This window comes from Halomonas sabkhae, assembly GCF_030409265.1.
Classification (GTDB): Bacteria; Pseudomonadota; Gammaproteobacteria; order Pseudomonadales; family Halomonadaceae; genus Halomonas; species Halomonas halmophila.
Genome location: NZ_JAUFPM010000019.1, coordinates 1 through 57,671 on the forward strand (window position 1 = coordinate 1; position 57,671 = coordinate 57,671).

A 57,671-nucleotide genomic window follows, 5' to 3' on the forward strand; every position below is an offset into this window, starting at 1 on the left:
CCTTGATTTTCGGTGACTGGTCACCGACATCCCGACAAGCGCCCACATGAATTACCTGATCGATTGTTAAAGAGCGTCTCGCCTTGCTGGTCATCAGCGCCTGGCGAGGAAGGCGTATTCTACAGGATCGGTGCCTGGCGTCAAGCTCGATGTTACCGAGCGAGCGACGCAGCCTCGAAAGGCGGCTTCCGATCAAGCCCTTGGCGGGCCCTGCAAGAAGTGGTGCGTATTTTACCGAAATTCGCGGCTCTGTCAATCGGTGATTTTCGTCGTGATGCCGAAAAACGCCAAGCAAAACAGAGGCTTCCACCTCTTTTTACCGCTGGCGAGGTTGGCCCGTCGCCGGCAGCGGATGCGTACTTTACGGATCTGGCGGCACTGACGCAAGCCCTGCCGCGAAAAAAATATAGCCCAGTCGCGTCGATCTCGCCATGCCGATGCGTGCATCGACACGACATGATGTGTCCGATGCCGCCGGGGCCGGCTTTCAGCCCCGGCATGAGGGGTTGCCCTCCCCCTCGGCGACATCAGATCACGAACAGGTCAACGAAGTCGTGTACAGAGGTGGCTTCGAGTCGAGCCTGGTCCTGGCACAGCGACAGGATCCTGTCGCAACGCCGCGCAGGAAAGCGGGTCGCCAGGTTGCGCCGAAATTTCTCCTCGAGCACGGGCATGCCCTCTTCCCGCCGACGACGGTGGCCGATCGGATACTCCACCGCTACCTGGTCGGTACTGCTGCCGTCCTTGAAGAACACCTGGATAGCATTGGCGATCGAGCGACACTCGGGATCGTAATAGTCGCGGGAATATCGCTCGTCTTCCACGACCTCCATCCTGTCGCGCAATCGGTCGATGACCGGATGCGCCGCGTGAAAGTCATCCTCGTAATGCTCGGCCACCAGGCTGCCGAAGATCAGAGGCACCGCCGTCATGTATTGCAGGCAATGATCCCTGTCGGCCGGATTGGCGAGCGCCCCCGACTTGGAGATGATGCGAATGGCCGAGTCATGCGTCGTCAGCACGATGCGATCGATCTCGTCCAGTCGATCCTTGACTTGTGGGTGCAACGTCACCGCGGCCTCGCATGCCGTCTGGGCATGAAACTCGGCCGGGAAGGAAATCTTGAACAGCACGTTTTCCATGGTGTAGGTGCCCAGGTCGCGCTGGAAGGTGAACCTGCGCTCCTCCACCGGTTTGAGCGACAGGTCCTTGTTGGCGTGGCTGAAAGCCACGTCATAGAAGCCCCATTGCGGCGCACTGAGCACGCCCGGAATCCCCATCTCGTCACGCATGGCGATGTCCGCCAGGCGCACGCCCCGCGAGGTCGCATCGCCTGCCGCCCAGCTCTTGCGCGACCCGGCGTTGGGCGCGTGACGATAGGTCCTCAGGCTCTGTCCATCGGCCCAGGCATGCGAGAGCGCGGACAGCAACTGCTCGCGATCGCCGCCCATCATGCGCACCGCCACGGCGGTCGATGCCACCTTCACCAGTACCACATGGTCGAGCCCCACCCGATTGAAGGAGTTGTCCAGCGCCAGCACGCCCTGGATCTCGTGGGCCATGACCATCGCCTCGAGCACGTCGCGCATGGTCAAGGGCGCCTCACCCTGGGCGACACGCTTCTGCGACAGGTGATCGGCCACCGCCAGAATGGCACCCAGGTTGTCCGAGGGGTGCCCCCACTCGGCCGCCAGCCAGGTATCGTTGTAATCCAGCCAACGGATGGTGGCGCCGATATCCCAGGCGGCCTTGACCGGGTCCAGTCGATGCGGCGTACCGGGGACGCGTGAACCATGAGGCACCAGGGTGCCTTCGACCAAGGGCCCCAGATGCTTGGTGCACTCGGGAAAGCGCAATGCCAGCAGGCCGCAGCCCAGGGTATCCATCAAACAGTAGCGTGCCGTATCCAGTGCTTCATCGCTGTCGATGCGATACTCCAGCACATAGTCGGCGATCCTGCAGAGTTCCGGATCATAATCCGGGCGCACATTGCTTTCGACGGTCTGGCTCATCCCGATCTCCTGTCATGTTTCGAATGTCGCCGCGGGAACCCGCACCCGGGCGTTGCGGTTCATGGTCGTCTTGAGGGCACTGGGCTCACGGGCCTCGGCGCCGAGTCGCGGGGTACCGCAAGGCTGATCCAGGCACACCGCGGCCCGCCCCCCACCGATGGATGACCAGCGTCAGTCACGTTCCTCGATCGGCACCCACTCGCTGTGCTCCGGCCCGGTATAGTCGGCACTCGGGCGGATGATGCGATTGTTCTCGCGCTGTTCGAAGACATGCGCACACCAGCCGGTGACCCGCGAGCAGACGAAGATCGGGGTGAACAGCTTGGTCGGAATGCCCATGAAGTGGTAGGCGCTGGCGTGGAAGAAGTCGGCGTTGCAGAACAGCTTCTTCTCGCGCCACATGACCGCCTCGACGCGTTCCGAGACCGGGTACAGCACGCTGTCGCCCACGTCTTCGGCCAGCTTGCGCGACCAGTGCTTGATGATGGCGTTGCGCGGGTCCGAGTCGCGATAGATGGCATGGCCGAAGCCCATGACCTTCTCCTTGCGCTCCAGCATGCCGAGCAACTCGCGCTCGGCTTCCTCCGGCGACTGCCAGCCTTCGATCATGGCCATGGCCGCCTCGTTGGCACCGCCATGCAGAGGGCCGCGCAGCGAGCCGATGGCTCCGGTCACGCAGGAATGCATGTCCGACAGCGTGGAAGCGCAGACTCGCGCCGTGAAGGTCGAGGCATTGAATTCATGCTCGGCATAGAGGATCAACGAGACGTTCATCACCCGGGCATGCAGCTCGGAAGCCGGCTCGCCATGCAGCATCTGCAGAAAGTGCCCGCCCACGGAGAGATCATCCGTCTCGGTGGCGATGCGCACACCATCATGGGAATAGCGGTACCAGTAGCAGATGATCGAGGGCAGTGCTGCCAGTAGGCGATCGGCCACATCCTGTTGTTCCTCGAAGCCGTGTTCGGTCTCCAGGTTGCCGAGCATGGAGGCGCCGGTACGCATCACGTCCATGGGGTGAGCATCGGCCGGAATCTGTTCGAGCACGGATTTCAGGGCATCCGGCAGCCCGCGCAGGCGCTGGAGCCTGGCAACATAGGCGTCGAGTTCGGCCTGATTGGGCAGCTTGCCCTTGAGCAGCAGATAGGCCACCTCCTCGAAGCGGGCCTTGTCGGCGAGCTCGGCAATATCGAATCCTCGATAGGTCAGGCCGGCACCGCTCTTGCCGACGGTGCAAAGGGCAGTGCTGCCGGCACTCTGACCGCGCAGGCCGGCGCCGTTGTTCGATGTATCTGCCATGGTCGTCTCTCCTTTTGGTGAGCGAGGCGTGTCGTTGTCATGCGGGCGATGACGACTACCCATCCTGATCCGCGAACAGGTCATCGAGCTTGCGCTCGAAGTCATGATAATTGAGGAAGTCATAGAGCTCGTCACGGCTCTGCATCTGATCCAGCACATCGCGCTGATGGCCGTTATCGAGGATGCTGCGGTAGACATTCAGCGCCGCCGCGTTCATGGCACGGAAGGCCGACAACGGATAGAGCACGATCCGGCAGCCCACCTCGGCGAGCTCCTGCTGGGAAAACAGCGGCGTGGCCCCGAATTCGGTGATGTTGGCCAGGATCGGCGCATCGACGCGCTCGCAGAAGGCTCGATAATCTTCCAGGGTATGCACCGCCTCGGCGAAGATGGCATCGGCACCAGCCTCGATACAGGCATTGGCGCGCTCGATGGCGGCGTCCAGACCTTCCTTCTGAAACGCATCGGTGCGCGCGATCAGGTAGAACTCCGGATCGATCCGCGCGTCGGACGCCGCCTTGATGCGATCCACCATTTCATCGCGGGACACGATCGCCTTGTTGGGCCGATGGCCGCAGCGCTTCTGGGCCACCTGATCCTCCAGGTGTACCGCGGCAACGCCGGCGCGCTGCATTTCCTTGACGGTGCGCGCGATGTTGAAGGCCCCGCCCCAGCCCGTGTCGATATCCACCAGCAGGGGCAGATCGGTGGCACCACAGATGCGGTGGGCATCTTCCACGACATCATTCATGGTGGTCATGCCCAGGTCGGGAAGGCCGAAGGAGGCATTGGCCACCCCGCCGCCCGACAGATAGACGGCCTGGTGACCGACACGCTCGGCCATCATCGCCGTATAGGCATTGATGGTCCCCACGACGGGGAGCGGCCGGTTGGCGGCCAGGGCGGCGCGAAAGCGCGCACCGGGCGTTGACTGGGTCATGGCAAATCTCCTGTGCTGGGTGTGGGAGGGCGCGGCCGAAGGCTGGCAGGCTGCCGGCACCCCGCTTCAGCGGGCCGTGTCGGCAACCGCGTCAGCGTCCAGGGTGCGCGCATAGCGCTCGACGACATTTTCACGCGACGCACTGACGTGGCGACGCATCAGCAGCTCGGCCAGCTCGGCATCCCCCGCCTCGATGGCATCCACGATGCGATGATGCTCGACAAAGGCGCGCTGCGGCCGGGAACCGCTGGCACTGAACTGGGTGCGATACATGCGCACCAGGTAATACAGGTCGTCGCACAGCAGCCCCATCAGCATGCGGTTGTGACTGCCCTGGACGATGCGATAGTGGAAGTCGAGATCGCCCTCCCGCTGGTAATAGGCCTCGCCACGCTGCAGGTCCGCCTGGCGTTCGTGCACTGCCAGCACTTCGCGCAGCCCGGCAATTTCCTCGGCACTCATCGACTCGGCCGCCAGACGCGCCGCCATGCTCTCCAGCGCCTCGCGTACATCGAACAGCTCGAGCAGCTCCTTGATCGACAGCTTGACCACGCGCGCGCCGACATGCGGCACGCGCTCGATCAGACGATGCGCCTCGAGACGACGCATGGCTTCGCGCAGCGGACCGCGCGAGATGCCATAGGATTGCGCCAGTCCGGGCTCGGTGATCTTGCTGCCGGGCGCCAGTTCGCCGCGCACGATCGCGTCCTGCAGCTGCTGAAAGACTCTCTCTGCCAGGGTGCGAACTTCCGAGGCCGGCGCGGTGGTGGTCGAGACATTGATCATGGCTGATTGTCGACAATTAAGTGAATAGTGGCACTCTAGCCGGCGGCCGATGGGCGGTCAACACTCGAAACGCCGACCAGGGTTGGCGTTTAGTTGTAGACAACCTTTCACGGCCCCGCTACGCCTGCGTTGATCATCCCGGCTCGGGAGGCAGGGACAAACGCCCTCAAGATGCCTAGAATGAGGCGCCTGTTGAGGTAAGGCGCCGCCATGACATCACCACTCGAGATCACCCAACTGCCATACCGGAGCTCACCTCTGGAGACCTTCGCGCCGCTGCGCCACAGGTCCGGAGCCGTATTGCTCGACAGCGGCCGCCCGAGTGCCCCGGGGGGACGGTACGACATCATGTCCAGCGACCCGCTGGAGACCTTCGCGCCGCAGCCATCCCGGCGCGGCAGCGACAGCTCCGCCCCCTTCCAGGCACAGAAGGCGCTGCTCGAACGCCTGCCCGACGCTGTGCCCACCAGCGACCTGCCGTTTCTCGGCGGCCTGATCGGTTACTGGAGCTACGACCTGGGCCACCGGCTGGAGCCGACGCAGGGCAAGGCCGCCAGGGTCGCCGACCTGCCGGACAGCCGCGTCGGCCTGTATGACTGGGCGATCATTCAGGATCACCAACAGCAGCAAACCTGGCTGGTCGCCTCCCCCGAGCGGCGCCGGCAGGTCATGTCTTGGCTGCAGGCGACACCGCCGTCCCAGGCCCCCTTCCAACTGACCGGCGGCTTTCAGCCCGAAATGAGTCGTCAGGAGTACCTGGCGCGCTTCGCCCGGGTGCAGCACTACATTCGTGCCGGCGACTGCTATCAGATCAACCTCGCCCAGCGTTTCAGCGCGCCTTATCAGGGCGATCTATGGCAGGCCTACTGCCGGCTGCGACAGGCCACTCCCACGCCCTTCGCCGGCTTCATCGCCTGGGAGGATCAGGCCATCCTGTCACTCTCGCCGGAACGTTTCCTGCAATGCGCCGACGGGCATGTGGAGACCCGCCCGATCAAGGGCACACGCCCGCGCGGCCAGACCGTGGAACAGGACCGCGCCTTTGCCGAGGCCCTGACACACAGCCTCAAGGATCGCGCGGAAAACGTGATGATCGTCGACCTGCTGCGCAACGATCTGGGGCGCGTGTGCCGACCGGGTAGCGTGCGTGTGCCCCAGCTCTGCGCCCTGGAGAGCTATGCCAATGTGCATCATCTGGTCAGCGTGGTCACCGGCGAGCTGGATGATCGGCACTCACCGCTGGAACTGCTCTCGGCCGCCTTCCCCGGCGGCTCCATCACCGGCGCTCCCAAGGTACGCGCCATGCAGATCATCGACGAGCTGGAACCCTCGGCACGCAGTGCCTACTGCGGAAGCCTGGGCTATGTCGACGTGCGCGGCCGCATGGATACCTCGATCGCCATCCGCACGGCCGTGGCCGATGCCGGACACCTGCATATCTGGGGCGGTGGCGGCCTGGTCGCCGACTCCCGGGGCGAAGCCGAATACACTGAGACCCTCGACAAGATCCGTCACCTGATGAAGGCCCTGAGCGACGATCAACAACACCTCGAGGAATAAAGCCACGCCCTTCTTAAGCCCACAGGGAATATACATCCAATGAATCGGTATTGGGGAAGCCGCTGACGGCTCTGCTAATGTGGCCTCCATATTGAACGCCACCATCCGGGAGCATCCCTATGGAGCCGCAACTCGACATCATCAATCGCGACCTTGGCAATGATCCGGAAGCCTTGATTCGCTGGGCACTGGAGCAGGGCGACCGGCCGATCTGCACCACCAACTTTCGCCCTTTCGAGGCGGTCATCCTGCACATGGTGGCGCGCCAGCGTCCGGACATCCCGGTCGTCTGGATGGACCACGGCTACAACACCGCGGCTACCTACCGGTTTGCCGATGACCTGGCCAAGCGTCTGGGCCTGAACCTGATCACCTATCTGCCGAAGCGTTCACGCGCCCACCGCGAGGCCGTCGACGGCCTGGTACCGGGAATCGAGGACCCGCGCCATGCGGCCTTCACCGAAGAGGTCAAGCTCGAGCCCTTCAATCGCGCCCTGCGCGAAATGGCTCCCGATGTCTGGTTCACCGCGCTGCGCGCCGAGGACACTCCTGAGCGTGCCCGCATGCAGGCGGTATCACGCAACGCCGATGGCCTGCTCAAGGTCGCCCCGCTGCTGCACTGGACTAGCCGCGACCTCTACCGGTATCTGCAGGCGCATGACCTGCCCAACGAATTCGACTACTTCGACCCGACCAAGGTCGAGGAAAAGCGCGAATGCGGGCTGCACCTGCAACACTGATGGCCCCGTTCCGCTAGCTTAATGCACAAGGCCCGTCCACCTGGACGGGCCTTGTGCTTTTCGACATGCCGACGCCGTGTTTCAACGCACCGGCAGTTCGATATCGTCGAACAGGGCATCCTCGTGGCGCGGCCCGGCCTCCAGCGCCGCCTCGACCAGATCACGGTCCAGATGGTCGGCAAAGGCCTTGAGGAAGTCATACATGTAGCCGCGCATGAAGGTGCCGCGGCGTATGCCGATCTTGGTCGTCGAGCTGGCGAACAGGTGGCTGGCATCCAGCGCCACCAGGTCATCATCCTCCCCGGGAGCGACCGCCATGTGAGCGACGATGCCGACGCCCATGCCGAGGCGTACATAGGTCTTGATCACGTCCGAGTCGGCCGCCGTGAGTACCACATTGGGAGACAGCCCCTCGCGACGAAACGCCTCGTCGAGCTGTGAACGGCCGGTGAACCCGAACACATAGGTCACCAGCGGGTGCTCGGCGAGCGCCTTCAGAGTCAGGGGCTCGACCTGCGCCAGTGGGTGATCACGTGGCACCAGGACACAGCGGTTCCAGCGATAGCACGGCAGCAGGACCAGGTCCTGGAAGAGGTCCAGCGACTCGGTGCAGATCGCGAAATCCGCCTGGCCATCACTGACCATCTGCGCAATCTGGCGCGGTGTCCCCTGCTGCATGTGCAGGGCGACATCCGGGTATTTGCCCGTGAAGCCACGGATCACCGGCGGCAGTGCATAGCGCGCCTGGGTATGCGTCGTGGCGATCGACAGGCTGCCGCGACGCTCGTCGCTGTGCTCCTGCGACACCTCTTTGATGTTGTCGGTCAAGCGCAGCACCTGCCCGGCCAGCTCGATAATCGACGCACCGGCCGGGGTGACGCGGGTCAGGTGCTTGCCACTGCGCGCGAAGATCTCGACCCCCAGCTCATCCTCGAGCAGTCGGATCTGCTTGGAAATGCCGGGCTGCGAGGTATAGAGGCTCTGCGCGGTAGCCGACACATTGAGGTTGTGACGTGACACCTCCCAGATATATCTCAACTGCTGGAGCTTCATGGCTCTACTCCTTGGGTGCCGGAACCATCGCGGGCGCCTGATGAAAGCGCTCGATCGGCTCGATAAAGAGCTCATAGTGGCATAAGAATCATGCTCATGATTACCTTATCGCATATCGACAATGGCGTCACTCACCCGGACGGCGATGCCCTGCACGGGGCACGCGGATTTGCCAGCGCACCGGTCGACCGCTACCATCGATGCAACCAGCATGCTTGTCATGCCTGATATTCCGCGCGATACCGCGCAACGTAGTAACTGGAGAATCCCATGGCCAATAACGTCGATGTCACCAACGCCAACTTCGAGCAGGAAGTCCTGAACGCCGAGACACCGGTCCTGCTTAAGTTCTGGGCTCCCTGGTGCGGTCCTTGCAAGGTCATGGCACCGGTAGTCGAAGAGGTCGCCGAAGAACGCGATGGCAACCTCAAGATCGTCAGCATCAATGTGGACGATGCGCCGGAAATCGCCGCCGAACAGGGCGTGCGCGGCGTACCTACCGTGATGCTGTTCAAGTCTGGTGCCAAGGTCGCTTCCCTGGTCGGTGCACAGTCCAAGTCACAGCTGTCACAGTTCATCGAGCAGAACGCCTGATCCAGAGCCGCTCCTCGAAGAAGGCCGGCCTCTCATCAAGCCCCCGACGACGGAACCTTTTGCGTCTTCGGGGGCTTGGCGTTTAGGGGGGATCAGACAGCGCGCCTCAGCGCTTGCGGTTGCGTATCTGCCCGACCCGCTCGGACAGCGGCCGGTCCGCCTCTTCGATAGGCGTCTTGCCGGGCCCCAGCAGATGAGCCATCCAGCGCGTCTGCGGATGGCTGTCCAGGGCGATCTTGAGCGTCATGGTCAGGACCACCGACAACAGCATGCCGACCACACCGAAGATCCAGCCCCAGACGACCAGCGACAGGAAGGCCACGAAGGTCGATAACCCCAGTGCCCGCCCCATGACTCGCGGCTCGATGATGTTGCCGAGCACGAAGTTGACGCCCAGATAGGCGCCACTCAGCAGCAGGGCCTTGAAGAGCCCACCATCCGGCGACACGATCAGCAGCAGCACGGGAGGCACGGCCGCGATCGCCGAGCCGATGTTGGGAATATAGTTGAGGGCAAAGGCCAGCACGGCCCACAGCAGGGGGAACTTGACCCCGATCAACTGACAGGCCACCCAGATCAGGGTGCCCGTGGCCAGGCTGATCAGCGTCTTGACGGCCAGATAGCGTTTCAGCGTCAGGCTGAACTCGCGAAAACGGCTCAGGCTGGGGGCCGGGTTGACCAGGGCGCGCGAAACCTTGTCGCGAAAGTTGAGGGTCTCGAACAGCAGGAAGGTGACCAGCAGCGCCACCACCACACTCTGCATCATCAGGTTGCCCAACTGGCTCAACAGGGCCGGCAACCAGTTGCCGAACTTCTCGGCATCGACCAGTTCGGACACTGACTGGCTGTCCACCCCCAGCCCTATCCGACCCAGGCCATCGATGATGCCGAGATAGTACTGAAAGAGTTTCTGCTGAATGTTGGGCAGCTCCTCGACGAAGGTACCGAAGCTGTTGACCAGCAGGATACCCAGCAAGGAAATCAGGCCACCGATCACGACCAGGGTGATCCACACCGCCAGACGCTGACCCACGCCCCGCCCTTGAAGCCAGCGTACCGGACCGGTGCAGACCACGGCGATGAACAGGGACAGGATAACCGGCACCAGCAGGCCCGATCCCGCCCGCATGCCGGCGATGATGACCACCAGGGCCGCCAGCGCCAGCGTCAGGTTGAGGGGGATGGTAGAACTTCGTTCGTCGTCGCCGAGGTCCATGCTGCTGTTCTCCGCCAATCGTCAGGTATTGAGCCATGATGACGACTGGCGAACCGCGGCACAATACACTCGAGTGCGCACAGCCCCGCAATCATGCAGCAAATCGACAAGATGGCAGCTTCGACGGAACCCTCGCCGGCGCTGCCGACTCCAAGCATCCACATGATTTACCACAAGGAAGATGCCATGACACAGGTTCGTCGACACACCGGATTCCCCGGCGCTCTATTGTCCATTCTGCTGCTGTCCAGCCCCCTGCTCGCAACGCCCGTGGTCGCTTCGGCGCAGCAGGAAGCACCGCACAAACGCCTCGACGTCCAGGCACAGTCCGAAATCCAGGTGGTGCCCGACGAGGCCACCCTGAGTGCCCGACTCTGGGAGCGCACGCCGGCCATCGCCCAGCGCGATGACACCAGCACCGACCCGGAAGCCCTGAGCAAGGCCCGCCAGCGCCTGGAGGAACGCGCCGCTCGCCTGATCGAGACCATGGAAGAAGCGGGTCTCGAGCGGGACGCCATCAGTGCCGGCTCGCTGCGAGTTCAGCCCGAGACGATCCAGGGGCGCCAGAAGGAAGGCTCAGAGGGCTCACGCATGACCCGCACGCGCCTGGAACGGCCCTTCGAAATCGACATCGGCGACCTCGACAACCTGCCGGTGATGCTCGATGCGCTGACCCAGGCCGGCGTCAATGCCCTGGATGGCGTCACCTACGACCTGTCGAACCGCGACGCGGCCACCGACGAGGCGCTGACCCAGGCCCTGGAGAAGGCCCGCAAGAAAGCCGAACTCATGGCCGACACCCTGGGCATCGAACTGGGGCCGGTCATCAGTGTCAGCGAAAACCGTTCACCGGTGTACCAACCCCGGACCATGGCCATGAGCGCCGATGCCGCGGCTGAAAGCGGCGGTTCGAATGCCGAATACCGGCCCGGAACCATCACCCTGGATGCCATGGTCAGCGTCAGCTGGGAAATCCGCCCGGCCGAGTGACCCAAGAGGCGCGGGCAGGCCTGCCATGCGGCCTGCCCGCCCTGGCGAGGCGATGAGCGTCACTCCTCTTCATCCCCCTGTTCATCATCCAGCTTCAGGAAGGTGCGACGATAATGCGCCAGCTCGGCGATGGATTCCTTGATGTCATCCATTGCCAGGTGCACGTTGCGCTTGCTGAAGCCGACCAGCGCCCCCGGATTCCAGCGCTTGGCCAGCTCCTTGAGGGTCGAGACATCCAGATTGCGATAATGGAAGAAAGCCAGCAGCTCCGGCATCTCGCGTTCCAGGAAGCGCCGGTCCTGATGCACGCTGTTGCCGCACATCGGTGAGGCTCCAGCCGCCACGTGCTCGCGCAGAAACGCCAGCGTGCGTCGCTCGGCCTCGGCCGTGTCGACATCGCTGGCACGCACGCGGTCGATCAGTCCGGAGCCCGCATGCGTCTTCTGGTTCCAGTCATCCATGCCATCCAGCAGGCTGTCAGGCTGATGTACCGCGACCACCGGTCCCTCCGCCACGACCTCGAGGTCGGCATCGGTGACCAGGGTCGCCACCTCGATGATGCGCTCGCGTTCGGGGTCGAGTCCGGTCATCTCCAGGTCGATCCAGATCAGGCGCTGAGCGCGCGGATCCGGTGCATCGTTCATGGCGGACATAAGTGCTCCTTGGCAGTCGCGCGGCTGACGACAGCCGGGCGGATGGGTGAGTACAATAACCCCATTGTACCGACCTCCGGGCCATCATGAGCAAACGCAAGTTGAGCCGCCAGCAACGCTGGCGCATCGAAAAGACCCAGGCCGAACGCGCCAGACGGGCCAGGCAGCGTGACACCACGGATACCGAGCGTCTCGCCGCGGGCGAATACGGCCCCGAGCAACCGGGTCGCGTGATCGCCCATTTCGGCCGCAGCCTGGAAGTGGCGCCGGCCCACGGGGGCCAGGCAGTGCGCTGCCACCTGCGTGCCAACCTCGATGGCCTGGTGACCGGCGATCATGTCATCTGGCGGGCCGGCGAGGATGGCAGTGGTGTCGTGGTCGCCCGGGAGCCCCGTCACAGTCTTCTGCAACGCCCCGATCCACGGGGCCGCCTGAAGCCCGTGGCCGCCGGCATCGACCAGATCCTCATCGTGTTCGCCGTCGAGCCGGAACCCCATGCCAACCTGATCGACCGCTATCTGGTGGCGGCCGAGGCGACCGGCATCGCCCCGGTGCTGGTGCTCAACAAGGTCGACCTGCTGCCCGCCGAGGGCGGCGAGCTGCGCGCCCTACTGGATCGCTACGCCGGACTCGGCTACCCGGTGATCACCACCACCACGGCCCGGGACACCGGGCTCGACGCCCTGCTTGACCAGCTGCATGGCCGGACCTCGGTCTTTGTCGGCCAGAGTGGCGTCGGCAAGTCCTCGCTCATCGACCGCTTGCTGCCCGAGGAGGACCTGCGCATCGGCGACCTCTCCACCGATAGCCGCAAGGGCACCCATACCACCACCACGGCGCGGCTCTACCGCTTCCGGCAATCCCCCGCGGCGGACGCCGACGGGGGACAGCCTGCGGCCACCGACAGCCCCGGGGAACTGATCGACTCTCCCGGCATTCGCGAGTTCGGCCTGACCCACCTGAGCGCCGATCAGGTCGCCGACGGCTTCATCGAATTTCGTGATCACCTCGGCCACTGCCGCTTCCGCGACTGCCGCCACCGCGCCGAACCCGGCTGCGCCCTGCTGGCCGCCGTGGAGAATGGCGACATTCATGCTGACCGTTTCGCCAGTTATCGGCGTATCGTCGATAGCCTCGAGAACCATCAAGGATGAGGCCATCAGGCCTCTCTTGCCAGGAGAATGCCATGAGTTCCGAAGACAACCTCTTGCCACTGATCATCGAGCCGGAAGAGCTGGCGGCCCACCTGGATGCATCGGAGCTGCTGATCATCGATGTGCCGCTCAAGGCCGAAAGTCACGCCCAGGGGCACGTGCCCGGCGCCGTCTACCTGGATCATCGCCGCCTGCTAGCGGGCTCCGGCGAGGTACCCAACGAAGTGCCGTCGGCGGAGGCGCTGTCACAGCTTTTCTCGTCCCTCGGCCTGACCCGGGATACCCATGTGGTGGCCTATGACGATGAAGGTGGTGGCTGGGCCGGTCGGCTGCTGTGGACCCTGGAACTGCTGGGTCATGGGCGCTATTCCTATCTCAATGGCGGCATCCAGGCCTGGCGCGCCGCCGAGCTCCCCATCGCGACCGACACCGTGACGCCGAACCCCAGCGAGTACACGGCCGAATTCCGCCACCCCGAGGCCGCCATCGACCGCCACGAGATCATCGAGCGGCTCGAGGACGCGGACCTGGCCATCTGGGACGCCCGCAGCCGCGACGAATACCTCGGCCACAAGGGCGACAACCAGCGCCTCGGCCATATCCCCGGCGCGGTCAACTTCGAATGGACCCGCGCCATGGACCCGGAACGTCAGCTGCGCATACGCGACTACGCCGAACTGGTCACCGAGCTGGACGCCCTGGGCCTGACCACGGACATGGACATCGTCACCCACTGCCAGACCCACCACCGCAGCGGCTTCACCTGGCTGGTCGGCAAGGCGCTGGGCCTCAGGATGCGCGGCTACGCCGGTTCCTGGAAGGAATGGGGCAACCGCGACGACACACCGATCGAGACATCATAGGAATGTCGAGACACGAGCTGCGAGAAACGAGCTGCTCGAAGCTCGAAGCTCGAAGCTCGAAGCTCGAAGCTCGAAGCTCGAAGCTCGAAGCTCGAAGCTCGAAGCTCGAAGCTCGAAGCTCGAAGCTCGAAGCTCGAAGCTCGAAGCTCGAAGCTCGAAGGCAGCATGAAGCCCGCATCCCCTGGGTCAAGGGTCTTCTTCCAGCTTCCAGCTTACGGCTTAAAGCTCCCGGCGCAGCCGGGGACTTCCAGCCCCCGCCCACACCAAGGAACCGCGTGCCGTGACCCCATCCAAGCTCTTTGCGCTCGTTCAGTACCCCCTGCCCCACCACCTGCTGTCGCGGTTGGTGGGGCGTCTCGCCGATTGCCGGGTGACGGCGGTCAAGAACCTGGCCATTCGGGCCTTCATTCGCCGCTTCCGGGTCGACATGAGCGAGGCGCAGCAACCCGAGCCGAGTGCCTATCCGTCCTTCAATGAGTTCTTTACCCGCCCCTTGAAGGAAGGCGCGCGGCCGCTGGGCCAGGGTGTGGTGTCGCCGGCGGATGGCACCCTGTCTCAATTCGGCGCCATCGCTCAGGGCCGCCTGGTCCAGGCCAAGGGGCATGAGTTCACCATCGGCGACCTGCTGGGCGGTGACGACAGCACCGCGGCACGCTATCGCCACGGCAGTTTCGCCACGGTCTACCTGTCGCCGCGCGATTATCACCGCGTGCACATGCCGCTGACCGGCACCCTGCGCGAGGTGGTCTATGTGCCCGGCCGACTGTTCTCGGTCAACCACGCCACCACACAGCACGTCTCCGGCCTGTTCGCGCGCAACGAGCGCCTGGTCTGTCACTTCGACACCGAACACGGCCCCATGGTCATGGTGCTGGTCGGCGCCATGATCGTCGCCGGCATCGAGACCGTCTGGGCCGGGCAGATCGCTCCCCTGCCGCGCCACGCTGTCCAGCGCCTGGGCTTCGAGACGCCCATCACTCTGGAGAAAGGCGCCGAGATGGGGCGTTTCAAGCTGGGCTCCACCGTGGTCATGGCCTTCGCCGACTCGCTGGACTTCGACACCCTCGAGGCCGGCGGCAAGGTGCAGATGGGCCAGCGCCTGGGCGAGACGAGCGGCGAGGCGCACGCCGCCGACTGACGCGCGACACCTTCAGCGGCGCGCAGGCCTCAGGCGCGCGGCGTGGCGAAGGCCATGACCTCGGCCACACTGGCCTTGCCCAGCGCCAGCTGGATCAGCCGGTCCAGCCCCAGGGCCACCCCGCTGGCCTCGGGCATGCCGGCCTCGAGAGCCCCCAGCAGGTTCTGGTCGACATCCACTTCGGGCAGGCCGGCCGCGCGGCGGGCGGCGTTATCTTCAGCGAAGCGAGTGCCTTGCTCCTCGGCGTCGGTGAGCTCGTCGTAGCCGTTGGCCAGTTCGACCCCGCTCAGGTAGACCTCGAAGCGCGAAGCAACCCACTCGCCGTCTTCCGGATCGCGATGGCGGCGGGCGAGCGCCGCCTGACTGGCCGGGTAGTCCAGCACGACATCGAGGCCATCCCGGCCCAGTCGCGGTTCTATGACAAGGCTCATCAGCAGGTCGAGACAATCGTCGCGACAGGCCTCGGCCATATCGAGCCCGCCCCGCTCGGTGGCCAGGCGGCGCAGGGCTTCGAGCGGCTCATGGAAGGGGTCGAAATCCAGGCTTTCGCGGAACAGCTCACGATAACGATGGCGCCGTAGCGCGCCAGGGTCGCTTGGCAACAGCCGACGGATCAGCGCCTCGGTCTCCGCCATCAAACCATCCAGGTCGAGCCCCGGCCGATACCACTCCAGCATGGTGAACTCGAGATTGTGGCGCGAGCCGACCTCGCCATCCCGAAAGCTGCGAGCCAGCTGGAAGATCGGCCCGCTGCCGGCGGCCAGCAGGCGCTTCATGTGGAACTCCGGCGAGGTCTGCAGCCACAGTGGCTGCCGCCCCGCCGGCGTGGTGGCGGTGCAATGCAGGGAGGCCAGATGCACATCCGTGCTGCCCGCCCGGCCGAGCACCGGTGTTTCCACTTCCATGACCCCGCGCTCGGCGAAGAAGGCCCGCACCTCCCCGATCAACCGCGCGCGCTCGCGCAACGTCTCGATATCGGCCGAGGGCCGCCAATCCATCGACATCTATGTTTCCTCCAGAGACGACAAAGGCCACACCCGAAAGAATGTGGCCTTGCAGACGAGTCCCGCCCAGCTAGCGCCCTCTCCGAGCGATGCTCAGACAAGGCGACTCATGGGTAAGGCGGCGGAGTTTAGCAGCGCTAAATGAGCAAGCCGCCCCCAGGAGTCAACGCCGTATGAGCGAGCGCAGGAAGGGCCCGAAATCAAGCGCGGCCGACGTACTCGCCCGTCCGCGTATCAATCTTCAGGACTTCGCCCTCGTTGATGAACAGCGGCACGCGGGCCACGGCCCCCGAAGAGAGCGTGGCCGGCTTGGAGCCGCCCTGGGCAGTATCGCCCTTCAGGCCGGGATCGGTCTGGACGACTTCCAGGTCGAGGAAGTTGGGCGGCGTGACATTGATGACATTGTCATTCCACAGGGTCACCGTGTAGACCACCTGCTCCTTGAGCCACTTTTCGGTCTCGCCCAGCGCCTTCTTCTCCACCGGGTACTGCTCGAAGGAGCCGTCACTGAGCATGAAGTACCACATCTCGCCATCGGTATACAGATACTCCATGTCGAGCTCGAGCACATCGGCGGCTTCCAGCGACTCGCCGGACTTGAAGGTGCGCTCCCAGACACGTCCCGTCATCAGGTTGCGCAGCTTGACGCGATTGAAGGCCTGGCCCTTGCCGGGCTTGACGTAGTCATTCTCGAGAATGGCGCAGGGGTCACCATCCAGCATGACCTTCAGACCGCCCTTGAATTCATTGGTAGAATAATTCGCCATGAGAGTGATTCCATATTCCGTCGCGCCGGGCATGATACTCCCGCGCGCGAGCAAGCAAATGATAGTGGTCGAGGGTTGCCCCCTCGCTCGCCTCGATAGGTGTCGCGCATGATAACCCGAAGCCCCATCCCTTTGCAGCGCCATGGCTCGGCAGACACCTGGCAGCAGCAGCTGGCCCATGCCATTCGCGACCCCCGCGAGCTGTGTCGCCGCCTGGCGCTCGACGCGCAGTGGTGGCCCGGCGCCGAGGCCGGCCATGCCCTGTTCGAGGTGCGTGTACCGGAAGCCTACCTGTCGCGCATGCGCCCGGGCGACCCGCATGACCCCCTGCTGCGCCAGGTACTGCCGCTGGAGGCCGAACAACAGCAGGCCCCCGGCTTCGTCAGCGACCCCCTGGAAGAACGCGAGCACACCGCCCGCCGCGGCTTGATCCACAAGTACGCCGGGCGCGTCCTGCTGATCACCAGCCCGGCCTGCGCCATCAACTGTCGCTACTGCTTTCGACGCCACTTCCCCTATGAGGAAAACGCCCCCTCGCGCGCCCAGTGGGCCGACACTCTGGACTACCTGCGCCAGGACACCAGCATCCGGGAGGCCATCCTGTCCGGCGGCGACCCCCTGGCGGCCAATGACCGCCAGCTTGGCTGGCTGGTGGACCAGCTCGAGGCCATTCCGCACCTGAAACGACTGCGGCTGCACACACGGCTGCCCGTGGTCATTCCGGACCGCATCGACGACGCCCTGCTCGACTGGCTCGGCAGGACTCGCCTGCAGAAGGTCATGGTGCTGCACATCAATCACCCCGCGGAGATTGACGACAGCGTCATCTCGGCGTGCCAGCGACTCCGCCAGGCCGGCGTGACCCTGCTCAACCAGAGCGTCCTGCTCAGCGGCGTCAACGATACGGTAGCGACCCTGGCCGAGCTCTCCGAGCGCCTCTTCGAAGCCGACATCCTGCCCTACTACCTGCATGTACTGGACCCGGTGGAAGGCGCCGCTCACTTCGACATCGACGACGACACCGCACGCGGCCTGGTCGCCGAACTGCGCACGACACTGCCGGGGTTCTTGATGCCGAGGCTGGTCAGGGAAATCCCCGGCGAAGCCAGCAAGACACCGCTTTGAGCCGAAAGCTGGAAGCTGGAAGCTGGAAGCTGGAAGCCAGTCAAGTGTATGTGGCTGCGTCAAGCAAGACGCCCCGCCGGGCTGAATGAACCGTCCAACTATTGGGGGTCAGTTCAGGCTGGTGGGGCGCCTTTTCTTCAAGCTTCTGGCTTAAAGCTTCAAGCTAATGTTTCCACCGTCACATTGGGTGCCGGGGCTTCGTTGGAGAGCTGGCGGTTGATGGCGCTGAGTACGCCCTTGATCGAGGCGCTGGTGATGCTCTCGTCGGTGCCGACGCCGAACACGGCTTCGCCGTTGATGCGCACCTCGACATAGGCGATGGCCTCGGCGTCCGAGCCCTGCCCCCGCGAGTGCTCATGGTAGTCGATGATCTCGACGTCGTGGCCTTCGGCGACCAGCGACTTGACGAAGGCGGCCAGCGGGCCATTGCCCTGTCCCTGGATGGTGCGCCGTTCGCCGCCTTCCTCGATGGTCGCCTCGAGATTGACCACCGGACTGTCGGGCTCGGAGGACATGCGATGGCTGGCCAGGGCGAATGGCTGGTTCTTCTCCAGGTATTCGTCACGGAAGGCCTGATAGATCATCTCGGACGTGATTTCCTTGCCGAGCCGGTCGGCGACTTCCTGCACCACCTGACTGAACTCGATGGACAGGCGACGCGGCAGCTCGATGCCGTGTTCCTCTTCAAGCAGATAGGACACCCCGCCCTTGCCGGACTGGCTGTTGACGCGGATCACGGCCTCATAGCTGCGACCCACGTCGAGCGGGTCGATCGGCAGGTAGGGAACCGCCCAGACACCGTCCGGATCCTCGCGCCGAGCCGCCATGCCCTTCTTGATGGCATCCTGATGCGAGCCCGAGAAGGCCGTGAAGACCAGGTCGCCGACATAGGGGTGGCGCGGGTGCACCGGCAGCTGGTTGCAGTACTCGACCTCGCGCATGACCGGTGTGATGTTCGAGAAGTCCAGCTGCGGATGCACGCCCTGGGTATAGAGGTTCATGGCCAGGGTGACCAGGTCGACATTGCCGGTGCGTTCCCCATTGCCGAACAGGCAGCCCTCGATACGGTCGGCACCGCCCATGACCGCCAGCTCGGCGGCCGCGACACCGGTCCCCCGGTCATTGTGCGGGTGCACGCTGACGATCAGACTGTCGCGCCTGGCCACGTGGCGGCAGAACCACTCGATCTGGTCGGCATAGTTGTTGGGGGTCGCGCACTCCACGGTGGCCGGCAGGTTGACGATCATCGGCTTTTCGCTGGTGGGCTCGTAGGTGGCCGACACCGCATCGACGATTTCCACGGCGAAGTCCATCTCGGTGGTCGAGAACAGCTCCGGCGAATACTGGAAGGTCCAGTGGGTCTCCGGCGCGGCCGCCATGTGCTCGCGGATGCGCGTCGTGGCATCCACGGCGATCTGCACGCACTCGGCCTGGTTGACGTTGAACACCACGCGACGGAATACCGGATCCGTGGCGTTGTAGACATGCACGATAGCGTTTCTGGCGCCCTTCAGGGCCTCGAAGGTGCGATCGATCAGATGCGGGCGAGCCTGGGTCAGCACCTGAATGTGCACATCCTCCGGCACCTTGTCGTTGTCGATCAGGGAGCGCACGAAATCGAAATCGGTCTGCGAGGCCGAGGGAAAGCCCACCTCGATCTGCTTGAAGCCGATCCTGACCAGCAGGTCGAACAGGCGCTGCTTGCGCTCCTGGTCCATGGGGTCGATCAACGCCTGGTTACCATCACGCAGGTCGACCGCACACCACTGGGGCGGTGCCTCGATGCGCCGGCTCGGCCACTGTCGGTCCGGCAGGTCGACGCCCACGAACGGGCGGTACTTGGTGGAAGGATTATCGAGCATCATGGCGGCGTTCTCCCTGAGACATGGACGGTTCTAAATGACAACGCCCCGCCTGCCGAAAGGCAAGCGGGGCGCAGGACACTTCACCAGACGTTGCGCAGCGGCAGACGGGTGCGTCACGAAAGGCGGGAATCTGGGCGTTGGGTATGGCGATGAACATGTTGCAACCTCGTTGTCGACTCACGAATGGGCGACGTCAACGTCGCCCGGCGCGCTCAGCGGCGGGCTAGTAGTCGTAGGTCGAGAACGAGGTTGGCGCGATTCATGTTCATGTGCCTAGAAAATCAGGCGCGGGACCGGTTGTCAAGCCGTCAGGCCGGCTTGAAGGTCAGTGCCAGGCCATTGTTGCACCAGCGCAGGCCGGTGGGCTCGGGACCATCATCGAACACATGCCCCTGGTGGCCACCGCAGCGTGCGCAGTGATATTCGGTTCGCGGGATCAGCAGCACCAGATCCAGTTCATCCAGCAGATGGCCCTCGATGTGACGGAAAAAGCTCGGCCAGCCGGTGCCGGAGTCATACTTCATGTGGCTCTCGAACAGCGGCAGATCGCAGCCGGCACAGTGATAGATACCCTCGCGGGTCTCCTGGTCCAGCGGGCTGGAAAAGGCCGGCTCGGTGCCGGCTTCGCGCAGCACCTCGAACTCTTCGTCGGAGAGCCTGTCACGCCATTCGGCTTCACTCAGCTCCAGGGGCTCCAGCCCCGGGGCGGCGGACAGATCCGGCTTGGGTCGGGCGCTGGCAATGCCCGGCGCCAGGCCGGCTAGCCCGCCCAGTCCCAGCAGGCCAAGAAAATGACGACGCTGCATGGCATGGCTCCTCGTTCGGTAGATGGTCGAAGCCCTCACGCAAAAAAGCGGAGAAGGTCACCCTTCCCCGCTTTCGACTCCCGGGCGCCCCGAGGGTTCACGAGTCGGTTCAGTCGACCTGCGGGCCGGCCTGCACGATGGCCTCGCTGACCCCGTCGAACTTCCTGAAGTTGTCGACGAACTTGGCGGCCAGCTCATGCAGGTGGCGGTCATAGGCCGCCTGATCGGACCAGGTTTCACGCGGGTCGAGCAGGCGCGTCTCGACACCCGGCACGGCGGTCGGCACATCCAGGTTGAGGCCGGCGATGCGCTTGGTTTCCACATCGCGCAGCATGCCCGTCTGGATGGCATGAATGATGGCGCGGGTCGTGGGAATCGCGAAGCGCGCGCCACCCTCGCCATAGGCGCCACCGGTCCAGCCGGTGTTGACCAGGTAGACCTGGGCATCCTGCTCGGCGACGCGCTTGATCAGCAGATCGGCGTACTCGCGCGCCGGACGCGGGAAGAATGGCGCCCCGAAACAGGTCGAGAAGGTCGCGGCCAGCCCCTCGGAGGCGCCCATCTCGGTGGAGCCCACCTTGGCGGTATAGCCGGACAGGAAATGATAGGCCGCGGCTTCCTTGGACAGCACCGACACCGGCGGCAGCACCCCGCTCATGTCGCAGGTCAGGAAGACGATGGCATTGGGCTCGCCGGCGCGATTTTCGGGGATACGCTTCTCGACATGCTCGAGCGGATAGGCGGCCCGCGAGTTCTGCGTCAGGCTGCCATCGGCGTAATCCGGCTGGCGGCGATCATCGAGCACCACGTTCTCGAGCACGGTACCGAACTGGATGGCATTCCAGATGACCGGCTCATTCTGCTCGGACAGATCGATGCACTTGGCATAGCAACCGCCTTCCACGTTGAAGACGGTGCCCACACCCCAGCCGTGCTCATCATCGCCGATCAGGTAGCGTGCCGGATCGGCGGACAGGGTGGTCTTGCCGGTGCCCGACAGGCCGAAGAACAGCGTGGTCTCGCCATCCTCGCCGACATTGGCACTGCAGTGCATGGGCAGCACGTCGGCGTCCGGCAGCAGGAAGTTCTGCACCGAGAACATCGCCTTCTTCATCTCGCCGGCGTAGCGCATGCCGGCGATCAGCACCTTCTGCTCGGCGAAGTTGATGATCACCGTGCCTTCCGAGTTGGTGCCGTCGCGGGCCGGGTCGCACTCGAAGAAGGGCGCGTTGAGGATGGTCCACTCACCCTTGGTCGCCGGGTTGTAGAGCTCGGGGCGCACGAACATGGTGCGGCCGAAGAGATTGTGCCAGGCCGTTTCGGTGGTCACCTTGACCGGCAGATAGTGCACCGGATCACTGCCGACATGCAGCTCGGAGACGTAGCGCTCGCGGGCGTTGAGATACGCCTCGACACGCTCCCAGAGGGCACTGAACTTGTCCGCATCGAAGGGGCGATTGACACTGCCCCAGTCGATCTTGCCGCTGGTGGACGGCTCGTCGACGATGAAACGATCCGTTGGGGAACGACCGGTACGCTCACCGGTATTCACCACCAGGGCACCATTGGCCGCCAGACGGCCTTCACCATTGGCCACGGCACGCTCGATCAACTCGGCGCTGCTCAGATTGACATGGGCAATGGCGGGCTGCGTGCTGGCAGTTGCGGGGACGGCTTGAGTCGTGGTCATGTCGATTCCTGGGGCCTTGCGGCCAATTCTCTCTCGGTTTGCCGGGCGTCTTCCTGGACGCGTCTCAGCCCATCCTGCAGGCGTCGCATGCGGTTACCCGTCTCGTCTTGGGCAACACCCGCTGAAGGATGAGTCCGCGCATTATGGCAAAAACCCGTGCGGCGGGAAACGCCGACATTGCCCGACGTTCATGTAGTTTTCCTACTACATCAAGCCCGATCACCTCATGATCCGCCCCGATGCCGGCCCGCCCCGCACAGCCTGCTCAAGGATGAAGACAGAACACGGGCCGCGCCTGCAACTTGCATGACAAAGTCGCCACTATCGGTAGTTTTCATACACGCCACCCTGCCGACACCACGGACCAGGCTGGGGCGGAAGACCACACCGAGCGCAGGCAGTATCCCTGGATGCCAAGGGAAGCCTAATGAACCGTCGGCGGCTCCGCGGATGGATCCTCCAGCATGGCGTCGACTTCCGCCGCGGTGAATTCATAGCGGGTGTTGCAGAAATGGCACTGGGTGGCGATACCGCCCTGCTCGGCCAGGATATCGCGCAACTCCTCCTCTCCCAGCGTCAACAGCGCACTGGAAATGCGTTCCCGCGAACAGTTGCAGGAAAAGTACAGTGCCTTGGGATCGAAGACACGCACCTGCTCTTCATGGAAGAGCCGATGCAGCAGCTCATGGTGCTCCAGCGTCAGCATCTCGTCGCTCTTCAGGGTGTCGGCGAGATGAACCATGCGCTCCCAGGCGTCCTCATCCTGATTCAACGACTCGTCCGGCAGGCGTTGCAGCATGACGCCGGCGCAGCGCTGATCGTCCGCCGCCAGCCACAGGCGGGTGGGCAGCTGTTCGGAACGGCTGAAGTAATCTTCCAGACATCCGGCCAGATTGTCCTGCTCCAGGGTGACGATGCCCTGATAGCGACGGCCCTCGTCGGGATCCAGGGTGATGGTGATCTGCCCCTCTCCGAGCAGCTCGGCAAAGCCGGCGTTTTCATCCGGAATCGCGGCATTCTCGTCGAGCTGGGCAATGGCACGCAGCTCGCCGCCGGGATTGGACTCCGCCATCAACAGGGACAGCGCTCCCTTGCCGCGCACCTCGATGCTCATGGTGCCATTCAGCTTGATGGTCTCGGTCAGCAGCGCCACTGCCGACAGCAGCTCACCCAGCTGACGCGTCACCGCCGGCGGATAGTCATGCCGCTCGACCACCTCGGCGTAGGCCTGCTGAAGCGAGACGACCTCACCGCGCACGTTGGTATTATCGAAGAGAAAACGTTGTATCTGATCCGTCATGAGTACTGCCTGGAATTGGGTTGAGAAGTCAGCGGGGAAGTGCACGGCAGGGGCAAAGAAGGAAGACGGAAGAAGGAAGAAGGAAGAAAAAAGCGGTGGACATATGCGATCTGCACCAGCGCCACACCCTTGCTCCTTACCCCTTACCCCTTACCTCTTTTCCCTTACGTCATTACTCCCCGCGCATGAACCGTTTGATTTCGCGCCGGTCGCGTTTGTCGGGGCGTTTGAAGGGGTGCTGCATGACCTGCTTGGCCTGGCGTCGCTGTTCGGCTTCGGTGCGGCGGCGTTTGTCGCTCTCCGCGGTTTCCTGGTACAGCTCGCGGGCTTCCGGCGCACCGCGACGCTGCTCGGAGAGCGCCAGCACCTCGACTTCCATGGTGTCCCAGCCCTGAGGCACACGAATCAGGGCCCCCACCTCGACATGCTTGCTGGTCCTGGCTCGTCCACCGTTGTAGTGGACCTTGCCTCCTTCAATGGCCTTCTTGGCCAGGGCTCGCGTCTTGAAGAAACGCGCCGCCCATAACCATTTATCCAGCCTGACGTTATCCATGGGGATCCTCCTGCGGCGGCAAGTCCTGCGGCAACAGCCGGGCGAAGCGTTCCAGGGCGATGAACGACTCGATCCGACGCTCCGGGCGCCGGCTGTCGGGCTGAAGAATGCCCAGCAAGTGGCGAATGCCGAACTCGCGGGCGCTTTCCAGTACCGAGGGGTTGTCATCGATGAACAGCGTTCGTTCCGGATCGAAGGGTTCGATTTCCTGGAGAGCCCACCAGAACGCCTGCTCTTCCTTGGGCGCCCCGACATCCGCGGAGGACACGACCGCGTCCAGGTACGACTCCAGGCCGGTCAGCGGCAACTTCAGCTCCAGGCTCTCGCGATCCGCGTTGGTCGCCAGCACGACACGCGGATGGGCCTGCTTGAGCCAGGTCAGGAAGTCCAGCGCATCACTGCGCAGGCCGATCAGGTGCTGAACCTCGCGCTTCAGGGCGACGATGTCGACGCCGAGTTCACGGCGCCAGTAGGCCAGGCTGTACCAGTCCAGGCTACCCTGTTCGCGAATGATGCGGGCACGCACCTCTTCCTGGGTCGCATCATCCAGGCGATGCAGCTCCACATAACGGCGCGGCAGGTGTTCCAGCCAGAAGTGGCTGTCGAAGTGCAGGTCCAGCAGGGTACCGTCCATGTCCAGCAGAACGGTATCAATGGCACGCCAGTCAATCATGGAGTCCTCGCGGGCGGCGCGGTAGCGTCTCGTGGGCTTAACAGACGTGGTAGTGTAACCAATAGACGACAGGGACGCATTTCAGCAGGCCCGCCTCGCCCTTGACTGGAGACCGCATGAGCGAACCTCTCGACAAACCCCGTGTACTGGCACGCCGCGACCTGGCATCCAGCCGCCTGTTCCGCATCGAGGAAATGGAGTTGCGCTTTGCCAATGGCGCCGAGCGCACTTTCGAGCGCCTGGGCGGCAATGCCAATGCCAGCGGTGCCGTAATGATCGTCGCCATGCCCGACCCGGAGCATGTGCTCCTGATCCGCGAGTACGCGGCCGGCCTGGAAGATTATACCCTGACCCTGCCCAAGGGACTGGTCGACCCCGGGGAAGATATCATCACCGCCGCCAACCGGGAGTTGATGGAGGAATGCGGCTTCGGCGCGCACCGTCTCGAGCCACTGGTAGAGCTGAGCCTGGCCCCCAATTACATGCGCCACCGCATGCAGGTGATCCTCGCCAGCGACCTCTACCCCAAACGCCTGCCCGGTGACGAACCCGAGCCCCTCATCGTCGAGACGCATGCCCTCGACGACATCGGCGCGCTCCTGGCACGCGAGGACTTTCATGAAGCCCGCGCCATTGCCGCGCTGTTCATTGCCCGCGACAAGCTGCGCGCCGAGCCGAGCGCCTCCCTGCTGTGGTGAGCGCGTCCCCGAGCGAACCGCCGGGGACGCTCGGGCATTACTCGCCCTTGCCGTGAAGCAGGCGGCGGCGCGCCCCGTTACCTTCCTTGAGCTTGACCCAGCGCCCCTGGCGATAGCTGTCCAGCCCGGCCTCGAGCAGCGCCATGGTGTCCAGGGCACTCTCGGCCGTGACCGGGGGCGGCGTGCCATGCAACAGGGTCTCGGCGATGGCATCATAGTAGGCGCGATAATCACCGGCCTCGCAGGGCAGCTCATGGCGCACCAGGGCGATCTCCTCGCCCTGCCCTTCATCGAGCATCAGGCGGGCCGGCGTCTCATCCACGCCCCAGCCGGGCTCCGGTGTCGCCCCCGCCTTGAGCCAGTCTTCCTGGGGATCGAGTCCGTACTTGGTGAAGCTGCCGCGGGTGCCATGCACCGCGAAACGCGGTGTCGGCTCGGCAATCAGCGAACTGGCGCTCAGCGTGACACGCGGACCTGCGTCGTAATCCAGCACGGCGAGAAAATCGTCGTCGATCTCGGCCCCGTCCCGCGCGTTGGAGAGTTCCAGCAGGATGGCGCGCGGCATGCCGAACAGCTCGCGGGCCTGATCCAGCAGATGCGGCCCCAGGTCGAACCAGACCCCACTGCCGGGCCGGTGGTGCTCACGCCAGCGATCGCCGACATGCGGGCGGAAACGGTCGAAGCGCGATTCCAGCGCCGTGATACGGCCCAGATCGCCGCGCTCGAAGAGGGCCTTGAGCGTCAGGAAGTCATTGTCCCAACGGCGATTGTGAAAGACGCTCAACAGCCGCTGGGCATTCTCGGCGAGCGTTTTCAGTTGACGAGCCTCGGCCAGCGACACCGCCATGGGCTTGTCGACCACCACATGCTTGCCCGCCGCCAGCGCCGCCTTGGCCAGCGGAAAGTGCCATTCGTTAGGGGTAGCGATCACCACCAGGTCGATTTGCGGGTCGGCAAACAAGGCCTGGGACCTTTCATGCACCGTCATCCCGGGGTAGACCGCCTGCACCTTGGCGGCGTCACCGCTGACCACCGCTGACAGCTCCAGCCAAGGCGCTGCCGCGACCAGGGGCGCATGAAAGGTCCTGCCGGCCATGCCGAAGCCGACCAGGCCAACATTGAGGGTCTGCGTCTTCATAACGAGGGCATCCTGAACAACAAAGAAAAGGCACCGGCCGCATCAGCGGCCGGGGTCATCGAAACCAAAAACGTCAGTCGAGCCGGGTCAGGTCACGTACCGCACCCCTGTCGGCGCCGGTGGCACGCCACAGGGCACGGGCGACGGTCATGTTGCGACAGACGATGGTCGTGCGGGAACGATATTCGGGCATGCTGTCCTCGTGCTCAGTCATGTCGCCTGGGGCGGGATACGCCGTCCGGCAATACGGAATCCGGGAAGTGTGCAGATTCTGTCATGACCGGGGCCGGCTTGCCAGATGCAGGCGACGTCGACGCGCGGCGGCATGAGCCTGCCCCAGCACGGCAACGGCCCACTGGCACGCCAGCCCTCGCCTCTCGTAGCTGGTGAGCCTCAGGCGTTGAAGTTGAGCATGCGCTCCAGCGGCTTGAGGGCGCGTAGACGCAGATCTTCATCGACGCGGATCTCGCCGCTGGCATGGCGCAGGGCACCGGCCAGGTTGTCCAGCGCGTTCATGGCCATCCACGGGCAGTGGGCGCAGCTCTTGCAGGTCGCGCCATCGCCCGCCGTGGGCGCCTCGAAGAGCGTCTTGTCGGGCACCGCCTGCTGCATCTTGAAGAAGATACCGCGGTCGGTGGCCACGATCAGCTCCTGCTGGGGCAGCTCCTTGGCCGCCTTGATCAGCTGGGAGGTGGAGCCCGTCACATCGGCCAGTTCGACCACCGGTTCCGGCGACTCGGGATGCACCAGCACGGCCGCTTCCGGGTAGAGCCCCTTGAGATCCTCGACGCCCTTGGCCTTGAACTCCTCGTGCACGATGCAGGCACCGTCCCAGAGCAGCATGTCGGCTCCGGTGCGACGCTGGATATAGCTGCCCAGGTGCTTGTCGGGAGCCCAGAGGATCTTCTCGCCCCTGGCCTGAAGGTGCTCGATGACATCCACGGCGATCGAGGAGGTCACCACCCAGTCGGCACGCGCCTTCACCGCCGCCGAGGTGTTGGCGTAGACCACCACGGTGCGATCGGGATGGGCATCGCAGAAGGTCGCGAACTCATCCGCCGGGCAGCCGACATCCAGCGAACAGGTCGCCTCCAGGGTCGGCATCAGCACGCGCTTTTCGGGGGACAGGATCTTGGCGGTCTCGCCCATGAAGCGCACCCCGGCCACCACCAGGGTATCGGCCGGGTGGCGCGCACCGAAGCGGGCCATTTCCAGGGAGTCCGCCACACAGCCACCGGTTTCCTCGGCCAGCTGCTGAATGGCGTCGTCGGTATAATAATGCGCCACCAGGACAGCGTTGTTGTCCTCGAGCAGGCGCTTGATTTCTTCGACGCGCGCTTCGTCCTCGGCGGGGATACGTGTCGGGCAATAGCTGCGTGCCAGCTGATCGCGCAGCTCGGCACGGGAAGTCATGATCGTCATCGTGTCTACCACTGTGACCAGCAGGGGCTCCCCCTGCGTTACACCAGGTGCCGGGCTACGTGCGCTCCGCACGGCGCGACACACCAGAGGGCCAACCAATGCGTCTATCGCGGTGGTCGACCCGCGTCCGGGGCATGCGGCTCGCGCTCGGCGATGTCGGCTGCCCGCTGAATGACGTTGCTTGATGATGACGCCCCGACGCCCAGGTTGCAAGCCTGTCCGGGCCGGGCGCGGCGCCCGCCCGATGCCGCTGGCGCGCGTGCAAACAGAACGCCCCCGTCTCCGGGGAGACGGGGGCGCGGAATCTGGTGGGTCGTGTAGGATTCGAACCTACGACCAATTGGTTAAAAGCCAACTGCTCTGCCAACTGAGCTAACGACCCGCATGGCCTTGGCGGCCAGGCACAGGTTCGGATGGTGGGTCGTGTAGGATTCGAACCTACGACCAATTGGTTAAAAGCCAACTGCTCTGCCAACTGAGCTAACGACCCTGCCGAACGGGTGCACATAATACGGATAACCCCCTTCGGTGGCAAGCGTTTTTTCATGCTCGGCACGAGAATCCGCCTTGCCCGGTCCCGGCGGGTTATCCGCCCTGCTCATGATCGGCAGACTGATGCCCCTCAGTGGCCGCGATTCCTGGGTGCCTTGGGCTTGCGCACCCCCTGCACCGGACGCCGCTTGTTCTTGTCGCGACTCCAGCGGTTCTTCTCGTCCGGCGTCAGCTCCGGTACCCGGCGCGACTCCAGGCCTGCCTGAGCGGCCAGGTCATCGATCTCGTCCTGACCCAGCTCGATCCACTCGCCGGCCTTGGTGCGCTTGTCGAGGAAGATATTACCGTAACGCACCCGCTTGAGGCGGCTGACGGTCAGGTTCTGGGACTCCCAGAGACGCCTGACCTCACGGTTGCGCCCCTCCATGATCACCACATGGAACCAGGTGTTGATCCCTTCGCCACCGAACTCCTGCACGTCGGTAAAGCGCGCCGGACCGTCATCCAGCATGACGCCCTCGGCCATGGCCTTGATCTGCCCTTTGGTCACCTCCCCCATGACACGCACGGCGTACTCGCGCTCGATCTGCGTCGCCGGGTGCATCAGCCGATTGGCCAGTTCACCGTCGGTGGTAAACAGCAGCAGGCCACTGGTATTGATGTCCAGGCGGCCGATGGCGATCCAGCGTTCGCCCTTGAGACGCGGCAGGCGGTCGAAGACCGTGCGGCGACCCTCCGGGTCCTTGCGCGTGCAGAGTTCGCCCTCGGGCTTGTTGTACATGATGACCCGACGCGGGACTTCCTCCGCCGAACGCAGGGTGACCGGGCGCTCATCGAGTGCCACCCGGTCATGCGGCTCGATGCGGTCACCCAGGGTGGCGACCTGGCCATTGACCCTGACGCGCCCATCGGCAATCGCCGTTTCCATCTCGCGGCGCGATCCCAGGCCTGCTCGGGCCAGCACCTTCTGCAGTTTCTCGCTGGTGTTACTCATCGTCTGTCTCACTTGTCGTGGATTCCGTCCCCGGGGCAGCGTCATCCTCGACGCGGCCTCGAGCACGCTCGGAGAGCCGGGCTTCCAGATCGGCAAAGCTCGGGCTCATCCGCTCGGACGCCGTCCCGGCGTGTGTTGCTGAGGCATCGGCTGTCCCGGCCGATGCCGGGTCCTCGGTCGCCGCCGCGGACGCGGTGGCATCTGCCTCATCGGCCACTTCGGCTGCCGGCACCCCGTCTTCATCAGGGCGTGTCGCGTCGGTGGCATCGCGATCTTGGCTCACGGCGTCATCCGCCGAGGCCGTCTCGTCTGTAGCGCCCTCCCCGGCCTGCTCGGCCGCGGCGTCATCCGGCGCGTCCAGCGGCTCATCCGCCTGCGCCAGCAATGCCTCCTGGGGCGGTGGCGGCGCGTCGTCCTGATCGGCCTGTTCCTCGCCGAAGCTCTTGAGCTCATGCATCGGCGGCAGTTCATCCAGGGTCTTCAGCCCGAAGTCGTCGAGGAAGGCACGCGTGGTCGCATAGACCGCCGGGCGACCGGGCACATCGCGATGCCCGACCACCCGCACCCAGCCGCGATCGGTCAGGGTGCGCATGATCGAGCCGCTGACCGAGACGCCCCGCACTTCCTCGATATCGGCACGCGTGACCGGCTGGCGGTAGGCGACCATGGCCAGTGTTTCCAGCAGCGCCCGCGAATAGCGCTGCGGGCGTTCGTCCCAGAGCCGCGAAACCCAGGACGACAGGCGCGGCCGAATACGCAGCTGATACCCCGAGACTGTCTCCAGCATTTCCATGGCGCCCTGTTCATGGCGCGACTCGACGCGCTCCAGCGACTCGCGCAAGGCCCGTCGCGACGGCCGCTCCTGATCATCGAACAGGGCCTCGAGGCGTTCCAGCGGCAAGGGCGAACCTGCCGCCAGCAGGGCCGCTTCGAGGATCTCGTCCAGCGGGGTCTCGGAATATTCCATGGCACTCATGCCGAGCCTTGCTCCTCTGCCTGCGGCGACTCACCCTCATGCGGCATGTCATCCGCCGGGCCATCCTGCCCATCGTCCTCGGCGGCAAAGGGACTTTCTCCCTCCTCGCCCTCAGCGTAGAAGTCTTCGTCGCCCTCGACCGCCTCGGTCTGCGCCCTGGCCCGCACATGGATCGGCGACAGGGGCGCATTCTGGACGATCTCGATCAGCGTCTCCTTGGCCAGCTCGAGGATCGCCATGAAGGTCACCACCACGCCGGCCCGCCCCTCCTCGAGGCTGAACAGCGATTCGAAGGGGGTGTGATGTTCATGACTCAGGCGCCCCAGAATCACCTGCATGCGCTCGCGGGTGGACAGCACCTCGCGACTGATCTGGTGCGACTGGTTGAGCTCGGCCCGGCGCAGGATGCCGGCCAGCGCGCCCAGCAGTTCATCGAGCTCGACATGCGGATGGATCACCCGTGATTCGAGCGGCGGCAAGGCGGCCCTGGCCGGAAACCAGTCACGCCCCTGGCGCGGCAGGTCCCCGAGGGATTCCGCGGCATTCTTGAGCCGTTCGTATTCCTGAAGCCGGCGGATCAATTCCGCCCGCGGGTCTTCTTCCTCGTCCTCCTCGTTCTGCTTCGGCGGGCGCGGCAGCAAGGTGCGTGACTTGATCTCCGCCAGCATGGCCGCCATCAGCAGGTACTCCCCAGCCAGCTCGATTTCCATGGCCTTCATCAGCTGCACGTACTCGATGTACTGATGCGTGATGCTGGCCACATCGATGGCCAGAATATCCAGGTTCTGCCGACGAATCAGGTACAGCAGGAGATCGAGCGGTCCTTCGAAGGCCTCGAGAAACACGCGCAAGGCTTCCGGCGGGATGTACAGATCCTCCGGAAGCTGGGTGATCGGCTCGTCGAAAAGCCGACCGAGGGATGCCGCCCGCTGCGCGGCGCTGTGCTCGGCAGCGCTCGTTACGGCGTCCGGGCCGGCATCCGACGGCGCCGGGTCGCGGCTGACTGTCTCACCATCGGCGGTCGTTGGCGTATCGCTCACGCGTGGCCTGGCCTCCTGCAGGGGACGAGAAGCCGGGCGAAAGTGCGCCTCTCGTCAAAGGGGAGAGTCTACCAAGACCGCCCCCCTCAAGGTAAGCCATGCGCCGCCTCGGCGGCTGCGGCGGTGCGATAGCGCCCCTCGTACTCGAAGAGTTTGTCGCGCACCTGCCAGTAACGCCCGACCTTGCGGCCGATGACGAAGTCCGGTGCCTTGAGGCGACGACGCTCCGCCACCACCTCGGCCGGGCTGCCCGGCCACCAGTCGCTGCCGGGCGCACGCAGGTGACGGCGCAGGAATACCGCCGCAAAGGCGCCACGCTGGGCCGCGCTCTCCAGGGCGAACCATTCGCTGAGCGTCTCGCCGTCCTCGTCATGATAGGTCACCTTCAGGCGTGGCAGGCCGCGTCCGTTGTGCGTGGCCTCGAGCTGCATGCCGGTCACGCGCAGCACCATGGCATCGCGCAGTTTCAGGGCCTCGCGCAGCTTGTCGTCGGCATCCACCAACATCGCCTGGCAGCCATGACAACGCCGCGCGGCGATATCATTCTCGGTACCGCACTCCTTGCACTCCTTGAAGCGATAGCGAAAGTCGCATTGCCGCCGGCGGCCGTCGTCATCCTCGACCAGCCCCTGGCAACGCCGTCCGAAATGTTCGATGACCAGGTCGCCATCACGCCGCCCCCAGAACAGATTGGCGTGCTCACAGACCGGGCACGGCACCTGCACCGGCTCGGTATCCGACGCCGGCCGCGGGCTCCCCACCTCGGGCGCATACAGATCCCAGGGGTTGCCGGCGTAGTCGAGTATCAGGCAGTCCTGCTTGCCCTCGGCGAGCCGCAGACCGCGACCGACCATCTGCTGATAGAGCCCGACCGACTCGGTCGGCCGCATGATGGCGATCAGATCGACATGGGGCGCATCGAAGCCGGTGGTCAGTACCGAGACATTGACCAGGTACTTGAGACGCTGCGCCTTGAAGGCCGCGATATGCGCCTGGCGCTCGGTGGACGGGGTGGCCCCGGTGATCAACGCCGCCTCGCCCGACGGCAGCAGCCCCAGGACCTCCTCGGCATGCGCCACGGTGGCGGCGAACAGCATCACGCCCCGGCGCTCGGCGGCGGCCGTGACGACCTCGGCGACGATGGCCGGGGTCGCGCGGTTGCCGGCCACCACCTGATCCAGCTCGGCCTCCTGGTAGCGACCGCCCGCCCCCGGCGCCAGCCGCGAGAAATCATAACGGGCCACGGCCGCATCAACGCGGCGCGGCGCGGCCAGATAGCCCTGCTTGACCATCAGCCGCAGCGGTTGCTCGAAGACACAGTCGCGGAAAAAGCAGTCTTCTTCACCGCGCACCATGCCATGATGGTGGCGATGATAGACGAAGCCCTGTCCCAGCCGGTAGGGCGTGGCCGTCAGGCCGAGTATCTTGAGGCTCGGGTTACAGCGCTGCAGCGCATCGATGACGCGCCGATAGCTCGAGTTTTCGTCCAGCGAGACGCGATGACACTCGTCGATCACCAGCAGCGAAAAAGCCGTTGCCGAGTCATCGAAGACCTCGAGGTTACGCACGACCGACTGAACCGAGCCGAACACCACCTGACGCGCCGCTTGCTTGCGCCCCAGGCCGGCGCTGAAGATATCCGCCTCGAGGCCATAGGCTTCGTACTTGGCATGGTTCTGCTCCACCAGTTCGCGCACATGCGCCAGCACCAGCACGCGACCACGTGCCAGCCTGGCCAGTTCGGCGATGACCAGCGACTTGCCGCTGCCGGTCGGCAGCACCACCACCCCGGGGTCATTCGTGGCACGAAAGTGCTCGACGACGCGCGTCACGGCTGCCTGCTGATAGGGCCGCAAGTGAGGTGGGGCAACAGCGTTCATGGGGCCTCTGAGCGATACCGGCTCGCCATTCTACCGGGTTCCATGCCAAAATTTTTCATATCATGCCGTCAACCTTGATTTCCAGGCCTGCCGGCACGATACCTGAAGTGTACGAGCGATAAGGAGAGCCCATCATGACCACCCAACCTACCGGCCCTGAATGCCCGGAATGCGGTAGCCGCTACAAGCGCCTGCCACCCGGACGCCAGGGTCAGTACCACGTCTATTGCGACAACTGCGAGTACGACTTCGGCCGCTATGACCATTTCGTGGCACAGTTCCGTCATATGCTCGACGACCTGGAGGCGCACTTGAAGCACAAGGACGATGCTTAAGGCACATCACCGCGATGCTTGAGTGCATGGGCAAGACGCCGGCGCCTGTCTCCTCGGGCGCCGGCGTCTTGCGTTACGGGGTCAAGTCAGGCCCGGCGCTTCTCAGCCCAGCCAGTGCCGTGCATTGCGGAACATGCGCATCCAGGCGCCGTCCTGCGTCCACTCGGCGGGGCGCCAGGAGTTGGTCACCCCCCTGGCCACGCGCTCGGGGTGCGGCATCATGATGGTCACCCGGCCGTCCGGGGTGGTCAGGCCGGTGATACCCGCCGGTGAGCCATTGGGATTGGCCGGATAGCGCGTGGTCGACTGACCATGATTGTCGAGGTAGCGCAGCGCCACCTGGTCGCTGCTCTGCACCTGACGCAGGTGGGCCGTGTCACGGAAGGCCGCGCGCCCTTCACCATGGGCCACGGCGATCGGCAGCTTCGAGCCCTGCATGCCGGCGAGCAGAATCGACGGGCTCTGCTCCACGCGGACCATGGAGACGCGCGCCTCGAACTGCTCGGACTCGTTGCGCACGAACTGCGGCCAGTGCTCGGCGCCCGGAATCAGTTCCTTGAGCTGCGAGAGCATCTGGCAGCCGTTGCACACGCCCAGGGCAAAGCTGTCGTCACGACCGAAGAAGGCGGCAAACTGCTCCCGTGCCCGCGCGTTGTACAGCACCGACTTGGCCCAACCGCCGCCGGCCCCCAGCACGTCGCCATAGGAGAAGCCGCCGCAGGCCACCAGGCCCTTGAAGTCCTCGAGGCCGACGCGTCCTTCGAGAATGTCGCTCATGTGCACATCGACGGCCTCGAACCCGGCCTTGTCGAAGGCCCAGGCCATCTCCACATGGCCATTCACGCCCTGCTCGCGCAGCACCGCCATGGGAGGACGGGCCGTGTTGACGAAGGGCGCGCTGATATCCTCGTCGACATCGAAGGTCGGCGTGGCCGAGAGGCCCGGGTCGCGGGCATCCAGCAGCTCATCGAATTCGCTCTTGGCACAGTCGGCGTTGTCGCGCAGCGCCTGCATGCGATAGCTGGGTTCGCTCCAGGTGCGCTGGGTGAGCATGCGCGTGGTCTCGAGCAGCGGCTCCTCGAACAGGGTGACGCGTACCTGGTCGTCATAGCGCGGACGGGCGATGACCCCACAGGTTTCGATTCCCGCGCCGGCAAACTGGGTCAGTACCTCTTCGGTGTGCTCGCGGGACACCTGAATCACCGCCCCGAGCTCTTCGGCGAAGAGCGCATTGACGGCCTCGCCGGGCTCGTCGACCAACCAGTCGAGCTTGATTTCCAGGCCGGCATGCGCGGCAAAGGCCATCTCCAGCAGGGTGACCAGCAAACCACCATCGCTGCGATCGTGATAGGCCAGCAGCTTGCCATCGGCATTGAGGCCCTGGATGACCGAGAAGAACGCCTTGAGATCCTCCGAGTCGTCCAGATCCGGGCACTCGTCACCGACCTGGCCATAGACCTGTGCCAGCGCCGAGCCGCCGAGGCGATTGCGACCGCCGCCCAGGTCGACCAGGATCAGGTCGGATTCATCCCGCGCCATGTCGATCTCGGGCGTCAGGGTGCGCAGGGCATCGGTCACCGGCGCGAAACCGGTGGTGATCAACGACAGCGGTGCCGTGACGCTCTTTTCCTCCACCTCGCCGGTGTCGCCGGTCGCGGCCTGCCAGGCGGTGCGCATCGACATCGAGTCCTTGCCCACCGGCACGGCAATCCCAAGCGCCGGACACAGCTCCATGCCGACGGCATGCACGGCGTCATACAGCGCCTGATTCTCGCCCGGATGGCTGGCTGCACTCATCCAGTTGGCCGACAGCTTGATATCGCCCAGCCGCGCGATCGGCGCCGCGGCCAGGTTGGTGATGGTCTCGGCCACCGCCAGACGGGCGCTGGACGCCGGGTCGATCAGCGCCACCGGCGGCCGCTCGCCCATCGCCATGGCTTCACCGGCATGGGTGTCGAAGGTCGCCGTGGTCACCGCCACATCGGCCACCGGTACCTGCCAGGGGCCGACCATCTGGTCGCGTGCCACCTGACCGGTGATCGAGCGATCGCCGATGGTGATCAGGAAACTCTTGGAGGCCACGGTGGGCAGGCTCAGGACCCGATCCAGCGCCTCGCGCAGATCCAGGTTGTCGAGCATGATGCCCGGCAGGTCGCGGCTTTGCCGCGCGAATTCCCGCTGCATCTTCGGCGGCTTGCCGAACAGCACGCTCATCGGCAGATCCACCGGCGGCGTCTGCGCCGTGGTCGCCTCGAAGTGGCCATCACGCACCTCGAGGTGGTGCGCTTCGGTGGCCTCGCCGACCACGGCATAGGGGCAACGCTCGCGCTGACACAGCGCCTCGAAGGCCGCCAGGTTTTCCGGCGCCACGGCCAGCACATAGCGCTCCTGGGCCTCGTTGCACCAGATTTCCAGCGGGCTCATGCCCGGCTCGGCATTGGGCACCTCACGCAGCTCGAAACGCCCGCCGCGCTCGCCATCCTTGACCAGCTCCGGCAGCGCATTGGACAGCCCGCCCGCGCCGACGTCATGGATGAAGCAGATCGGGTTGTCATCGCCCAGGGACCAGCAGCGGTCGATGACTTCCTGGGCCCGCCGTTCCATCTCCGGATTGCCGCGCTGTACCGAGGCGAAGTCCAGATCGGCACTGGACGCTCCCGAGGCCATCGACGAGGCCGCGCCGCCGCCCAGCCCGATCAGCATGGCCGGCCCGCCCATGACGATCAGCTTGCCACCCACCGGAATCTCGCTCTTCTGGACGTGATCCTCGCGGATGTTGCCGTAGCCCCCGGCGATCATGATCGGCTTGTGATAGCCGCGGCGCTCGATGCCATCGGCACCCAGCGCGTCCTGTTCATAGGTGCGGAAGTAGCCGGTCAGGTTCGGGCGCCCGAATTCGTTATTGAAGGCGGCGCCCCCGATGGGGCCTTCGAGCATGATCGACAGCGCGCTGGTGATACGCTCGGGCTTGCCGTAATCGAAGGCCTCCCAGGGCTGCACGAAGTCGGGAATGCGCAGGTTGGATACGGTGAAGCCGGTGAGGCCGGCCTTGGGCTTGCCGCCGATGCCGGTGGCGCCCTCGTCGCGAATCTCGCCGCCGGCCCCGGTGGCCGCCCCGGGGTGCGGCGCAATGGCCGTGGGGTGGTTGTGGGTCTCGACCTTCATCAGGATGTTGACCGGCTCCCGATGGGCCGCATAAACCGCCTTCTCAGCCTGTTTGCCGGTCAGGGGGGCGGCGAAGAAACGCCCCGCCTCGCTGCCACGGATGACCGCCGCATTGTCGCTGTAGGCCGAGAGAATATCGTCCGGCGAGCTTTCATGAGTGTTCCTGATCATCTTGAACAGCGAACGCGGCTGGGCCTCGCCGTCTACCACCCAGTCGGCATTGAAGATCTTGTGACGACAGTGCTCGGAGTTCGCCTGGGCGAACATCATCAGCTCGACATCGGTGGGGTTGCGCTCCAGCCCTTGGAATGCCTCGCAGAGGTAGTCGATTTCATCCTCGGCCAGGGCCAGGCCCAGTTCGACGTTGGCAGTGGCCAGTGCCTCGCGACCGCCCTCGAGGAGGGCCACCTGGCCGAGCGGCGCCGGCTGATGATGCTCGAACAGCTTGGCGGCATCCGAGGCATCGAACAGCACGGTCTCGGTCATGCGGTCATGCAGCTGCGCCGTGACGGCCTCGAAGTCTGCCTCGGAAAACTCGCCGCTGAACCGCACGCGGTAGGCAATGCCGCGTTCGAGCCGACGAATCCGCTTCAATCCGCAGTTATGGGCGATATCGGTGGCCTTCGACGACCAGGGCGACTGGGTGCCGATGCGCGGCACCACCAGAAACAGATGCCCCCGACCACTCGACCTCGCCTCAGGCGACGTACCATCGTCGAGCAGCCCCTCGAGCAGCCGCTGTTCCGACTCCGCCAGCTCGCCTTCATGGTCAACGAAGTGCACATAGTCGGCTTCCAGCGCCTCGACACCTGGCGCCACGCGAGACAGGGCTTCCAGCAGCTTGGCGTGACGAAAAGCGGATAGGGCGGGCGCACCGCGCAGTTCGAGCATATCCTCGGACCTCTGAAGCAAGCGAAATGTGAAGGAAGCATAAAGCGCCGACAACGCCGAACCTCGACCCGGATCTCCCCGCCACACGCCCTCGGGGAGCCGCATCGGGATGGATCCCGCGGCGACTGAATGGTCATATGATACTGGAAAGCATGGATGGCGAGAAATCGGGAATGATGACAGGCGCGGGTTCGCTGGGTAAGGTGAAGATCCCTTCACCGCTCAGCACCGCTATGTCCGCAACCCGGCTCGCCCATTTCCGTCGCCACTGGCGTGGCTACCTGACAGCGTGCAGCGCTGTGCTGCTGGCCCTGTTGCCGGTGCCCCCGAGTCATCAGCCGGGCGAGCACCTGCAGGACGTGCTCGAGCGCGACTTCATCAGCGTGCAGACCCGCAACACGCCGACCACCTATTACGAAGGCCGCCAGGGTCCGACCGGCTTCGAATACGAGCTGATGCGGCGCTTCGCCGACCATCTGGGCGTCAGCCTGGCACTCGACGATGATCACAATAGCACCCAGGTGCTGGAGGCCGTGCGCGCTCAGGGCGACATGGGGGCGGCCGCCCTGCCCCTCGACCCGAGTCGCGACGGCCTGATCTTCAGTCGGCCGATCATGCCGCTGCAGCCGCTCGTGGTCTATCGCCGCGGCCTCACGCCACCCGAGAGCATCGCCGACCTGGTGGAGCTGGAGATCGGCACCCTGAGCGGCACCGGCACCGACACCGTGATGCGCGAGCTGCAGGCCGAGCACCCCGAGCTCAGCTGGAAGGAATCCAACGACATGGAGATCGCCTCCCTGTTGAGCCGGGTCGCCAGCGGCGAGCTGGATGCCGCCGTGGTCTACCAGCACCAGTTCCGCCTCAACCGGCTCTTCTTCCCGGAGGTGGAGGACGGCTTCACGCTGGGCAAGCCGCTCTCGCTGGCCTGGGCCTTCCCCGCCGGCCAGGGGCTCGGCCTGGTGCGCGAAGCCAACCGCTTTCTGGCCGACATGCAGGCGTCCGGGTTGCTGCAGCGCCTCGAGACCCGCTACTTCGGCCGCGACAACTATCTCGAATACGTTGGCGCCCGCACCTTCATCCAGCATGCCAAGCAACGACTGCCGGACTATGCCGAACTGTTTCGCGAAGCGGCGCGTGCCACCGGCTTCGACTGGAAGCTGCTGGCTGCGGTGGGCTACCAGGAGTCGCACTGGGACCCCGAGGCCACCTCGCCCACCGGCGTGCGCGGCCTGATGATGCTGACCCTGCCCACCGCCGGTGACCTGGGCGTCGACGACCGTCTCGACCCCGAGCAGAGCATCGCGGGCGGCGCACGCTATCTACGCAGCCTGGAGGAGCGGCTGCCCGAGTCGATCACCGGCGACGACCGTCTCTACATGGCATTGGCCGCCTACAATGTCGGGCTGGGCCACCTGTATGACGCCCGTGATATCACCCAACAGCGCGGCGGCGACCCGGACTCCTGGGTGCATGTGCGCCGCTCGTTACCCCTGCTGCAGGAAAGCCAGTGGCACGAACAGACTCAGCATGGCTACGCCCGAGGGGGCGAGCCGGTGGTGTACGTCCGCAACATCCGCCGCTACTACGAGGTCCTGACCTACGTGGACCGCAGTCAGGAGCAGTTCCATCCCATCAATGCGCGACTGCCGGATGATGCCGTGCCGGGCAGCGGCAGCTTCGATGTCATCCCCCCCAGCTCCTGAGCGGGGCCTCCGTCATCCAGTGCTGTCGTCACTGGCCGGCTGACCTTCCCGCCGCTGGTGGAAGAATCCTTTCAGCTGCCTGGAGATACGCGCTGACAGCACGCCTCCGGTGACCTCGACGCGATGGTTGTACCAGGGCTGGGCAAACAGATTGGCACGCGACTCCACCATGCCGCTGCGTGGCTCGGCAGCCCCATAGACGACACCGGCCAGCCGGGCGTGAATGATGGCACCGGTGCACATCAGGCAGGGCTCCAGGGTGACGAACAGCCTGCACCCCTCCAGCCGGTAATTGCCGACTCTGGCGCCGGCATCGCGCAGGGCGCGCACCTCGGCATGGGCGCTGGGGTCATGGGTCGACACCGGGGCATTGTAGCCCTCGCCGATGATGTCACCGGCCGCATCCACGACCACCGCACCCACCGGCACCTCGCCGGCCTGCTCGGCGCGCCGGGCCTGATCCATGGCACGGTGCATGTAGTATTCATCGCTGCGTATCACCCTGGACTCCAGTAGACTGCCCGACATGAAGATAATGGCGTGCGACACAACGCATACCGCACGCGTCAAGGATCAAGGATACCCCTCCAATGTCCGACTCGCTAAACGCCCTGGTCGAACTGCTCGCCCTGGAACCGTTGGAAGAGAACCTGTTTCGCGGCCACAGCCAGGACCTGGGCCTGCCCCAGCTGTTCGGCGGCCAGGTGCTCGGCCAGGCACTCTCGGCCGCCACGCATACCGTCGATGCCAGCCGCCGCGTGCACTCGTTGCACGGCTACTTCCTGCGCCCCGGGGATCCACGAATGCCGGTGGTCTATCAGGTCGATGCGGTCCGCGATGGCGCCAGTTTCACCACGCGCCGCATCACCGCCATCCAGAAAGGCCGCCCGATCTTCTTCTGCAGCGCCTCCTTCCATGGCCAGGAAACCAGCATAGCGCACCAGCCACGGATGCCGGACGTGGCCGCGCCGGAAGCGCCGGAGGCCGACGACGACCGCATCACCCGCTTCCCCGGCCACCCCATCGAATTCCGCCATGTAGAGGACAGCGCCGAACCCGGCCAGCCGGCCCGCAAGCGCCTGTGGTTCCGCCTGGCCGGCGAGCTGCCCGACGACCCGGCCCTGCACCGCTACCTGTTGGCCTACAGCTCGGACTTCAACCTGCTGACCACGGCACTGGTACCCCATGGCATTCAGTTCGGCGACCCCGGGCTGCAGATCGCCAGCCTCGATCACTCGCTGTGGTTCCACCATGACGTCAGGGTCAACGACTGGCTACTGTATGACATGGACAGCCCCTGGGCCGGCGGCGCACGCGGCTTCAGTCGCGGCAGCATCTTCGACCGCAGCGGTCGGCTGGTCGCCTCCAGCGCCCAGGAAGGGTTGACGCGAGTGCGCGATACCGACGCCTGAAGAAGGCCAACGCCCGACCCGTGTCGCCACTAGCAACTCCAGCGTCGTCATGGAGACGCTGGCACACAGCTGCACTCCTACCTTGAAAATAATGGCGGATTGCATCCACCTCCGGTCCTCACCGGCAAGCGGATATCCGCCAGGAGCTCGTGATGAGACCCGTCTCGAACTTTCAGCCAAGGACGAGGAGTGCCGCGCCATGTCCAACGTCAACTTCCAAGCTTCCATCGATCAGAGCGATCGCCTGGTGCCGGTCAACCTCCGTCAGAGCGGTGACCCCGGCATTCAACTGCTGCTTTCCAACCGGGTGCGCAAATCGCCCTACTGGCACCTCTCTGTCGAGGCCGGCTGCTGGAAGGCGACTGTCTACAACCGCATGTACCATCCACGCGCCTATGTACGCCCCGAGGACGGCGGGGCCATGGAAGAGTATCGCGCCCTGGTCAATGACGTGACGCTGTGGAACGTCGCGGTGGAGCGCCCCATTCGCGTCAAGGGACCCGAGGCCGAAGCCTTTTGCAATTACGTCTGCACCCGCGATGTGACACGGGTCCCGACGATGATGGGTCGCTATGTGGTGCTCTGCGACGAGCGTGGCCGCGTGCTCAACGACCCGGTCATGCTGCGCGTCGCCGACGACGAGTTCTGGTTCACCATCAGCGACTCCGACCTGGCCTACTGGTTCCGCGGCATCAACCACGGCATGGGTTACGACGTACAGATCGACGAAATCGACGTCAGCCCGCTGCAGATCCAGGGTCCCAAGTCCGAGGACCTGGTCGCCGACCTGGTCGGCGAAGCAGTACGCGACGTGCCCTACTACGGCCTGATGGCCGCGCAAATCGAGGGCGTCGATGTCTTGATCTCGCAGACCGGCTTCTCCGGCGAGAAGGGCTACGAGGTCTATGCCTACGATTCGACATTGAACGCCGAAACCGTCTGGAACGCCATTCGAAGTGCCGGCGAGAAATACAACCTGATGGTCATCGCCCCGGCCCACCATCGCCGTATCGCCGCCGGCATCCTCTCCTACGGCCAGGACCTGGACCACGAGACCAACCCCTTTCAGTGCAACCTGGGCCACATGGTGCCCAAGGGCAAGGAGGCCGACTACATCGGCAAGGACGTACTGGAAGAGACGCGTGCCCAGGTCAATGCCGGCAATCCGCCCTTCACCCACCAACTGGTGGGCCTGAAACTCGACGGCAAACCCATCGAGGACTATGCACCGGACTTCTGGCTGGTCGGCCCGGACGCCGAGAGCGCCCCCTGCGGCTGGATCACCTCGCCCTGGTACTCGCCGGAACTCGGCACCAACATCGCGATGGCCTATGTGCCGGTCGCCTCGGCGGTGCTGGGTACTGAACTGGTGGCCTGGCTCCCCGACGAGTTTCTCGACATCCCGGGGCAGCCCGTCGCCGCCACCGTATGCGAGATGCCCTTCCGCGAGTCCGTCAACCCGAGCTCTCGCGAGCGCGCCAAGGCCGCCGGTCGCGACTATGCCTATTGAGGGACGGCAGAGGCCTGCCTCGCCGAGGCAGGCCTCTGGAAAAAGCGGCACGCCAGGCGTTACGCTCGGCATGAAGCCGGTGTAGCTCAGCTGGCAGAGCAACGCACTCGTAATGCGTAGGTCGGTGGTTCGAGTCCACTCACCGGCACCAGCCGCAAACGGCAACGGCCACCCGTCACATTGACGCGGTGGCCGTTCTTTTACTGTTCACCCTTTATCGGGGTTACAAACCGCAATGACCAATACAAAACTTCACCGTTAGCCAAACATATTCTTAGCCCAAGGCTACGCCTCAAACGGGAGCCAGATAACCGGCACCAGCCCTTATGAAGCATACTTACGTCAGCGATAGCCGATCCTGTCCTCACCTGGCTCAGAAACCGCACCGGACAAAACGTAGCCCCTGTCACCCTGGGTACAAGCCGCGTTGTTACGATATTGGTCGACGTGGCAAATACCCTGCATGGTCAGCGTTAACCCACGAGCGCCAGAGCTCGCAATTTCCAACAACAGGGAAGGTGACCTGACCCAAGGCACGTACAGCCTTGGCAAAGCATGGCCCGGTTCGCCAGCACTTGCTGCAAGACGTCAAAGATACCATTGAGATGACGACTGGATTGATGGTGTAGTACCACAAAAGCCTGTCAACAGCACAATGGGTATTGTTGCACTCAGCCCCTTGCTACGAACAGAAGAGTCCTTCAAAATTCATAAGACACTATCAATAGCGCCAAAAACCTATAAAGCATTTCAGCATCACCAACATACAAGGCCTCTCAATAATGATACGCAAATTTTCCCTTCCTGTAGCGGCTTTAGGCTTTTCCTTTCTGATGACAGGTTGTCTTCCAGAACATTCAGAATCTCCCCAGATTGATCAATCAAGTCTGTGCATTGCCACTACAGATCAACAGGCAATGGAGTGCCCAGAAGGCGAGCTATTCATGGCCAGATTGACACCATCAAACCGTGATTTACGCGCCTTTAATACACTGAACACCGCAGCACTATACTGCGACACCAACTACCCAATTTTTGAAAATAATGCCGGTATCATCTGTGTCCTCACCCACCAACGTGTCGATATGCTCACTGAGGGAGAGGCATCTTCAGCAGGGATGGAGTCGAATCAGCAAGCCCAGAGGGATAAGGCAAATGAAGACAACAACCAATAACCCGACGATCCGGCATCAATTTTCAGCCAGGCTGATACCTTGCTGATATGGCGACGGTATGCTCGATATCATGCACGTTACATTGTAACCTTGATTCACGGAACCTGTCTTCCGGCAAACAATATCGGCACACAAGGGGTGACCAATGAAATGGAAACTGGCCATTCTCAGCCTTCTTGGCCTCCATGCTTCCCTGGCCATGGCGGATTTTGAAAAAGGTACCGACGAATACCAACGAGGCAATTTCGCCTCCGCCATCTATGAATGGCGTCAGTCCGCCGAGCAAGGAAGTGCTCGCTCTCAGTTCCGCCTCGCCGAAATGTATGCGCAAGGTAAGGGAACCCAAAAGGATCTCGAAAAATCCCAAAAATGGTATCGACTGGCCGCTGACAGTGGTTACGCACCTGCACAGATGAAGCTCGCCGAGCAGTACCTATCCGGCGATGATAATAATACCGACCCTGACCCTGCGATGGCGGCTCGTTGGTATCAGCAAGCCGCGGAACAGGGAGAAGCTAAAGCTCAGTTTCAATTGGCTCTACTCTATCTGGAAGGCAAGGGCGTCAAACAGAATGATACTGAGACAGCCAAGTGGCTCGAGGCCGCTGCCAAGCAAGATGTTGTCGCAGCCCAGAACAACCTCGGCTCCTTCTACGAAAATGGCCGCGGCGTGGAACAGGACTATGGCGAAGCCATCAAGTGGTATCGCAGAGCGGCTCAGGCCGGTGACGCTTATGCCCAGAACAACCTTGGTGCCATGTACGCCCAGGGCAAGGGGGTGGAAAGCAATCATGCCTGGGCTGTCTTCTGGTTCGCCATGTCAGCACAGCAAGGCAACGACGTTGCCGCCGAGAATATTTCGTCAAGCCTTGAGCACCTACAAGCTAGTGAAGTGCAAGTCGGCACCGCCAACATTCGTGCCGGCAATTCTACCGACCACGATATCATCACCAAGGTCCAGCAAGGCGATACCTTACGCATCCTGGGAAGCTCTGATGGCTGGAGCCAAGTCTACCTGCCACAACAGGAAGGACTCGGCTGGATATCCTCCAGTCTGCTGGAGTAACGGCGCACCCGTGAACATAGCCCCCATGGGAGCCTGGCCCCCACGGGAGAGTTCGAAACAGCCGGCGGGCTCAGCGCTGCCCGCCCTTCACCTCGATATCGACACGACGGTTGGGTTGTAGACACTCCTTCAATCCAAGCGTCCCCCGACTCCCCTCGCAACGCGTTACCGGTTGACGCTCTCCGAGACCACGACTCTGAATCACCATCGGCTCTAGACCGTTATCGATCAGGGCGGAGCGCACCGTAGTGGCACGCCGCTCGGACAGGGCCTGATTGTAGGCATCACTGCCTAGCCGGTCCGTGTGGCCCACAACCATCACCTCGGGATCGACGAAGTCATTACGGATACGCTCTGCCAGTTCGTCGACCTGCCGCTGCCCTTCCGGCGATAATTGGGCGCTGTCGAAATCGAACAGCGTATCGGCCGCCAGGGACATACGTGTCGGTTCATCTGCGCGGGGCTCAAGCAAAGCGGCACAACGCGACTCACGCCAATGCAGGCTCTCGGCCAGCATGGCGTCATCGAACTGTACCTGATACTGGCAAGTCATGTAGCCCCCATAACCGGCCGGCAGATGGAAGATATAGTTCCACTTGCGCACCCCGAACAGACCCTCGGAAAAATGCGGTCTCCCAAGCAGATCATAGATCTGATCCTTGGAGACCCCAGCCTGCATCTTGCGCAGATTCTCGATACTGACGTAGGTCCCCTGTTCGAGCCAGGCATCGCCTGGCTCGGGAAACGTCACCTCGCTCTCGGCCCCGGCGGTGGGCGAGGTTTCCGCCTCGCCCTGGCCGCTGGTGGCACACCCCGGCAAGGCCAGGGACATCATGCCGGCGGCTCCGATCGCCAGTACCGTTGTGCAACAGCGTCTATGTTCCATGATTGATCTCCCTGCGATTACCAGTGGAAGCCAGCGCCGACACCGGCACCGAAGTTACCCTGCGAGTCACCCGTAGCATTGAGCTTCACCACCCAGCGACCATTGTCAGAGAGGCGAGAGGCCCCGACGGAAACCGCCGACTCACCGTTATAAGTACCCGCACCAGCAGACACCATACTCTTGCCAGGAAGATAAGCCTGAGGCACTGAGGCAGCGGCAATAGCACTGGCCGAGCCTGCATTGGCATTGTCTTCAACTTTATTGATGCGATTGCCGAGCCCATCGATCTGCTGGCTGAACTGGCGATTCAGATCCTGCAATTGACCCACGTTGGCCGCATCCGTCGGCGCTTCGCCAGCCGCCACGTTGTGGATCTGCGTCGGCGTTCCCTCCTGCCCCATCGTCACCGAGCTGTAATCCACACTTCCGTCGTCGTTGCGGTCGTAGTTCACCGCCCCGGCCTGCACCGACTCCAGCTGGCGTACGTTGACCGCGTCCGTGGCTTGGGTACCGCCCGCCACGTTGGTGATCTGACGCTCGCCGCCTTCGCTGCCCACCGAGACCGCGCCTTGAGTCGAGGCCACGGATTCGCCCGAGAAGGCTTCCTCGGCACCGTTCATGCCTTCACGAGTGGCTTGCGAGCCAGCCCCCAGCGCCACGCCGCCTTCACTCTCGGCCACCGCGCCGTCGCCGGTCGCCACGCTGTGATCACCCCGGGCAACGCTCTCCGGCCCCATGGCCACGCTCTCGGCACCCTCGGCACGCGCATCCGCCGCTTCCGAGTTGGCCTTGAAGTACTTACTGCCTTCCTCGTTGATATTGGTGACCTGTTCCTGAACCTCCCACAACTGGCCTCCGTTCACCGCGTCGGAACTGCTCTCGGAAACATCGCCATCCGCGACATTGGTGATAGTGGTTCCACCGTCACCCTCCAGGGTGATCGAGTCGTAGTTGGTACTACCGTCGTCGTTGGAGTCGTACTTCACCGCCTGGTCATCCAGCTGGCTCACCTCATCATCCAGATTGGACACATCGCCCTCGACGTTGGTGACACGACCGTCAATATCCGAGACGCTGCCTTGCAAGTCCGTGACATCGCCCTCGACGTTGCCGACCCGGCCTTCCACGCTTTCCACCGCCTGATTGGTGGCATACAGCTGGCTACCGTTGATGGCATCCGTGCTCTGAGCGGAGACACGTCCCGCCGCCACGTTGGTGATGGTCCGCTCGGCACCGGCGGAGCCGACGCTGAGCGTCCCGACCGGCGAAGCGCCAGCGAAGGCATAGGTCTGGCCGCCGACCGTGATATCGGCAGTACCAACCGCCGCTTCGGTCGTAGCACCCGAACCCAGCGCCACACTACCGACCTCACTGGCCGTGGCGCCGTCACCCATGGCCACGGCTCCATCGGCGGTAGCTTCGGCATCCACCCCGGCCGCGATGGCGTTCACGCCGGTCGCACCATCGTTGGCATAGTTGTCGCCCTGGGTACCACCATCATTGACGCTGTAGTAATGCGTTTGGCCTTCTTCCAGGGCTTGCTGGGTTTCCCACAGCTGGCTGCCATTCACTGCATCGGCGCTATCTTCATTGATAGCACCATCGGCGACTCCCGAGACCTGGCCACTATCATCCGCATTGATGGTGACGTCGCCGAACTGCGGGGCATCTGTCATTTGCAGCTGGATGGCCCCCGTATCCGGGTCGGTCACCGTCTTCAGGTTGCCGCCACTATAGGTGCCGCCTGCTGTGGCCTCACCGGTGACGGCCAGAGTCTGACCTAGGTCACGATGGACAACATCGCCTTCGTTACCTGAGAAGTTGATGCCCTCGGCCGTCAACTCATCGCCGGCCCTATCGACATACTGCTTGTTGACCGCATCGCCCTCATTCACCGGGTCGCCGACGTTGGTGATGGTGTCGCCATCCATGTCGATCCCATCGTCGTTGAGGGTCGGGCCATCGGTGCCGATGGTCACCTCATCGGCCAGGTCGAAGGTGACGGCTTCCTGGGCGCCATCGGTGGCGTTCTTGGCGATCACTAGGTTGCCGTCGGTGTTGGCCAAATCCACCGCATCTCCCGGGGCAACATTGGTAGTGTCCGCTCCTTGGGCGCTTAGATCCCAGCCTTGGCTGGCATTCTCCACAGCCTGGTTGGTGGCGAACAACTGGCTGCCGTTGACCGCATCCGTGCTGTCGGCCGAGAGACGACCCGCCGCCACGTTGGTGATCGTGCGCTCCGCGCCCACGTCACCCACGCTAACCGTGCTATCCGGCGTGATGCCGGCGAAGTCATAGTCGGTACCGGCAATCGTCGTCCCCGGTGTGGCCACCGGCTCGGCGGTCACCGAGTTGCTGCCCAGTGCCACGCTCTGGTCGTGGCTGACCGTTGCTCCGGTCCCCAGCGCGACGCCCTGCTCGGCCTCGGACAGCGATTCGGTCCCCAGCGCCATGCCATCAGCCAGCATCACCTCGGCACCGTCACCGATGGCGGTGCCGCCGGGAGCCATCTGACCAACGGTGGCACCGTTGCCCATGCCGATGCCGGCATCGCCGTTGACCACCGTGGTCGGCCCCACCGCGATACTGTCCTCGCCCACCGCAAGCGAGTCCGGCTGATCCGAATTGGCATGGAAGTACTTAGTGCCGGTATCGATCACCGAGCCAATGGCCCCCTGCAACTGACGCACCGTCACGGCGTCCTGTGACTGGGTACCATCCGCCACATTGGTGATCTGGCGGTAGGAGTCGCTGTCGCCCACAGAGACGGCCCCCAGCAATTCCTTGTCGGTGGTGTTGTAGGTAATGGTCGCGCTACCCGCCGGGATCGCGCCCGAAGCCGGTGCCAGGGCACGATTGGCGACCGAGCCGCTGCCCAGCGCCACGCTGCCTTCGATGGTCGCCTGGGCGCCGAAGCCCAGCGAGGTGGCCCCATCCGCCGAGGCCAGGGCACCCACGCCACCGGCCAGGGCATTCACACCAGTGGCCCCATCGTTGTCGTAGTTGCCACCGATCACCCCATCGTCGTTGACGCTGTAGTAGTGAGTCTCGATGCCCTTGAGCTGCGAGACGTTCACTGCGTCGGTGTCGGCACTGCCCGCCGCGACGCCGGTGATCTGGCGCTCACCGGGCTCCGTCAGCTGGTTGCCGTCCTCATCGAAGACCGCGACCTGGCCGATGGCCAGCTCGCCTTTGGAAGTCTGCGGTGCCTCCAGACCGTAGCCCACATAGTTATCCTGCGGGCCCCGTACCGTCCGAGAGGCCCCACCCAGGGCGACGCTCTGCTCATGCACCGCCGTGGAGCGCGCCCCGATCGCCATGCTGCCGAACGCCTGGGCGTCAGCATTCGAGCCCAGGGCCGAGGAGCCCTGACCGGCAGCGACACTGTTATTACCGAGTGTCGTGCTGCGCAGCCCGCTGGCCTCGGCCTCGGTGCCCACTGACAGGGCATCTTCCGCATTTGCCACGGCTTCAAGGCCGATCGCCGAAGAACGCAGCCCGGTGGCCAGCGACATTTGGCCGAGGGCCATCGAGTTTTCCCCCGACGCTTCCGCCGTATTGCCGGCAGCGAAGGCATTCAGCGCCGAGGCATCCGAGCTATTGCCAAGCGCCATGGCATGCTGTGAGGTCGCCGAGGCCTCCGTGCCCAGGGCCAAGGTGTCGAGCGCCCCGCTAGTGGCGTTGTTGCCCACCGCGAAGGCGCCGTCACCGGTCACCATGTTGTCGTTGCCCATGGCCACGGCACCGTCACCGGTGGCCTGGTTGTTGACGCCCATGGTGATCGAGCCATTGCCATCGGCGGTATTACTGTCACCGATCGCCAGGGCCCCGTCACCCTCGGAGGTGTTGTTGTTACCCACGGCCACCGCACCGGTCCCTTCGGCGTAGTTGTCCTTGCCCAGCGCCAGGGCGCCGTCGCCGATGGCGGTACTCGGGTCGCCGATCGACACCGCGCCATCGCCCGTGGCGGTATTGCCGTAGCCGATGGAGATCGCCTGGCCGCCATTGGCCGTGGCGTCACGCCCGATGGCAACGGAGCCCCCTGAATCGGCGCTGGCAAACTGGCCGATGGCCACGCTGTCCACACCAGTGGCACTGGTGTTATAGCCCAGTGCCAGGGCGCGTTCAGCACCAGCTCCAGTGGACGCCGCCACCCCGGCGGCCAGGGAGTCCACACCCTCGGCACCGTCGTTAGCGTAGTTGTCCTGCTGAGTACCCCCGTCGTTGACGCTGTAGTAATGGGTTCGGTTCTCGTCGAAGTAGTCGAGATTGACCGCATCGCCGCCATCCACCGGGTCGCCGACATTGGTGATGGTGTCGCCGCCCATATCGATGCCGTCGTCATTGAGGGTTGGCCCATCGGTGCCAATGCTCACCTCATTGGCCAGATCGAAGGTCACTTCCTCGCGGCCGTTGGCGGTCGCCTGGGTCACCTCCAGGTTGCCGTCGGCGTTGCGCAGGTTGACCTCGCCATCCGGCGCCACGTTGGTGGCCATACCGTCCTGGGCACTGAGGTTCCAGCCGGCGTTGGCCACGTCGCTGACGTCCTCCAGCTGGCCGACGTTGACCGCGTCGTCGGCGTCCTGGCCATCGGCCACTCCGCCGATGCGACCACTGTCGCCTTCGTTGATGGTCACGTCGCCGAACTGCGGCGCGTCGGTCATCTGCAGCTGGATCGCCCCGGTCGCCGGGTCGGTCACCGTCTGCAGATTCTCGCCGCTGTAGGTGCCGCCCGCCGAGGCCTCGCCGGTGATCGCCAGGGTCTGCCCCAGGTCGCGATGCACGTCGCCAGCGCTGTTGTCGTTGCCGGTGAAGTCCATCCCCTGGGCGATCAGGGCGTCACTGGTGTCATCGACATAGGTCTTGTTGGCGGCATCACCGCCATTGGTCGGCGTCCCCACATTGGTGATGGTGTCGCCGTCCATGTCGATGCCGTCGTCGTTGAGGGTCGGCCCATCGGTACCGATGCTCACCTCATTGGCCAGATCGAAGGTCACTTCCTCGCGGCCGTTGGCGGTCGCCTGGGTCACCTCCAGGTTGCCGTCGGCGTTGCGCAGGTTGACCTCGCCATCCGGCGCCACGTTGGTGGCACCACCGTCCTGGGCACTGAGATTCCAGCCCTGGTTGGCAGTGTCAGCCGCCTCTTCCACGGCCTGGTTGGTGGCGAACAGCTGGCTGCCGTTGATGGCATCCGTGCTGCTGGCCGAGATCCGGCCGGCCGCCACATTGGTGAGCGTACGCTCGTTGCCCACGTCCCCCACGCTTACCGTGCCGGTCGGCGTGCCACCGGCAAAGGTATAGTTGGTTCCCGACAGGGTGATATCCGTCGTGCCCACCGGTGCGGCGGTTACCGAGTCGAGCCCCAGCGCCACACTGCCGGCATGGTCTGCCGATGCGCCGTTGCCCATGGCAATCCCATCGTCGGCCCCGACATAAGCATCCGTACCGATCGCGATACCGTCGAACAACCCCGTCTCCGTGGAGGCCTCGGTACCCAGCGCAATATTGCGCTGACCGCTGGCTGCAGCATCAGTACCGATCGCCAGGTCATTCGTGCCGAACGAGGACGCATTGCTGCCAATCGCAATCTGCTGATTGCCGAATACATCGTTGCTGGCACCAGGGCCCAGGGCAATAGAGTCTATCGCTAGTGACTCTGCGTCAGTGCCAATCGCCACGCTGTCAGCCTGTTGGGCAAAAGCCCCATAGCCCATGGCGATACCTCCATTCCCCACTGCCGAGGCATCCACCCCGGCGGCGATGGCATTAACGCCCGTCGCGCCGTCGTTGTCGTAGTTGCCACCCTGCACACCGTCGTCATTGACGCTGTAGTAGCGCGTACGGTTCTCGTCGAAGTAGTCGAGATTGAGCGCATCGTCACCGTTCACCGGCGCGGCTACGTTAGAGACGGTCTGGCCGCCGGCATCGATGCCACCGCTATTTGTCACGCTGGGGCCACCGTTGGCAACGGTCAGGCCGTCATTGGTCACGGTGGTGACGTTGCCACTGCCGTCATCCACGGCCAGCCCGCTGTCGTCCAGGGTGCTGTTGCCGGTGGTGACGCTGCCATTGGTGCCCAGATCGATGTTCTCGGCGAGCTGGATGGCCAGCGTGTCGCTGCCATCGCCCTCCACGCCGATGTTGCCGTTGGTCAGCGTGCCGGTAGACCCGCCGGTAACGTTCAGGGTCTCGCCGAGCTGGCGGTCCACGTCGGTGCCACTGTCGCCGGCGAAGGTCAGCGGCGTACCGGCCTTCTGATCGACCGCTGCCAGTTGCGAGACGTTCACCGCATCGGTATCTGCCGAACCGGCGGCCACATTGGTAATGCGCCGCTCGCTGCCGGCATCGCCCACCGACACCTCGCTGGTGGCCGTCGGCGCCGTAACGGCAATCGGGGTGCCCGTCGCGTCCAACGGCTGGAAGGCGGCATCGCCCAGGGCATCGCCATCGGCAAGCGAGCCGCTCCCCAACGCCACGCTGTCGGCGACAGAGGCTTCCGCGGTATCACCGATGGCCACAGTCCCGGCATCCAGTGCACTGCTGGTGTTGCCGAGCGCCACCGAGCCCTGGCCGATCACCTCGTTCTGGTAACCGATACCGACTGCTCCCTGGGCCGCCGTGCCGGCAGAGCCCACCGCCTGGCCACCGCCACCCACCATATTGGTGTTGCCAAGTGCCACGGTGCCGTCGCCGGTCGCCGTATTGTCCATACCTTGTGCCACGGCGCCGTTGCCGGTCGCCGTATTGGGATCGCCGATCGCCACGGCACCATCGCCCGAGGCGACGTTTTCCGCCCCGATCGACACCGCCTTGCCGTTGGTGGCGGAAGCATTCGTGCCGATGGCCACCGCGTCCTCGGTATCGGCCGTTGCGCCTGTGCCCATGGCAATGGCCGAGATACCGGAAGCCGTGGCGACATCACCGAAGGCAATCGCGTTTCCCTCACTGGCCTCGGTGTTGTTACCAAAGGCCATCGCATCGGTCGCGGAAGCGTTGACTCCCCGACCGATCGCCATGCTCCTTAGAGACGAGGCAGTCGCATCGTTGCCAATGGCCATAGAGGCAAACCCAGTCGCAGATACCGGCGCCGCATCCGTCGCCCCGATGCCGATCGACCGGTTACCTGTCGCCTGGGTGCCAATCCCCAAGGCTGTCGCCGACAACTGCGTTCCTCCGCCGCCAGCTCCCGCGACAGCACCAAACCCTACGGCGACCCCACCATAGGATTCCGCCAGCCCACCCAGGGCTACGCCACCTGCGGTGGTGCCCGCTCCGGTGTCGACAGCTTCAGCACGAGCTCCACGCCCGATGGCGATCGCGCTTTCACCATCAGCTTCGGCGTTATTACCGAGAGCAACGGCCCACGTGTTACATGCCGTGGCACCATTGGCAATAGCGATGCGTCCGTCATCGTCAGTGCAATCATCGCCACCACCAGCCTCGTAGGCCTGGGCCGGGGAAAGCGCACCAATGCCTGCAACCAGTCCCAAGGCCAGCGAGACACGGCGCACCAGCCCATCACGAGACTTGGTGCGACGCTTAGCCAGCTCGGACGTCACGACAGACTGCCCGCGGGAAACGCTCCAAACGATGCAAAAGATAGTATTCATACTGCTCCCTTCCTTAATCCCCATGCGCGAGACCAGGTTGCTTCATTTAGCGCAAATGTTGTTCTCATGCGATAACCCTAGATTTCACAGGTGCTTCCTTCTTCTAAGGCCAAAGCAAGATTCCATGTCACGCCGAGCACTTGGCTACCACCTGGGCCAGCACGTGCTTACCGGGCCTCGGTCACGAAGCCGAGTGTGGCAACGAGCTTTCGGACACTAGTTCCCATGCCAGAAGCTTATAGAAAACTAAACAAAGCGAGACTAATAAAGCCACCTCGCTATACCAAGGTAGTTTGAGTTAACTAATACTATCAAGGTTAGATTTCTAATCTCTCTCCAGCAGAAGACGATTTGATTTATAACTAATTGAAGTTAAAGCCTTTTAGCCAGAGCCGCGGGTGATGATCACCACCTCTGATACCCTGTTCTTGAAATCCAGGGGTGGGAGGATAAACGTCCAGGATGTGAGAAAGCAGGAGCCCCTACTGCTTCGTCACTCGACAAACGGCGGCTGCCAAGCTTGTACGATTTGAACACCTGAGCTTCTATGAAGTCGCCAGGCATAAAGTCACTTGTAGGTCCACCAGCTACCAATGCTGCAAACGGAAACGGCCACCCGTCACATTGACGCGGTGGCCGTTCTTTTCACTGCAAGCTTTTTGTCGGGAGGCTCGGGGCAGTAACCAATAAAAAACCCAAGCGCCCTGCATGGAGGACCCTTGGGTTTGCGGTATCCCCCAACTTCCCTGTTGGAGACATCTCGTCGGGCGCCCTTCCGATGATCCCCGGAGGATGCCATCCCTGGCGAGCCACGATCTCTCACTGAGATGAATACCGCAGTCATCACTCTAGACACCCTATGCCGGCCCTAGCCAGCTATATCCCGTGAACTATTGTGAAGCCATCCGACCAATGCTCATGAGGCCCTGGCCTGCTGCCATTCATCGGCGAGTGCACTTACCAGTTGCGCGGCCGACAACTCGCGCACCATGGAAGCCCCTTGGCCTGCCCAGTGAGCGGCAAAGTCGTGATTGCCTTGCGCACTGGCTGCGGCATGCAGGGCCTTGGCGGCGTCATATACTACCGGGTAATCGGCCGTAACTCGCGCGTCGGGAATCTCGTGCAGTCGGTTGGCCAGCCCACGCGCCGGCCGCCCGGAGATCGCCCGGGTCAGGCGCGTGTGCTTCGCCGCATCACTCTTGAGGTGGTAGCGATACGCCTCATCGGCGGCGGACTCCGGGCAGAGAATGAAGGCCGTACCCAGTTGCACGGCCGAGGCCCCCAGCCGCAAGGCCCCGTCGATACCGAAGCCATCCATGATGCCGCCGGCAGCAATCACCGGAAGCTGGGTGCGCACCGACAGGCAGCGCACCAGGGCCAGCATGCCCATGGCGTCATCCTGCTCGGGCTCGAACACACCACGATGACCGCCCGCCTCGACGCCCTGCGCCACCAGCGCATCCACACCCTGGCGCTCGGCCTGAGCAGCTTCACCGATCGTGGTCACGCAGGCCAGCGTCAGGCAACCCGCCTCACGCAAGCGCTGCACGACCGCCTCGCCCGGCAGGCCGAAGTGAAAGCTGACCACCGCCGGCCGCTCCTCCAGCAGCATCTCGAGCATGGCAGTATGGCCGACAAAGCTCTGATAGATTTCCCGCAACGCCGACGGCGGTTGCGCACCGAACTCGGCGAAACGCGGCGCCAGGTGCTCGAGCCAGGCCGCCTCCCCCGTCTCATCGCGCACGGCGGGACGATGGCAGAAAAAGTTGGCATTGATCGGGCCGCTGGTCAGTTCGCGGGTAGCGCGAATCTGCTCACGCGCCTTGTCGACACCACTGGTGCCCAGGCCCAGCGAGCCGACCCCCCCGGCATTGGTCACCGCCGCCGCCAGGGCCGGCGTCGCAACACCCGCCATCGGCGCCTGGATGATCGGATAGCGGATACCCAGTCGTTGGCAGAACGCCTCGACATATGGCATGGCAACATTCCTCGCTGTTTCGGCATACCGCCTGCCTCGCCCGGGCCGGCGGCCCGAGCGAGGCAGGCGGCGCCTCCTTTAGATATCCACCGACACGTCCTGCTGAACCTTGAGGGTGGCCTCATCATCAGGACCGTTATACAGCTGATAGGTCACGTTATCTTCGGTTTGAGTCTCCCCTGTTGTTGTCCAAGAGCCACCGGTGAGGTCGACGCTATCCCCGTCATCGCCAAGAATGCTGAGCACATTGTCTTCGTCGGTCATATCCAGCACGTCCTGTGCTTCCAGGGCGACGCTGTGATCCTGGTCTTCACCCATAAAGTCCAGCGTCTCGACATTGTCGAGATCGTCGGGGGTCGGATCTTCGCCGAAACGCATCTCGACCACATCGGCGCCTGCAAGACCATCCAGCGCCTCCCCGGTGTACAGCAGGGTATCATCGCCGGAGGTCGGTTCGACGGCTTCGATATTGACATTGAAGTCACCCGATACCGTCTCCGACGTATCGCTGCCATCCGTGGTAAATGCCTCGTAGCTGACGCTCTGGTTGCCATCGGTGGCACCCTGCACCAGATGCAGATCATTGATCTGGTCTGAAGCAATGCCGCTCAGGGTGTAGGTGTCACTGCCACCGTCGTAGCTCACGCTGGCGTCCGGCAGGCTATCCAGCAGCGTATCGCCCCCGTCGGTGAAGAAGCCGGCATGCTCGCCGAGCCCGGTCAGGGTCAGTGTGGCGGTTTCCGAACCGTCCATGTCGGACATACCCGCGCTGAGGTTGAGCGGGATCTTGTCGCCTTCCTGGCCGAAGCTCAGTTCAGGCGACATCGTGATGTCATCGGCCACGGCCTGAACGTCCACCTCAAAGTCGGTGGAAGCGTTGGTGCTTTCGCCGCCCTGGGTCGTCCGCGCCGTCAGGGTCAGGGCATCATCGCCATCCAGGGTGCCACTCCAGTTGCGCGGCGGCACCAGACCGATGTAATCGGGCACGCTGCCGTCGTCGTCGAGGATCGACCAGCTGTTACCACCGACGTTATCGGCCAGAGCCGTGTTATTCGCATCGCTGCCAGTTTTGACCAGCCAGCCATCCGGCACATTCTCGAGCAGCAAGGCATCGAGGCTCTGCTGAGAGTCGTCGGGCAACGTCACGCCCAGATCCTGAAGCTCGACCATTTCGTCCTCGCTACCGGTGGCATCGCTAGCGGTGACCTCCGGCGGCGGCGGCGCAATCTCGGAAGCACTCGACCCGCTCGACGTCTCTTCATTGCTCGCGCCATTCTCCTGGGTCGCCGTCTCGGCAGTCAGCGAGACGCTGCCCCAGGTGTTATCCGCCGAGCGATAGCTCACATTGACGGCATCGCCCACGTCGACGCCGTCAATCACATAGCTTCCATCACCTTCCGGCGTGACCTCTTCGCCGTTGTACCACAGGGTACCCGACTCACCATCACCACCGGTCATGCCATTTTCGTCCAGCGTGATCACCAGTTGGCCATCCACCAGGCTGACATCGGGATTATCCGCCGGGCTGGAGACATCGATGGTGAAATCGACATCCTCGCCGTCGGCAGCATCATCTCCGGACACCTCGACGGTCGGCTCGTCGGTCACCGGCGTCACCGGCGGTTCGAGACTGATTGTCTCCGAGTTCTCCTCGCCGCTCGGTGACTGGGTGGTCAGGGTGGTATCGAAGGAGAAACTCTCTTCATTATCGTTCCAGTCGGCCGGCGGCGTCACCGTGATGCCATCCAGCAGGTCCTGCAGTCCCTGGTTGCTGCTGTCATCCGTGCTGGCATACCACACTGTCTCGGTCACGCCATCAGTAGTGATAGTGGTCTGTTGCATGCCATCGACCACGGCCCCCGTCGGCAGATTGGAAATGGTCACCGCGCTGCGACCATCCGACGTATCCCCGATCTCGGCATCCACCAGTTCGGACAGCGCCATGCCGGTGTCCTCGGTCATGGTGGCATTGGCATCGTTCCAGCCGATGATCTCGCTGGGGTCCTCGCCATTGCCAGGATTACCCTCGCCGGTCAGCGTCCAGCTATCGCTGTCGCTCTTCTCCTGACTGGTATCGCCGTTGTCCTGGGTGAAACCGGTAATGGTGATATTCTGGCCATCGATATCAGTCAGATCACCATCACCCATCGTGAATTCGACGGTCTGCGTCAGGGGATCGGTGCCATCGAAGGCGACATCGGGATCGATATCGATGCGCCACTGGCTGCCCGTGCCGTCGGCGACCTGCCCGACGAACTCGCCATCCACGACGCTGACCCCGGCGGGAACATTGTCGATCAGCAGATACTTGAGGGACTCGCTACCGTCGGTATCCGGCTGCGTGATATCCACGGTGACCGCCACGCTGTCGTTACCGTCGGCGGTCACGTCCTTCGCGGGGTCATCGATGGTGGCATCGCTGCCGCCGACATTGGCGATCCCGGTAATGGTCACCGTGGGCTCATCGGTCACCGCATCGATAACGACCTCATGGGTCTTGTTCTTGACCACCGTGGTGT

General features: G+C 64.0%; 43 protein-coding genes and 3 tRNA genes (1 of these 46 running past the window's edge). 17 read left to right on the plus strand and 29 right to left on the minus strand.

The features are described 5' to 3' along the window. Window positions 1–527: 527 nt before the first annotated feature. From prpD to QWY79_RS13100, 4 genes are all read right to left on the minus strand, one after another. Window positions 528–2,012 (minus strand): 2-methylcitrate dehydratase, encoded by a 1,485-nt coding sequence (gene prpD / locus QWY79_RS13085; protein WP_290273515.1) that lies wholly within the window; start codon window positions 2,010–2,012, stop codon window positions 528–530. 171 nt (window positions 2,013–2,183) lie between these two features. Beyond that, window positions 2,184–3,311, minus strand: coding sequence for a bifunctional 2-methylcitrate synthase/citrate synthase (prpC, locus tag QWY79_RS13090; protein ID WP_290273517.1), 1,128 nt, complete (start codon window positions 3,309–3,311; stop codon window positions 2,184–2,186). A gap of 55 nt (window positions 3,312–3,366) precedes the next feature. After that, a complete protein-coding gene (gene prpB, locus QWY79_RS13095; RefSeq protein WP_290273519.1) occupies window positions 3,367–4,251 on the minus strand; it encodes a methylisocitrate lyase in 885 nt (294 codons plus the stop codon). Between the two features lie 66 nt (window positions 4,252–4,317). Then, window positions 4,318–5,037 (minus strand): GntR family transcriptional regulator, encoded by a 720-nt coding sequence (locus QWY79_RS13100; protein ID WP_290273520.1) that lies wholly within the window; start codon window positions 5,035–5,037, stop codon window positions 4,318–4,320. A 210-nt stretch (window positions 5,038–5,247) separates the two neighbouring features. Here QWY79_RS13100 and pabB point away from each other — a divergent pair, with 210 nt between their 5' ends. Together pabB and QWY79_RS13110 are read left to right on the plus strand one after the other, a co-directional pair. After that, window positions 5,248–6,597, plus strand: coding sequence for an aminodeoxychorismate synthase component I (gene pabB, locus QWY79_RS13105; RefSeq protein WP_290273523.1), 1,350 nt, complete (start codon window positions 5,248–5,250; stop codon window positions 6,595–6,597). Between the two features lie 119 nt (window positions 6,598–6,716). Then, window positions 6,717–7,337, plus strand: a complete 621-nt coding sequence (locus QWY79_RS13110) for a phosphoadenosine phosphosulfate reductase domain-containing protein (protein WP_141320860.1) — start codon at window positions 6,717–6,719, stop codon at window positions 7,335–7,337. Window positions 7,338–7,418: 81 nt separating this feature from the next. On the opposite strand, the gene cysB is transcribed toward QWY79_RS13110, so the two are convergent. Continuing rightward, window positions 7,419–8,390 (minus strand): HTH-type transcriptional regulator CysB, encoded by a 972-nt coding sequence (gene cysB / locus QWY79_RS13115; RefSeq protein ID WP_290273527.1) that lies wholly within the window; start codon window positions 8,388–8,390, stop codon window positions 7,419–7,421. A gap of 96 nt (window positions 8,391–8,486) precedes the next feature. Here cysB and QWY79_RS13120 point away from each other — a divergent pair, with 96 nt between their 5' ends. Together QWY79_RS13120 and trxA are read left to right on the plus strand one after the other, a co-directional pair. Beyond that, a complete protein-coding gene (locus QWY79_RS13120; protein ID WP_281285701.1) occupies window positions 8,487–8,618 on the plus strand; it encodes a hypothetical protein in 132 nt (43 codons plus the stop codon). 42 nt (window positions 8,619–8,660) lie between these two features. Further along, window positions 8,661–8,984: a thioredoxin gene (gene trxA / locus QWY79_RS13125; RefSeq protein ID WP_290273532.1), complete on the plus strand. Its 324-nt coding sequence runs from the start codon at window positions 8,661–8,663 to the stop codon at window positions 8,982–8,984. Window positions 8,985–9,090: 106 nt separating this feature from the next. Here trxA and QWY79_RS13130 read toward each other — a convergent pair whose 3' ends face one another. Next, entirely contained in the window at window positions 9,091–10,200 is a 1,110-nt protein-coding gene (locus QWY79_RS13130; protein WP_290273535.1) for an AI-2E family transporter, read from the minus strand. Between the two features lie 186 nt (window positions 10,201–10,386). On the opposite strand from QWY79_RS13130, the gene QWY79_RS13135 reads away from it, so the two are divergent. Further along, window positions 10,387–11,190, plus strand: a complete 804-nt coding sequence (locus tag QWY79_RS13135) for an SIMPL domain-containing protein (protein ID WP_290273537.1) — start codon at window positions 10,387–10,389, stop codon at window positions 11,188–11,190. A 59-nt stretch (window positions 11,191–11,249) separates the two neighbouring features. Here the strand turns inward: QWY79_RS13135 and orn are convergent, their stop codons facing one another. After that, the gene (gene orn, locus QWY79_RS13140) at window positions 11,250–11,834 is read right to left on the minus strand and encodes an oligoribonuclease (RefSeq protein ID WP_435389792.1); all 585 of its coding nucleotides are present in this window, start codon (window positions 11,832–11,834) and stop codon (window positions 11,250–11,252) included. Window positions 11,835–11,929: 95 nt separating this feature from the next. Between orn and rsgA the strand changes: the two genes are divergently transcribed. The 3 genes from rsgA to asd all read left to right on the plus strand — a co-directional run bounded on the left by rsgA (window position 11,930) and on the right by asd (window position 14,998). After that, a complete protein-coding gene (gene rsgA, locus QWY79_RS13145) occupies window positions 11,930–12,997 on the plus strand; it encodes a small ribosomal subunit biogenesis GTPase RsgA (protein WP_290273543.1) in 1,068 nt (355 codons plus the stop codon). A 32-nt stretch (window positions 12,998–13,029) separates the two neighbouring features. Continuing rightward, a complete protein-coding gene (locus tag QWY79_RS13150; protein ID WP_290273546.1) occupies window positions 13,030–13,860 on the plus strand; it encodes a sulfurtransferase in 831 nt (276 codons plus the stop codon). 280 nt (window positions 13,861–14,140) lie between these two features. After that, window positions 14,141–14,998: an archaetidylserine decarboxylase gene (asd, locus tag QWY79_RS13155; RefSeq protein WP_290273549.1), complete on the plus strand. Its 858-nt coding sequence runs from the start codon at window positions 14,141–14,143 to the stop codon at window positions 14,996–14,998. A 29-nt stretch (window positions 14,999–15,027) separates the two neighbouring features. On the opposite strand, the gene epmA is transcribed toward asd, so the two are convergent. Together epmA and efp are read right to left on the minus strand one after the other, a co-directional pair. Further along, window positions 15,028–16,002 carry an EF-P lysine aminoacylase EpmA gene (epmA, locus tag QWY79_RS13160; RefSeq protein ID WP_290273551.1) on the minus strand — a complete coding sequence of 325 codons (975 nt, stop codon included), beginning with the start codon at window positions 16,000–16,002 and terminating at the stop codon, window positions 15,028–15,030. 200 nt (window positions 16,003–16,202) lie between these two features. After that, window positions 16,203–16,769, minus strand: a complete 567-nt coding sequence (efp, locus tag QWY79_RS13165) for an elongation factor P (protein WP_290273553.1) — start codon at window positions 16,767–16,769, stop codon at window positions 16,203–16,205. Window positions 16,770–16,877: 108 nt separating this feature from the next. On the opposite strand from efp, the gene epmB reads away from it, so the two are divergent. Continuing rightward, window positions 16,878–17,894 (plus strand): EF-P beta-lysylation protein EpmB, encoded by a 1,017-nt coding sequence (gene epmB, locus QWY79_RS13170; protein WP_290273555.1) that lies wholly within the window; start codon window positions 16,878–16,880, stop codon window positions 17,892–17,894. Between the two features lie 158 nt (window positions 17,895–18,052). Here the strand turns inward: epmB and leuA are convergent, their stop codons facing one another. From leuA to yrfG, 6 genes are all read right to left on the minus strand, one after another. Beyond that, on the minus strand, window positions 18,053–19,759 hold the full coding sequence (gene leuA / locus QWY79_RS13175; protein ID WP_290273558.1) for a 2-isopropylmalate synthase: 1,707 nt from the start codon (window positions 19,757–19,759) through the stop codon (window positions 18,053–18,055). Window positions 19,760–20,067: 308 nt separating this feature from the next. Then, on the minus strand, window positions 20,068–20,565 hold the full coding sequence (gene msrB / locus QWY79_RS13180; RefSeq protein ID WP_290273561.1) for a peptide-methionine (R)-S-oxide reductase MsrB: 498 nt from the start codon (window positions 20,563–20,565) through the stop codon (window positions 20,068–20,070). Between the two features lie 109 nt (window positions 20,566–20,674). Then, complete coding sequence (locus QWY79_RS13185; RefSeq protein ID WP_290273563.1) at window positions 20,675–22,255, minus strand: phosphoenolpyruvate carboxykinase; 1,581 nt, start codon at window positions 22,253–22,255, stop codon at window positions 20,675–20,677. A 424-nt stretch (window positions 22,256–22,679) separates the two neighbouring features. Beyond that, on the minus strand, window positions 22,680–23,555 hold the full coding sequence (gene hslO, locus QWY79_RS13190; RefSeq protein WP_290273564.1) for an Hsp33 family molecular chaperone HslO: 876 nt from the start codon (window positions 23,553–23,555) through the stop codon (window positions 22,680–22,682). 172 nt (window positions 23,556–23,727) lie between these two features. Then, window positions 23,728–24,108 (minus strand): RNA-binding S4 domain-containing protein, encoded by a 381-nt coding sequence (locus QWY79_RS13195; protein WP_141320827.1) that lies wholly within the window; start codon window positions 24,106–24,108, stop codon window positions 23,728–23,730. After that, window positions 24,101–24,781 carry a GMP/IMP nucleotidase gene (gene yrfG / locus QWY79_RS13200; RefSeq protein ID WP_290273565.1) on the minus strand — a complete coding sequence of 227 codons (681 nt, stop codon included), beginning with the start codon at window positions 24,779–24,781 and terminating at the stop codon, window positions 24,101–24,103. Before yrfG ends, QWY79_RS13195 begins: the two co-directional genes overlap by 8 nt. Before the next feature lie 116 nt (window positions 24,782–24,897). Between yrfG and nudE the strand changes: the two genes are divergently transcribed. Further along, window positions 24,898–25,479: an ADP compounds hydrolase NudE gene (gene nudE, locus QWY79_RS13205; protein ID WP_290273567.1), complete on the plus strand. Its 582-nt coding sequence runs from the start codon at window positions 24,898–24,900 to the stop codon at window positions 25,477–25,479. 37 nt (window positions 25,480–25,516) lie between these two features. On the opposite strand, the gene QWY79_RS13210 is transcribed toward nudE, so the two are convergent. From QWY79_RS13210 to radD, 8 genes are all read right to left on the minus strand, one after another. Next, window positions 25,517–26,617, minus strand: coding sequence for an oxidoreductase (locus tag QWY79_RS13210; RefSeq protein WP_290273570.1), 1,101 nt, complete (start codon window positions 26,615–26,617; stop codon window positions 25,517–25,519). Window positions 26,618–27,010: 393 nt separating this feature from the next. Continuing rightward, window positions 27,011–28,039 (minus strand): quinolinate synthase NadA, encoded by a 1,029-nt coding sequence (gene nadA, locus QWY79_RS13215; RefSeq protein WP_290273573.1) that lies wholly within the window; start codon window positions 28,037–28,039, stop codon window positions 27,011–27,013. Window positions 28,040–28,345: 306 nt separating this feature from the next. Beyond that, a tRNA-Lys gene (locus QWY79_RS13220) sits at window positions 28,346–28,421 on the minus strand. Between the two features lie 32 nt (window positions 28,422–28,453). Then, window positions 28,454–28,529, minus strand: a tRNA-Lys gene (locus QWY79_RS13225). A 132-nt stretch (window positions 28,530–28,661) separates the two neighbouring features. Next, a complete protein-coding gene (rluB, locus tag QWY79_RS13230) occupies window positions 28,662–29,525 on the minus strand; it encodes a 23S rRNA pseudouridine(2605) synthase RluB (RefSeq protein ID WP_290273575.1) in 864 nt (287 codons plus the stop codon). Continuing rightward, window positions 29,518–30,501, minus strand: coding sequence for an SMC-Scp complex subunit ScpB (scpB, locus tag QWY79_RS13235; RefSeq protein WP_290273577.1), 984 nt, complete (start codon window positions 30,499–30,501; stop codon window positions 29,518–29,520). Before scpB ends, rluB begins: the two co-directional genes overlap by 8 nt. Next, on the minus strand, window positions 30,498–31,541 hold the full coding sequence (locus tag QWY79_RS13240; RefSeq protein WP_290273579.1) for a segregation and condensation protein A: 1,044 nt from the start codon (window positions 31,539–31,541) through the stop codon (window positions 30,498–30,500). The genes scpB and QWY79_RS13240 overlap by 4 nt, the downstream gene beginning before the upstream one ends. An 86-nt stretch (window positions 31,542–31,627) precedes the next feature. Next, window positions 31,628–33,421: a DNA repair helicase RadD gene (gene radD, locus QWY79_RS13245; protein WP_290273582.1), complete on the minus strand. Its 1,794-nt coding sequence runs from the start codon at window positions 33,419–33,421 to the stop codon at window positions 31,628–31,630. A 134-nt stretch (window positions 33,422–33,555) separates the two neighbouring features. Between radD and QWY79_RS13250 the strand changes: the two genes are divergently transcribed. Next, window positions 33,556–33,756 (plus strand): hypothetical protein, encoded by a 201-nt coding sequence (locus QWY79_RS13250; RefSeq protein ID WP_290273585.1) that lies wholly within the window; start codon window positions 33,556–33,558, stop codon window positions 33,754–33,756. A 102-nt stretch (window positions 33,757–33,858) separates the two neighbouring features. Here QWY79_RS13250 and purL read toward each other — a convergent pair whose 3' ends face one another. Further along, window positions 33,859–37,812: a phosphoribosylformylglycinamidine synthase gene (gene purL / locus QWY79_RS13255; protein ID WP_290273588.1), complete on the minus strand. Its 3,954-nt coding sequence runs from the start codon at window positions 37,810–37,812 to the stop codon at window positions 33,859–33,861. A 233-nt stretch (window positions 37,813–38,045) separates the two neighbouring features. Between purL and mltF the strand changes: the two genes are divergently transcribed. Next, window positions 38,046–39,515, plus strand: coding sequence for a membrane-bound lytic murein transglycosylase MltF (mltF, locus tag QWY79_RS13260; protein ID WP_290273590.1), 1,470 nt, complete (start codon window positions 38,046–38,048; stop codon window positions 39,513–39,515). 12 nt (window positions 39,516–39,527) lie between these two features. Here mltF and tadA read toward each other — a convergent pair whose 3' ends face one another. Beyond that, complete coding sequence (tadA, locus tag QWY79_RS13265) at window positions 39,528–40,013, minus strand: tRNA adenosine(34) deaminase TadA (protein ID WP_290273650.1); 486 nt, start codon at window positions 40,011–40,013, stop codon at window positions 39,528–39,530. 92 nt (window positions 40,014–40,105) lie between these two features. Between tadA and QWY79_RS13270 the strand changes: the two genes are divergently transcribed. From QWY79_RS13270 to QWY79_RS13290, 5 genes are all read left to right on the plus strand, one after another. Continuing rightward, window positions 40,106–40,927: an acyl-CoA thioesterase gene (locus tag QWY79_RS13270; protein ID WP_290273592.1), complete on the plus strand. Its 822-nt coding sequence runs from the start codon at window positions 40,106–40,108 to the stop codon at window positions 40,925–40,927. A 199-nt stretch (window positions 40,928–41,126) separates the two neighbouring features. After that, window positions 41,127–42,437, plus strand: a complete 1,311-nt coding sequence (locus QWY79_RS13275; RefSeq protein ID WP_290273595.1) for a glycine cleavage T C-terminal barrel domain-containing protein — start codon at window positions 41,127–41,129, stop codon at window positions 42,435–42,437. 75 nt (window positions 42,438–42,512) lie between these two features. After that, window positions 42,513–42,588, plus strand: a tRNA-Thr gene (locus tag QWY79_RS13280). 631 nt (window positions 42,589–43,219) lie between these two features. Continuing rightward, window positions 43,220–43,612, plus strand: coding sequence for a hypothetical protein (locus QWY79_RS13285; RefSeq protein ID WP_290273597.1), 393 nt, complete (start codon window positions 43,220–43,222; stop codon window positions 43,610–43,612). A gap of 145 nt (window positions 43,613–43,757) precedes the next feature. Beyond that, entirely contained in the window at window positions 43,758–44,678 is a 921-nt protein-coding gene (locus tag QWY79_RS13290; RefSeq protein ID WP_290273600.1) for an SH3 domain-containing protein, read from the plus strand. 70 nt (window positions 44,679–44,748) lie between these two features. On the opposite strand, the gene QWY79_RS13295 is transcribed toward QWY79_RS13290, so the two are convergent. From QWY79_RS13295 to QWY79_RS13310, 4 genes are all read right to left on the minus strand, one after another. After that, window positions 44,749–45,564 (minus strand): OmpA family protein, encoded by an 816-nt coding sequence (locus tag QWY79_RS13295; protein ID WP_290273602.1) that lies wholly within the window; start codon window positions 45,562–45,564, stop codon window positions 44,749–44,751. 17 nt (window positions 45,565–45,581) lie between these two features. After that, window positions 45,582–53,198 carry a YadA-like family protein gene (locus QWY79_RS13300; protein WP_353960375.1) on the minus strand — a complete coding sequence of 2,539 codons (7,617 nt, stop codon included), beginning with the start codon at window positions 53,196–53,198 and terminating at the stop codon, window positions 45,582–45,584. An 892-nt stretch (window positions 53,199–54,090) separates the two neighbouring features. Beyond that, entirely contained in the window at window positions 54,091–55,152 is a 1,062-nt protein-coding gene (locus QWY79_RS13305; RefSeq protein WP_290273644.1) for an NAD(P)H-dependent flavin oxidoreductase, read from the minus strand. A 78-nt stretch (window positions 55,153–55,230) separates the two neighbouring features. Next, on the minus strand, window positions 55,231–57,671 hold the final stretch of the coding sequence (locus QWY79_RS13310; RefSeq protein WP_290273647.1) for a cadherin-like domain-containing protein. Its footprint extends 12,706 nt past the window's final position; the window shows 2,441 of its 15,147 coding nt (coding positions 12,707–15,147); its start codon lies beyond the right edge, outside the window; the stop codon is at window positions 55,231–55,233.

Coding starts and splice junctions, on each gene's coding strand:
- QWY79_RS13150 (WP_290273546.1), top strand. CDS start 13,030: ATGAGTTCCGAAGACAACCTCTTGCCACTGATCATCGAGCCGGAAGAG.
- epmB (WP_290273555.1), top strand. CDS start 16,878: ATGATAACCCGAAGCCCCATCCCTTTGCAGCGCCATGGCTCGGCAGAC.
- purL (WP_290273588.1), bottom strand. CDS start 37,812: ATGCTCGAACTGCGCGGTGCGCCCGCCCTATCCGCTTTTCGTCACGCC.
- QWY79_RS13110 (WP_141320860.1), top strand. CDS start 6,717: ATGGAGCCGCAACTCGACATCATCAATCGCGACCTTGGCAATGATCCG.
- QWY79_RS13130 (WP_290273535.1), bottom strand. CDS start 10,200: ATGGACCTCGGCGACGACGAACGAAGTTCTACCATCCCCCTCAACCTG.
- nudE (WP_290273567.1), top strand. CDS start 24,898: ATGAGCGAACCTCTCGACAAACCCCGTGTACTGGCACGCCGCGACCTG.
- msrB (WP_290273561.1), bottom strand. CDS start 20,565: ATGCAGCGTCGTCATTTTCTTGGCCTGCTGGGACTGGGCGGGCTAGCC.
- radD (WP_290273582.1), bottom strand. CDS start 33,421: ATGAACGCTGTTGCCCCACCTCACTTGCGGCCCTATCAGCAGGCAGCC.
- QWY79_RS13210 (WP_290273570.1), bottom strand. CDS start 26,617: ATGAAGACGCAGACCCTCAATGTTGGCCTGGTCGGCTTCGGCATGGCC.
- QWY79_RS13270 (WP_290273592.1), top strand. CDS start 40,106: ATGTCCGACTCGCTAAACGCCCTGGTCGAACTGCTCGCCCTGGAACCG.
- mltF (WP_290273590.1), top strand. CDS start 38,046: ATGTCCGCAACCCGGCTCGCCCATTTCCGTCGCCACTGGCGTGGCTAC.
- hslO (WP_290273564.1), bottom strand. CDS start 23,555: ATGACGGATCAGATACAACGTTTTCTCTTCGATAATACCAACGTGCGC.
- QWY79_RS13135 (WP_290273537.1), top strand. CDS start 10,387: ATGACACAGGTTCGTCGACACACCGGATTCCCCGGCGCTCTATTGTCC.
- prpC (WP_290273517.1), bottom strand. CDS start 3,311: ATGGCAGATACATCGAACAACGGCGCCGGCCTGCGCGGTCAGAGTGCC.
- prpB (WP_290273519.1), bottom strand. CDS start 4,251: ATGACCCAGTCAACGCCCGGTGCGCGCTTTCGCGCCGCCCTGGCCGCC.
- yrfG (WP_290273565.1), bottom strand. CDS start 24,781: ATGATTGACTGGCGTGCCATTGATACCGTTCTGCTGGACATGGACGGT.
- QWY79_RS13195 (WP_141320827.1), bottom strand. CDS start 24,108: ATGGATAACGTCAGGCTGGATAAATGGTTATGGGCGGCGCGTTTCTTC.
- QWY79_RS13120 (WP_281285701.1), top strand. CDS start 8,487: ATGATTACCTTATCGCATATCGACAATGGCGTCACTCACCCGGACGGC.
- pabB (WP_290273523.1), top strand. CDS start 5,248: ATGACATCACCACTCGAGATCACCCAACTGCCATACCGGAGCTCACCT.
- leuA (WP_290273558.1), bottom strand. CDS start 19,759: ATGATGCTCGATAATCCTTCCACCAAGTACCGCCCGTTCGTGGGCGTC.
- QWY79_RS13275 (WP_290273595.1), top strand. CDS start 41,127: ATGTCCAACGTCAACTTCCAAGCTTCCATCGATCAGAGCGATCGCCTG.
- scpB (WP_290273577.1), bottom strand. CDS start 30,501: ATGAGTGCCATGGAATATTCCGAGACCCCGCTGGACGAGATCCTCGAA.
- trxA (WP_290273532.1), top strand. CDS start 8,661: ATGGCCAATAACGTCGATGTCACCAACGCCAACTTCGAGCAGGAAGTC.
- QWY79_RS13100 (WP_290273520.1), bottom strand. CDS start 5,037: ATGATCAATGTCTCGACCACCACCGCGCCGGCCTCGGAAGTTCGCACC.
- orn (WP_435389792.1), bottom strand. CDS start 11,834: ATGAACGATGCACCGGATCCGCGCGCTCAGCGCCTGATCTGGATCGAC.
- rluB (WP_290273575.1), bottom strand. CDS start 29,525: ATGAGTAACACCAGCGAGAAACTGCAGAAGGTGCTGGCCCGAGCAGGC.
- QWY79_RS13300 (WP_353960375.1), bottom strand. CDS start 53,198: ATGGGGATTAAGGAAGGGAGCAGTATGAATACTATCTTTTGCATCGTT.
- rsgA (WP_290273543.1), top strand. CDS start 11,930: ATGAGCAAACGCAAGTTGAGCCGCCAGCAACGCTGGCGCATCGAAAAG.
- QWY79_RS13185 (WP_290273563.1), bottom strand. CDS start 22,255: ATGACCACGACTCAAGCCGTCCCCGCAACTGCCAGCACGCAGCCCGCC.
- QWY79_RS13285 (WP_290273597.1), top strand. CDS start 43,220: ATGATACGCAAATTTTCCCTTCCTGTAGCGGCTTTAGGCTTTTCCTTT.
- efp (WP_290273553.1), bottom strand. CDS start 16,769: ATGGCGAATTATTCTACCAATGAATTCAAGGGCGGTCTGAAGGTCATG.
- prpD (WP_290273515.1), bottom strand. CDS start 2,012: ATGAGCCAGACCGTCGAAAGCAATGTGCGCCCGGATTATGATCCGGAA.
- QWY79_RS13305 (WP_290273644.1), bottom strand. CDS start 55,152: ATGCCATATGTCGAGGCGTTCTGCCAACGACTGGGTATCCGCTATCCG.
- QWY79_RS13290 (WP_290273600.1), top strand. CDS start 43,758: ATGAAATGGAAACTGGCCATTCTCAGCCTTCTTGGCCTCCATGCTTCC.
- cysB (WP_290273527.1), bottom strand. CDS start 8,390: ATGAAGCTCCAGCAGTTGAGATATATCTGGGAGGTGTCACGTCACAAC.
- epmA (WP_290273551.1), bottom strand. CDS start 16,002: ATGTCGATGGATTGGCGGCCCTCGGCCGATATCGAGACGTTGCGCGAG.
- QWY79_RS13250 (WP_290273585.1), top strand. CDS start 33,556: ATGACCACCCAACCTACCGGCCCTGAATGCCCGGAATGCGGTAGCCGC.
- QWY79_RS13295 (WP_290273602.1), bottom strand. CDS start 45,564: ATGGAACATAGACGCTGTTGCACAACGGTACTGGCGATCGGAGCCGCC.
- nadA (WP_290273573.1), bottom strand. CDS start 28,039: ATGACGATCATGACTTCCCGTGCCGAGCTGCGCGATCAGCTGGCACGC.